General features: G+C 69.4%; 59 protein-coding genes (2 of these 59 only partly in view). 42 read left to right on the top strand and 17 right to left on the bottom strand.

The window, feature by feature from the left end; genetic code table 11:
- The 4 genes from AB0B96_RS05735 to AB0B96_RS05720 all read right to left on the bottom strand — a co-directional run.
- A protein-coding gene (locus AB0B96_RS05735; protein ID WP_362896794.1) for an NAD(P)-dependent alcohol dehydrogenase crosses the window boundary here: on the bottom strand, positions 1-951 show its 5' portion. 39 nt of this gene lie to the left of the window's left edge; the window shows 951 of its 990 coding nt (coding positions 1-951); the start codon lies at positions 949-951; its stop codon lies off the left edge, out of view.
- A gap of 260 nt (positions 952-1,211) precedes the next feature.
- Positions 1,212-1,868 (bottom strand): response regulator transcription factor, encoded by a 657-nt coding sequence (locus AB0B96_RS05730; protein ID WP_362896793.1) that lies wholly within the window; start codon positions 1,866-1,868, stop codon positions 1,212-1,214.
- Positions 1,865-3,004, bottom strand: coding sequence for a sensor histidine kinase (locus AB0B96_RS05725; protein WP_362896792.1), 1,140 nt, complete (start codon positions 3,002-3,004; stop codon positions 1,865-1,867). Before AB0B96_RS05725 ends, AB0B96_RS05730 begins: the two co-directional genes overlap by 4 nt.
- 271 nt (positions 3,005-3,275) lie before the next feature.
- Positions 3,276-4,661 (bottom strand): aromatic acid/H+ symport family MFS transporter, encoded by a 1,386-nt coding sequence (locus AB0B96_RS05720; RefSeq protein ID WP_362896791.1) that lies wholly within the window; start codon positions 4,659-4,661, stop codon positions 3,276-3,278.
- A gap of 755 nt (positions 4,662-5,416) precedes the next feature.
- Between AB0B96_RS05720 and AB0B96_RS05715 the strand changes: the two genes are divergently transcribed.
- Positions 5,417-6,352, top strand: coding sequence for a hypothetical protein (locus AB0B96_RS05715; protein ID WP_362896790.1), 936 nt, complete (start codon positions 5,417-5,419; stop codon positions 6,350-6,352).
- A 137-nt stretch (positions 6,353-6,489) separates the two neighbouring features.
- On the opposite strand, the gene AB0B96_RS05710 is transcribed toward AB0B96_RS05715, so the two are convergent.
- Together AB0B96_RS05710 and AB0B96_RS05705 are read right to left on the bottom strand one after the other, a co-directional pair.
- Positions 6,490-7,890 (bottom strand): FAD-binding oxidoreductase, encoded by a 1,401-nt coding sequence (locus tag AB0B96_RS05710; RefSeq protein ID WP_362896789.1) that lies wholly within the window; start codon positions 7,888-7,890, stop codon positions 6,490-6,492.
- 405 nt (positions 7,891-8,295) lie between these two features.
- Entirely contained in the window at positions 8,296-8,613 is a 318-nt protein-coding gene (locus AB0B96_RS05705; RefSeq protein WP_362896788.1) for a hypothetical protein, read from the bottom strand.
- A gap of 210 nt (positions 8,614-8,823) precedes the next feature.
- On the opposite strand from AB0B96_RS05705, the gene AB0B96_RS05700 reads away from it, so the two are divergent.
- Together AB0B96_RS05700 and AB0B96_RS05695 are read left to right on the top strand one after the other, a co-directional pair.
- A complete protein-coding gene (locus tag AB0B96_RS05700; protein ID WP_362896787.1) occupies positions 8,824-9,321 on the top strand; it encodes an STAS domain-containing protein in 498 nt (165 codons plus the stop codon).
- Between the two features lie 186 nt (positions 9,322-9,507).
- The gene (locus AB0B96_RS05695; protein WP_350942701.1) at positions 9,508-9,999 is read left to right on the top strand and encodes a GNAT family protein; all 492 of its coding nucleotides are present in this window, start codon (positions 9,508-9,510) and stop codon (positions 9,997-9,999) included.
- A gap of 59 nt (positions 10,000-10,058) precedes the next feature.
- On the opposite strand, the gene AB0B96_RS05690 is transcribed toward AB0B96_RS05695, so the two are convergent.
- The gene (locus AB0B96_RS05690; protein ID WP_362896786.1) at positions 10,059-10,484 is read right to left on the bottom strand and encodes a DUF742 domain-containing protein; all 426 of its coding nucleotides are present in this window, start codon (positions 10,482-10,484) and stop codon (positions 10,059-10,061) included.
- A complete protein-coding gene (locus AB0B96_RS05685) occupies positions 10,481-12,481 on the bottom strand; it encodes a nitrate- and nitrite sensing domain-containing protein (RefSeq protein WP_362896785.1) in 2,001 nt (666 codons plus the stop codon). Before AB0B96_RS05685 ends, AB0B96_RS05690 begins: the two co-directional genes overlap by 4 nt.
- Before the next feature lie 291 nt (positions 12,482-12,772).
- Between AB0B96_RS05685 and AB0B96_RS05680 the strand changes: the two genes are divergently transcribed.
- Complete coding sequence (locus AB0B96_RS05680) at positions 12,773-13,114, top strand: hypothetical protein (protein ID WP_350942706.1); 342 nt, start codon at positions 12,773-12,775, stop codon at positions 13,112-13,114.
- On the opposite strand, the gene AB0B96_RS05675 is transcribed toward AB0B96_RS05680, so the two are convergent.
- Positions 13,024-13,392, bottom strand: a complete 369-nt coding sequence (locus AB0B96_RS05675; protein WP_362896784.1) for a barstar family protein — start codon at positions 13,390-13,392, stop codon at positions 13,024-13,026. The two genes, AB0B96_RS05680 and AB0B96_RS05675, sit on opposite strands and share 91 nt — an antisense overlap.
- Positions 13,393-13,680: 288 nt before the next feature.
- On the opposite strand from AB0B96_RS05675, the gene AB0B96_RS05670 reads away from it, so the two are divergent.
- From AB0B96_RS05670 to AB0B96_RS05580, 19 genes are all read left to right on the top strand, one after another.
- The gene (locus AB0B96_RS05670) at positions 13,681-14,670 is read left to right on the top strand and encodes an EamA family transporter (RefSeq protein WP_362896783.1); all 990 of its coding nucleotides are present in this window, start codon (positions 13,681-13,683) and stop codon (positions 14,668-14,670) included.
- A gap of 49 nt (positions 14,671-14,719) precedes the next feature.
- A complete protein-coding gene (locus tag AB0B96_RS05665) occupies positions 14,720-15,343 on the top strand; it encodes a GntR family transcriptional regulator (protein WP_362896782.1) in 624 nt (207 codons plus the stop codon).
- Between the two features lie 58 nt (positions 15,344-15,401).
- A complete protein-coding gene (locus AB0B96_RS05660) occupies positions 15,402-15,770 on the top strand; it encodes a hypothetical protein (RefSeq protein WP_350942713.1) in 369 nt (122 codons plus the stop codon).
- A gap of 245 nt (positions 15,771-16,015) precedes the next feature.
- Positions 16,016-17,470 carry a sugar transferase gene (locus AB0B96_RS05655; RefSeq protein WP_362896781.1) on the top strand — a complete coding sequence of 485 codons (1,455 nt, stop codon included), beginning with the start codon at positions 16,016-16,018 and terminating at the stop codon, positions 17,468-17,470.
- Complete coding sequence (locus AB0B96_RS05650) at positions 17,470-18,537, top strand: glucose-1-phosphate thymidylyltransferase (protein ID WP_362896780.1); 1,068 nt, start codon at positions 17,470-17,472, stop codon at positions 18,535-18,537. Before AB0B96_RS05655 ends, AB0B96_RS05650 begins: the two co-directional genes overlap by 1 nt.
- A complete protein-coding gene (rfbB, locus tag AB0B96_RS05645) occupies positions 18,534-19,691 on the top strand; it encodes a dTDP-glucose 4,6-dehydratase (protein ID WP_362896779.1) in 1,158 nt (385 codons plus the stop codon). The genes AB0B96_RS05650 and rfbB overlap by 4 nt, the downstream gene beginning before the upstream one ends.
- Positions 19,688-20,545 (top strand): dTDP-4-dehydrorhamnose reductase, encoded by an 858-nt coding sequence (rfbD, locus tag AB0B96_RS05640; protein WP_362896778.1) that lies wholly within the window; start codon positions 19,688-19,690, stop codon positions 20,543-20,545. Before rfbB ends, rfbD begins: the two co-directional genes overlap by 4 nt.
- A 168-nt stretch (positions 20,546-20,713) precedes the next feature.
- Positions 20,714-22,096, top strand: coding sequence for a class I SAM-dependent methyltransferase (locus AB0B96_RS05635; protein ID WP_362896777.1), 1,383 nt, complete (start codon positions 20,714-20,716; stop codon positions 22,094-22,096).
- Positions 22,093-23,022, top strand: a complete 930-nt coding sequence (locus AB0B96_RS05630) for a sugar phosphate nucleotidyltransferase (protein WP_362896776.1) — start codon at positions 22,093-22,095, stop codon at positions 23,020-23,022. Before AB0B96_RS05635 ends, AB0B96_RS05630 begins: the two co-directional genes overlap by 4 nt.
- Positions 23,019-23,669 carry a PIG-L deacetylase family protein gene (locus tag AB0B96_RS05625; protein WP_362896775.1) on the top strand — a complete coding sequence of 217 codons (651 nt, stop codon included), beginning with the start codon at positions 23,019-23,021 and terminating at the stop codon, positions 23,667-23,669. The genes AB0B96_RS05630 and AB0B96_RS05625 overlap by 4 nt, the downstream gene beginning before the upstream one ends.
- Before the next feature lie 5 nt (positions 23,670-23,674).
- A complete protein-coding gene (locus AB0B96_RS05620) occupies positions 23,675-24,709 on the top strand; it encodes an SDR family oxidoreductase (RefSeq protein WP_362896774.1) in 1,035 nt (344 codons plus the stop codon).
- Positions 24,706-26,184 (top strand): DUF4910 domain-containing protein, encoded by a 1,479-nt coding sequence (locus AB0B96_RS05615; protein WP_362896773.1) that lies wholly within the window; start codon positions 24,706-24,708, stop codon positions 26,182-26,184. Before AB0B96_RS05620 ends, AB0B96_RS05615 begins: the two co-directional genes overlap by 4 nt.
- Entirely contained in the window at positions 26,181-27,275 is a 1,095-nt protein-coding gene (locus tag AB0B96_RS05610) for a hypothetical protein (RefSeq protein WP_362896772.1), read from the top strand. The genes AB0B96_RS05615 and AB0B96_RS05610 overlap by 4 nt, the downstream gene beginning before the upstream one ends.
- Before the next feature lie 76 nt (positions 27,276-27,351).
- Positions 27,352-28,875, top strand: coding sequence for a lipopolysaccharide biosynthesis protein (locus AB0B96_RS05605; RefSeq protein WP_362896771.1), 1,524 nt, complete (start codon positions 27,352-27,354; stop codon positions 28,873-28,875).
- Between the two features lie 60 nt (positions 28,876-28,935).
- Positions 28,936-29,829, top strand: coding sequence for a glycosyltransferase family 2 protein (locus AB0B96_RS05600; protein WP_350942733.1), 894 nt, complete (start codon positions 28,936-28,938; stop codon positions 29,827-29,829).
- Positions 29,830-30,011: 182 nt separating this feature from the next.
- Positions 30,012-30,908, top strand: a complete 897-nt coding sequence (locus AB0B96_RS05595) for a hypothetical protein (RefSeq protein ID WP_350942735.1) — start codon at positions 30,012-30,014, stop codon at positions 30,906-30,908.
- Between the two features lie 227 nt (positions 30,909-31,135).
- Complete coding sequence (locus tag AB0B96_RS05590) at positions 31,136-32,116, top strand: hypothetical protein (protein WP_362896770.1); 981 nt, start codon at positions 31,136-31,138, stop codon at positions 32,114-32,116.
- A gap of 114 nt (positions 32,117-32,230) precedes the next feature.
- Positions 32,231-32,941: a hypothetical protein gene (locus tag AB0B96_RS05585; protein WP_362896769.1), complete on the top strand. Its 711-nt coding sequence runs from the start codon at positions 32,231-32,233 to the stop codon at positions 32,939-32,941.
- Positions 32,938-34,338 (top strand): O-antigen ligase family protein, encoded by a 1,401-nt coding sequence (locus tag AB0B96_RS05580; protein WP_362896768.1) that lies wholly within the window; start codon positions 32,938-32,940, stop codon positions 34,336-34,338. Before AB0B96_RS05585 ends, AB0B96_RS05580 begins: the two co-directional genes overlap by 4 nt.
- A 44-nt stretch (positions 34,339-34,382) precedes the next feature.
- Here the strand turns inward: AB0B96_RS05580 and AB0B96_RS05575 are convergent, their stop codons facing one another.
- Complete coding sequence (locus AB0B96_RS05575; RefSeq protein WP_362896767.1) at positions 34,383-34,931, bottom strand: dTDP-4-dehydrorhamnose 3,5-epimerase family protein; 549 nt, start codon at positions 34,929-34,931, stop codon at positions 34,383-34,385.
- Between the two features lie 294 nt (positions 34,932-35,225).
- Here AB0B96_RS05575 and AB0B96_RS05570 point away from each other — a divergent pair, with 294 nt between their 5' ends.
- The 6 genes from AB0B96_RS05570 to AB0B96_RS05545 all read left to right on the top strand — a co-directional run bounded on the left by AB0B96_RS05570 (position 35,226) and on the right by AB0B96_RS05545 (position 41,631).
- The gene (locus tag AB0B96_RS05570) at positions 35,226-35,963 is read left to right on the top strand and encodes a WecB/TagA/CpsF family glycosyltransferase (protein ID WP_362896766.1); all 738 of its coding nucleotides are present in this window, start codon (positions 35,226-35,228) and stop codon (positions 35,961-35,963) included.
- Positions 35,964-36,139: 176 nt separating this feature from the next.
- Positions 36,140-38,281: a glycosyltransferase gene (locus AB0B96_RS05565; RefSeq protein ID WP_362896765.1), complete on the top strand. Its 2,142-nt coding sequence runs from the start codon at positions 36,140-36,142 to the stop codon at positions 38,279-38,281.
- A 39-nt stretch (positions 38,282-38,320) separates the two neighbouring features.
- On the top strand, positions 38,321-39,706 hold the full coding sequence (locus AB0B96_RS05560) for a hypothetical protein (RefSeq protein ID WP_362896764.1): 1,386 nt from the start codon (positions 38,321-38,323) through the stop codon (positions 39,704-39,706).
- A 251-nt stretch (positions 39,707-39,957) separates the two neighbouring features.
- Positions 39,958-40,227: a hypothetical protein gene (locus AB0B96_RS05555; RefSeq protein WP_362896763.1), complete on the top strand. Its 270-nt coding sequence runs from the start codon at positions 39,958-39,960 to the stop codon at positions 40,225-40,227.
- 82 nt (positions 40,228-40,309) lie between these two features.
- Entirely contained in the window at positions 40,310-40,831 is a 522-nt protein-coding gene (locus AB0B96_RS05550) for a DUF6879 family protein (RefSeq protein WP_362896762.1), read from the top strand.
- Between the two features lie 53 nt (positions 40,832-40,884).
- Positions 40,885-41,631: a DUF6082 family protein gene (locus AB0B96_RS05545; protein ID WP_362896761.1), complete on the top strand. Its 747-nt coding sequence runs from the start codon at positions 40,885-40,887 to the stop codon at positions 41,629-41,631.
- Positions 41,632-41,646: 15 nt separating this feature from the next.
- On the opposite strand, the gene AB0B96_RS05540 is transcribed toward AB0B96_RS05545, so the two are convergent.
- A complete protein-coding gene (locus AB0B96_RS05540; protein ID WP_362896760.1) occupies positions 41,647-42,396 on the bottom strand; it encodes an ATP-binding protein in 750 nt (249 codons plus the stop codon).
- Complete coding sequence (locus tag AB0B96_RS05535) at positions 42,393-42,818, bottom strand: hypothetical protein (RefSeq protein WP_362896759.1); 426 nt, start codon at positions 42,816-42,818, stop codon at positions 42,393-42,395. The genes AB0B96_RS05540 and AB0B96_RS05535 overlap by 4 nt, the downstream gene beginning before the upstream one ends.
- A 460-nt stretch (positions 42,819-43,278) precedes the next feature.
- On the opposite strand from AB0B96_RS05535, the gene AB0B96_RS05530 reads away from it, so the two are divergent.
- The 4 genes from AB0B96_RS05530 (at position 43,279) to AB0B96_RS05515 (ending at position 44,902) form a co-directional block, all read left to right on the top strand.
- Positions 43,279-44,100, top strand: a complete 822-nt coding sequence (locus AB0B96_RS05530) for a helix-turn-helix transcriptional regulator (protein ID WP_362896758.1) — start codon at positions 43,279-43,281, stop codon at positions 44,098-44,100.
- On the top strand, positions 44,091-44,303 hold the full coding sequence (locus tag AB0B96_RS05525; protein ID WP_362896757.1) for a DUF397 domain-containing protein: 213 nt from the start codon (positions 44,091-44,093) through the stop codon (positions 44,301-44,303). Before AB0B96_RS05530 ends, AB0B96_RS05525 begins: the two co-directional genes overlap by 10 nt.
- An 86-nt stretch (positions 44,304-44,389) precedes the next feature.
- Complete coding sequence (locus AB0B96_RS05520) at positions 44,390-44,602, top strand: DUF397 domain-containing protein (protein ID WP_362896756.1); 213 nt, start codon at positions 44,390-44,392, stop codon at positions 44,600-44,602.
- 87 nt (positions 44,603-44,689) lie between these two features.
- Positions 44,690-44,902 carry a DUF397 domain-containing protein gene (locus AB0B96_RS05515; protein ID WP_362896755.1) on the top strand — a complete coding sequence of 71 codons (213 nt, stop codon included), beginning with the start codon at positions 44,690-44,692 and terminating at the stop codon, positions 44,900-44,902.
- 40 nt (positions 44,903-44,942) lie between these two features.
- Here AB0B96_RS05515 and AB0B96_RS05510 read toward each other — a convergent pair whose 3' ends face one another.
- Both AB0B96_RS05510 and AB0B96_RS05505 read right to left on the bottom strand, forming a co-directional pair.
- Positions 44,943-45,107 carry a hypothetical protein gene (locus AB0B96_RS05510; RefSeq protein ID WP_362896754.1) on the bottom strand — a complete coding sequence of 55 codons (165 nt, stop codon included), beginning with the start codon at positions 45,105-45,107 and terminating at the stop codon, positions 44,943-44,945.
- Positions 45,108-45,230: 123 nt separating this feature from the next.
- Positions 45,231-45,974, bottom strand: a complete 744-nt coding sequence (locus AB0B96_RS05505) for an MBL fold metallo-hydrolase (RefSeq protein WP_362896753.1) — start codon at positions 45,972-45,974, stop codon at positions 45,231-45,233.
- Between the two features lie 193 nt (positions 45,975-46,167).
- Between AB0B96_RS05505 and AB0B96_RS05500 the strand changes: the two genes are divergently transcribed.
- The gene (locus AB0B96_RS05500) at positions 46,168-46,338 is read left to right on the top strand and encodes a hypothetical protein (RefSeq protein WP_362896752.1); all 171 of its coding nucleotides are present in this window, start codon (positions 46,168-46,170) and stop codon (positions 46,336-46,338) included.
- Between the two features lie 339 nt (positions 46,339-46,677).
- Entirely contained in the window at positions 46,678-46,974 is a 297-nt protein-coding gene (locus AB0B96_RS05495) for a hypothetical protein (RefSeq protein ID WP_362896751.1), read from the top strand.
- A gap of 229 nt (positions 46,975-47,203) precedes the next feature.
- Here the strand turns inward: AB0B96_RS05495 and AB0B96_RS05490 are convergent, their stop codons facing one another.
- Positions 47,204-47,833, bottom strand: a complete 630-nt coding sequence (locus tag AB0B96_RS05490) for a TetR/AcrR family transcriptional regulator (RefSeq protein WP_362896750.1) — start codon at positions 47,831-47,833, stop codon at positions 47,204-47,206.
- 144 nt (positions 47,834-47,977) lie between these two features.
- Here AB0B96_RS05490 and AB0B96_RS05485 point away from each other — a divergent pair, with 144 nt between their 5' ends.
- The 6 genes from AB0B96_RS05485 (at position 47,978) to AB0B96_RS05460 (ending at position 54,702) form a co-directional block, all read left to right on the top strand.
- A complete protein-coding gene (locus tag AB0B96_RS05485; RefSeq protein WP_362896749.1) occupies positions 47,978-48,589 on the top strand; it encodes a hypothetical protein in 612 nt (203 codons plus the stop codon).
- Positions 48,590-48,615: 26 nt separating this feature from the next.
- Complete coding sequence (locus tag AB0B96_RS05480; RefSeq protein WP_362896748.1) at positions 48,616-49,548, top strand: type II CAAX endopeptidase family protein; 933 nt, start codon at positions 48,616-48,618, stop codon at positions 49,546-49,548.
- Between the two features lie 272 nt (positions 49,549-49,820).
- The gene (locus AB0B96_RS05475) at positions 49,821-52,898 is read left to right on the top strand and encodes an FG-GAP-like repeat-containing protein (protein WP_362896747.1); all 3,078 of its coding nucleotides are present in this window, start codon (positions 49,821-49,823) and stop codon (positions 52,896-52,898) included.
- Between the two features lie 177 nt (positions 52,899-53,075).
- On the top strand, positions 53,076-53,285 hold the full coding sequence (locus AB0B96_RS05470; RefSeq protein WP_362896746.1) for a hypothetical protein: 210 nt from the start codon (positions 53,076-53,078) through the stop codon (positions 53,283-53,285).
- Positions 53,282-53,653: a MerR family transcriptional regulator gene (locus tag AB0B96_RS05465; protein ID WP_362896745.1), complete on the top strand. Its 372-nt coding sequence runs from the start codon at positions 53,282-53,284 to the stop codon at positions 53,651-53,653. The genes AB0B96_RS05470 and AB0B96_RS05465 overlap by 4 nt, the downstream gene beginning before the upstream one ends.
- 35 nt (positions 53,654-53,688) lie before the next feature.
- Complete coding sequence (locus AB0B96_RS05460) at positions 53,689-54,702, top strand: zinc-binding dehydrogenase (protein WP_362896744.1); 1,014 nt, start codon at positions 53,689-53,691, stop codon at positions 54,700-54,702.
- Between the two features lie 128 nt (positions 54,703-54,830).
- Here the strand turns inward: AB0B96_RS05460 and AB0B96_RS05455 are convergent, their stop codons facing one another.
- Together AB0B96_RS05455 and AB0B96_RS05450 are read right to left on the bottom strand one after the other, a co-directional pair.
- The gene (locus AB0B96_RS05455) at positions 54,831-55,040 is read right to left on the bottom strand and encodes a hypothetical protein (protein WP_362896743.1); all 210 of its coding nucleotides are present in this window, start codon (positions 55,038-55,040) and stop codon (positions 54,831-54,833) included.
- 141 nt (positions 55,041-55,181) lie between these two features.
- Positions 55,182-55,307, bottom strand: coding sequence for a hypothetical protein (locus AB0B96_RS05450; RefSeq protein WP_362896742.1), 126 nt, complete (start codon positions 55,305-55,307; stop codon positions 55,182-55,184).
- Positions 55,308-55,334: 27 nt separating this feature from the next.
- On the opposite strand from AB0B96_RS05450, the gene AB0B96_RS05445 reads away from it, so the two are divergent.
- Positions 55,335-56,403: the 5' portion of a transposase gene (locus AB0B96_RS05445; protein ID WP_362896741.1), read on the top strand. The gene runs 173 nt beyond the window's last position; 1,069 of the gene's 1,242 nt are visible here — the first part of the coding sequence; the start codon lies at positions 55,335-55,337; its stop codon lies off the right edge, out of view.

Here is a 56,403-nt window from a genome sequence, read left to right as displayed (position 1 = left end):
CTCCTGGTATCGGACGGCCGTCTGGGTGTCCTTGAACGGGTAGCCCCGATCGATGACCGGGGTGACCTTCCCCGCCTCGATGAGCTCGGTCAGCGTGATCAGGTTCTGCCTGTTCCCCACGCCCCGGGTCGCGTCCACGATGGCCGCCCTCTGGGACACGAACGGCGAGACCGCGAGTGCGGTGAACATGTGACTCATCGGCCGCAGCCACCGGCCGGACCGCCCGCCGATGAGGACGTAGGCCCCCTTGGGAGTCAGCGCCCGCCGGCACGCCGAGACCGAGTGGCCCCCCGCGATGTCCAGCAGGAGGTCGTAGCGCTTTCCACTCCGGGTGAAGTCCTCCTTGGAGTAGTCGATGACCTCGTCCGCGCCGAGCGACCGGACCAGGTCCATCTTCCTGGTGCTGCAGACGCCGGTGACCTCCGCGCCGAGCGCCCGGGCGATCTGCACGGCGAACGTCCCCACGCCTCCCGAGGCCCCGTTGATGAGGACCTTCTGTCCCGGTTGCAGCCGTCCCTCGTCGCGCAGGCCCAGCAGCGCGCTGATGCCCGCCATCGGTACCGCCGCCGCCTGCTCGTACGACAGGTTCTGAGGTTTCGGCGCGAGCGCGGCCTGTCCGACGCACACGTACTCGGCGAGGCCACCCTGCTTGAGCAGTGCGAACACCTCGTCGCCGGGGCGGAAGCCCGTCACGTTCCTGCCGACGGCCTCGACCTGCCCGGCCATGTCGGCGCCCAGAATGTCGATCTTCGGCTTGCGCAGCCCGAGGAGGCCGCCGCCCATCAGGCGCGCGGCATACGGCTCGCCTCTCATGATGTGCCAGTCGTAGGGCTGGACGGAGGTGGCACGCACCCGGACGAGCACCTCGTCGTCGCCGGGAACGGGCATGTCGACGTCCGTCAGGTCGAGGACATCGGGTGAGCCGTACGAGCGCAGAACAAAAGCCTTCAACGCATTCTCCTCATCCATCGCGGGTGGGTGCGGATCCGCCGGGGAGCGCCGTACTCGTGGACCGATGTCGTGTCCGGCATCGGGTGAGGCGGAGGCGCCTGCCGGGTGGCATCGAGCGTGTCCCGTGCCACGAAAATCAATGTAGGAGGGCTCCGCGAGGAGCTCATCGGGCGAAAGTACGCCCGATCGATGGATGATCGGCCAGGTGTTTCCGGCCTTTTTCGCGCTGCCGCGCCGAGGGGCCCGTCACCGCGGCGGGATCAGCTCTTGACGCGCCTGGTCTCGTAGGCCCACATCGCGATCTCGACGCGGTTGCGGGCGCCGAGCTTGGCCATCAGGCTGGCGATGTGCGTCTTGACGGTGCTGAGCGAGATGTGGAACTCGTCGGCGATCTCGTTGTTGGTCCGCCCCCGCGCCACGGCGACGAGGATCTGCTCCTCCCGGTCCGTGAGCGCCTCGACGGGTTGCGACACCGGTGAGGTGGGCCCGGTCTCGGCGAAGGCGCCGAGCAGCCGAGCGGTGATGCTCGGGGCGATGAGCGCGTCGCCGTTCGCGGCGGCGTGGATGGCCTGGGTGAGTAGGACGGTGCCCGCGTCCTTGAGCAGGAAACCCCGCGCGCCGACCCTCAGCGCGGCGTAGACGTATTCGTCGAGGTCGAACGTGGTGATGACGACGACGGCGAGCGGGTCCTCGACGGTCGGCCCCGCGAGAAGGCGAGTGGCCTGGATGCCGTCGAGACCGGGCATGCGAATGTCGAACAGGCACACGTCGGGGCGCAGGCGCCGCGCGAGTTCGACGGCTCGCCGCCCGTCGGCGGCCTCGCCGACGACGTCGATGTCCGGCTGGGCGTCGAGAATCATCGAGAGTCCGGTACGGACGATCTCCTGGTCGTCGGCGACGAGCACCCGGATGCTCATGTGGCCGACCCGGTGCGAGGCAGCACGGCGGTGACGGTCCAGCCCCGGTTGGAGTTCGGGCCCGCCTCACAGGTACCGCCGAGCAGGTCGGCGCGTTCGATCATGCCGATGAGTCCGTACCCCGGTGCTCCGGGCGGGCGGATGGAACCGGTCTCGCCGTCGTCGCTCACCCGCAGGTGCACCGACGTGTCGTCGGCGGTGACGCGGACCGCGACGTAGGTGGCGTGCCGGGCGTGCCGCCGGGCGTTGGTCACCGCCTCCTGGGCGAGGCGGTAGATCGCGGCCTCGACCGACGGGGGGAGGTCACCGAGGTCGTCCGGGATCTCCACCTCGACGGACAGGTCGGACGAGTCCTCGCTCGCGAGGTGCCGGAGATCGGTGATGCGCCGACCGGGTGCCAGGTCGGCGGGTTCGTCCCTGCGCAGGACACGGACCATCGCGCGCATCTCGGCGAGGGCGCGCGACGCCTCGGCCTCGATCAGTTGCAGCGCCTCGGTTGCGGCGTTCGGCCGCGCCGCCGAGGTGGCGATGCCCGCCTGGGCGCGGATCGCCATCGCCGAGACGTGATGGGCGACGGTGTCGTGCAGGTCGCGGGCGAGTTGCTCGCGTTCGAGCAGCTTGACCTGGTCGAGCTCGCGCGCCCGCGCTCGCGACCGGTAGCGGAGCGTCCCGCCCAGCGCGACGGCGGAGAACACGACGGCGAACCCGGCGATCGCGTCGGCGGGGGCGAGGCGGCCGAAGACGATCGAGAGCCCGACCGCGACGAGGACGATCGCCAACCCGATCGTGACCTCGCGTCCGGACCCCCAGCGGACCAGCGCGTACACCACGATCAGGAGGTACGCCATCGTGTTCGTCTCCGCGGAGACGCCGCCGGTCAGCAGGGGGGCCAGGCTCGTGGTGCCGAAGACGATCGCGACCACCAGCAGCGGTCTGGTCCGGCGCCACAACAGCGTCGGGACCAGCCCGATGGTGACCGCCACCGAGAGGACCCGCGACGGAAGATCCGGTCGCAACGCTCCTTCGAGCAGTGCGATCGGCACGAGCAGTCCCACCAGCGCCCAGTCCCGCCACACCCGCGCCGGCGGGTCGGGGGGACGGGGCTCATCCCACACGGATCGCACAAGGGGGAGCACCCCATCATGGTACGAGAGGTCGTACCGATCTGAATCGGCCCAAAGTACGAGAGACGCGTTCACCGAAAGTTCGGTGTTCCGGCGGTCTGGTGGTCCGACGCTTCCGTGTTCCGACGCTTTCGTGTTTCGAAGATTCGAAGGTTCGGCGTTTCAGAGGTCAGCGGTTCGGAGGGATGGCGGTTCGGTTCTCCGAGGGGGCAGCGGTTCGGAGGGGTGGCGGTCCGGCCGCCACCCCTCCGAAGGTGTTTTCCCGACTCCCTCGACGGGTTCGTCACCGCATGACCTCGTGAGAGGTCTGCGCCCGCCTCTGGGACGGGATGGTGCCGAGCGCACCGTTTTCCACGGGGAGTGTCTCGACCGCCGACGCCCGCCGACGGCGGCCGGCGCGCGGGATCGCGGCGATGAACAGCGCGCCCAGCAGGGCGGGCAGGACGAACCCGTAGAAGTTCCACTCGAATCCGAGCCCGGAACCCAGCAGCCAGCCGCCCAGGAGCGGTCCGGCGATCGCACCGGCCCTGCCCACCCCGAGCGTCCAGCCGAGGGCCGAGCCCCTGCCCGCGGCCGGGTAGAAGATCGCGACGTAGCCGTTGACCAGGATCTGGGTCCCCACGCTGCCGAGTCCCGCGACGGCGACGCAGAGCATCAGCAGGCCGGTGCCGAGGTCGAAGCTCATCAGGTAGATGGACACGGTGGCGGCGAGGAAGGCGCAGACCGTGATGGTCTTGGCCCCGATCCTGTCGGCGAGGACGGACATCACGATGGTGCCGACGATCGCTCCGATGTTCAGGACGAGCAGGAATCGCAGTGAGGGGCCGAGGGGATAACCGGCCTGGCGCATGATCTGCGGCAACCAGGTGTTGAGACCGTAGACCAGCAGCAGGCCGCAGAAGCTGGCCGCACCGAAGAGCAGGGTGGCGGCGAGGTAGCCCCGCCGGAACGGCAGTGTGAAGCCCTTCCTGTCGCGCGGCTCGCCGGGCTCACCGTGACCGTTGCCGAGGTCGAGCCCGTAGCGGGCGGCCACCGCCTCGGCCTCCGCCCGGCGTCCCCGCGCGAGCAGGTAGCTCGCCGACTCGGGAAGCAGCCAGATCGCGAGCGGCAGGATCAGCACGATGGGCGCGGCTCCGACCAGGAACATCACCCGCCAGCCGTGTTCGGCGAGAAGCGCCATCGCCACCAGCGCGGTCAGGCAGCCGCCCACCGGATAACCACAGAACATGAGCGCGTTGTAGAGATTGCGTCGGTTTCTCGGGGCGTATTCGACGGTCAGGGCGATCGTCGTCGGTACGACGCCGCCGAGACCGAGACCCGCGACGAAGCGGAAAAGGCCGAGGAGTTCGGGGGACGACGCCGTGGAACAGAGTGCCATCGCGACGGAGAACCACGCGATGCTGACGAGGATTATCTTGCGCCGTCCGACGACGTCGGTGATCATTCCTGCGACGACCGCGCCGATCAGCATTCCGATCAGCGCGTAACTGCCGATCGCCCCGGCCTGCGCCGGAGTGAGTGCCCATTCCTGGTTGCCGAGCAGGCTGGGAACGACCGACCCGTAGACGATCAGGTCGTAGCCGTCGAAGACGATGGTGAAGAAGCAGATGGCGACGACGGCGAGCCCGCTCCTGGGGCGCGCGGGCGACGAACGCTCGGTCGTGTGCATTGTTCACTCCGGGACGTGAGGCTCGGATATGGGCGTTGTGGCGAAATTACAACGCGTGCACGACGACGGTCCAATAAAACTTGACACCGAAAACGATAAGGGTGTTTTAATTCTTGGCTTTCACTGTCTTTCTGTGTGTGAAAGGTGTGATCGGCTGTAATTGATATATGAATACTGGGTCGATCGTAAGTTCTGGGACTTTTGAGAGGGCCGGAAGGCGAGTCGTCCCTACCGGAGCGGCGGGATCTCCGGAAAATCTCACCACTTGTGATCGTCCTGGTGTGTCGAGGGCTGGTCGAACGCGGCCTGTCCGCCCGATGGCGGCCGGTCAGCGCCCGCGTTCCCGTCCGGCGGCGCCCGCTCGCCCTCCGCGTCCCCCGGCGAGGCCCGCTCCGGTGCGGGAGAGGGGGCGCTGCCCGGCCGCGCCGTCAGTCCTCGCCGGCGGGCACGGCGAGAAGCCGGACGTGCAGGGGAGGCGCGCCGAAGGCCTCGGGGTGGAGGCTGTCGTGGCGCGGCCATGCCTGCCGTGCCGTCCGCACCCGCCGCACCCGGCCGCACCTGTGGAGACGGCTGTACGCCGCTCCACGGTGACCCGGTTCCTGTCTGCGTCGAAAAGAAATGAGTCGTGTGCCCTGGAAGGTTCCAATCGGCGGAAACCGGCCGAGGTAAGTGGTATAAGTATTAATAAATCACTTATCAATAGCGATTCTGGTATACGGGATACTTGTGGTGGTATGAGAGCTTTCGTATTGTCCGTGGCGGCCATTGGCACCCTGATCGCCGTCATCGGCTGGATGGGTGCCATCGACATCCGAGACACCTTCTCCGCCTCGGCCGTGAGCCCCGCCGCGAGTGACAAGCAGGAGATCAGGAGCTTCACGGAGGCGGGCGGGGGCGTGAGCGGCGCCTCCACGCCGGTGGACAGCGGGCTGAGCACCGCTTTCACCGCGACGGACAAGCGGGTGGTCAAGACCTCCGTGACGAAGGTCGGCGGCAAGTCCTACCTCAGGGTGCAGGTGACGAACGGGTACGGCGCCGCGAGGCGGTTCTCCGTGAAACAACGGGTCTGCCTGAAGAAGAAGTGCCGGACGGTGACGACCGCCCTGTCGGTGAACGCCGGGCGGACGGCCTGGCAGGAGACGTATCTCGGTGTCGGCACCTACAAGAAAAGCGGCACCTTCTCCGTCTCCGCGACGAAGCCGAAGCCGACGAAGTCCACCCCCGCGCCCCGGGTGACCGTCACCGTGGGACCCACGCCCCCCGCCGTGACCACCACGATCACGGTGACCGAGACCGTGACCACCACGGTGACCGCGACTGTCACCGCCACCGCCACAGCCACCGCCACAGTGACGGCCACCGCCACGGTGACCGCCACACCGACGCCCCCTCCATGGCCGACACCCACCCCCACGGTGCCGCCCACAGTGCCGCCCACCGTGGGGCCGACCGGCCCGCTCTGCGACGCGCCCCCCAACACCTACGGGTTCACGTTCTGCCCGACGGGAAACCGGGTGTATCCGCCGGCGGACGGCGCCTGCGAGGTTTTCCGGTGCATCGAGAACTTTCCCAACGGGACGGGCTATCTGGTCATGTGCAAGGACGGCATGGTGAGCATGTCGGGCGGGCTCAACGGAGTCTGCTCCTATCACGACGGGTGGCAGCGGGACATCTACCGCACCACCGCCTGACACACTTCGCGATCTTCGGCAGGCAAATTCGCACGAAGACGGCCACCACGCGATCGTTCAGAGTTCGTGACGACACTCGAATATCGCGTGATGGCCGTGAACGAACAGCACAGGCCTGACGGCTGGATGGTCGCTGTTCAGACGCGGGGCACGACGTGCCCGAAACGGAACATCCGGGTCGGGTCGTAGCGGTCCTTGAGTGCGGCCAGTCTGCGCAGCGTCGGCTCCGGCCACGCGCGGGACAGATCGGCGGGCGCGAGCGCCGACCCGTGGAAGTTGAGCTGCGTCCCGCCGGTCTGCCAGGGAGCGAGGGCGTCGAGCACGGCACCGCCCACGGCGGGGACGACGGTGTCCAGCAGTTCCGGCACGGGAGCGCCGATCACCAGCAGGGAGAAGGCCGCGTCCCGCCCGCCCACGGCGTTCGGGAGGTGCGGCTCGCGGCCCAGCGCCCCGCCGAGGTGGCGCAGTTCCACGACGGCGAGGGGCACGTCGGCCGCCGGGCCCGCCACCGCGAGGAGCGCCTCCAGGGTCTCCTCACCGAGCTCGCGCAGGAGGGCGCCGCGATCCCAGGCCGGCATCGGGTCGACCGGGTCCCGGTGGACGGAGTCGATCGCGCCGAACGGCATCTGCCCGATCTCGCCGAAGATCGGTTCGGCGACGGCCCGCATCGGGGCGAGAAGGGCCTCCGCCTCCTGGGCGTCGCCGAGGTGGACGAAGCGCAGGTGGGTCACGAAACGCCCGCGCAGCGGCGGCGGGAGCTGGGGCAGCGGAGGCAGGCGCAGCATCGCCACCGAGGTGGTCGTGGTCTCCGGCAGCGTGCCGGTCCAGGTCCGGTAGGCGTGCAGGACGGCCGGGGTGTCCTCGGCGTCGAAGTAGAGGCAGCCTCCGTACAGGGTCGACACGGGGAACAGGTCGACGACCATGGAGGTGACCACGCCGAGGCTGCCCTTGCCGCCGCGCAGCCCCCAGAACAGGTCGGGCTCGGTGTTCTGGTCCGTCATCCGGATCGTGCCGTCCGAGGTCACGACGGTGATCTCCCGTACGTGGTCGGCGGCGAAGCCGAAGGTCCGTGACATGGGGCCGATGCCGCCGCCCAGCGTGTAGCCCACCGCTCCGACACCCGACGACGAGCCGCTCAGGGGTGCCAGGCCGTGCGGGGTCGCCTGCTCGATGACGTCGGCCCAGCGGGAGCCGGCGCCGATCCGTGCGCTGCGGCCGGAAGGATCGACGGTGACCTCGCGCATCCTGGAGGTGTTGATCAGCAGTGCCCCGTCGGCCGCCTGGACCGCGCCGTGGCCGGTGGCCTGTACGGCGACGGGAAGGGAGTGGGCCGCCGCGAAGCGGATCGCCGCCGCGACGTCCTCCGCGCCGGTGGCGCCCACGACGAGGGCGGGCCGGTGCGGGACCGCGGTGTTGAATCCGGCGATCTCCTCGTCGTAGCCGTCCTGCCCGGGGGTCAGGACAGGGCCGGCGATCTGGTGGCGCAGGGTCTCCAGCCCTCCGCCGAGGTCTTCCGCCGGGGGAAAGACGGTGGTCATGAGCGTTCTCCAGTGCTTCGTGGTGCGGGTGGGGAGTGTGCGAGGTCGCCGGGTGCCGATCGGACGGCCCCTCATTTCTCGCATCCGGCACTTGGAGATGACTGTATTACCGCTGGTATCGCGACCGCTCGGGGAGTTCGGGGGGACGAGACGGTCGTGTTCCGGCTTGGCGGCGGGCGCTCGGGGCGCTCGATCCGTGGGCGACGGAGGGCGGGTCAGGCACTCGGCCGAGGCGTTCCTCGACGAGGCTCCGGAGCACGCCGAGCGGGTGAAGAAGATCCACCGGCGCCCTGGGCCGTGGCGCCTGGAACGCCGCGGTGCCGTGCCGGCCGAGAAGATCCGTGTGAGCCGATCTCCCGCCGGGTCCCCGCGCCGGTGGTCCCCCCTCGGTGTCGCCCGTCGTGTTCAGTGGTCCTTTTTCCGCTTGGCGGGAGTCTTCTGATCCGCCTCGTCGGCCAGCTGATCCTCCACGATGGCGCACCAGCGATGCCATCGCGCTAGATCGAGATGCTCCTCCACATCGCCCACCCCCGCCTCTGCCATGAGCTGGTGGCTGCTCGCCGCCGCCTCGTGGGCGTTGACCAGCGCGTGGTGACCGTGATTGGCGAGTGATTCGCTAACAGCCAGGTTCACGGCTATCTCTCCCATTGTCTTCGGTCGGTTGGAAAGTTCGTCGCCGAGCCCCTTCCCGGTGAAGTCGCGGCTCTCCGAATCGTCGCTCATAGCTGCTGAGTGCCCCACACGCCCTAGATCTATCTGCGACCTCCCATCCGATGTGGACGATTTCCGTACGCGGGAGCCGTGCGCCGGGTCCGGAGGGTCCCAAGCCCAGGACGCGATTCGCTTACGGGCGGGTTGCAGTTGGCCGGAGAGGGCCTTCTCACCAAGATCTTTAAAATAGCCTCGGCTCAACCGGCATAAGGATCGTGGGGGATGACGACGCGGCTTGATCTCTCGGTTCGCAGGCACGAGGGCGCCTCGGTGACCGTGCTCGCCGGTGAGCTGGACAAGCTGTCCAGTCCGCGGCTTCGCGATGTCCTGGTCACGCAGCTGGACGACGGGGTGGGGAACCTGATCCTCGATGTCACCGCTCTGAGATTCTGCGACTCCACCGGGCTGTGGACCATGTTGGAGGTCCAGCGGCGCGCGAGTGCGGCGGGGGGCTGCCTACGGCTGGCCGGTGTTCACGGGATTCTGGAACGGATCCTGACGGTCACCGGCCTCACGAGCGCGTTCTCCCTCGACCCCGACGTCCCCGCGTCACTGCGGGCCGTCACCCCGGAGGCTCCGGAGGCTACACCGTCCGTGACTCCGGCGGTCCCGGACGCGGAGGCTCCCCGATCCGGGGCCCCGTCCGCCCAGGGCGCGGAGCCCTCACCGTCCGCGGCCCCGTCCGCCCCGGACGCGGAGCCCTCCTCCGACCCAGGCTGAGACGAGGCCCTTCAGGGCGGCGGTACGGCCGGCCGCGGTGAAGGCCGTCCCGTCGTCCACGAAACCGCTCTCACCGGATCTGTTTCTCCTGCCCGGCCCACCCCGGCCGCACGGTGCCGCTCCCCCTCCCCCGGATTCGGTGTCCGCGCACTTCACGGGCCGGTCAACGGGTACTACCCTGCACGGATGACGGAAGTGGAGTTGCGCGGATGGCGGCCCGACGACATGCCGGTCGTGCTCGACGCGTTCGGCTCTCCGGACATGGCGGATCAGGCGGCCCGGCCCATCGACACCGCGCAGGCGGCGCTGGAGTGGATGGGGCTGTGGGGGTTTCGCGATGACGCGCGGGCGTTCGCCGTGGTCTCCAACGGCGAGGTCGTGGGAAACGTCGCGGTGAGCAACATCGACGCGCACGGCACCGGCTGGGTCTCCTACTGGACGCTTCCGCGCGCCAGGGGACGGGGGGTCGCCGTGGCCGCCACCAGGAAGATGACCGAGTGGGCGTTCGGGGAGCGTGGCCTGTTCCGCCTGGAGCTGGCACACCGGGTCGGTAACACCGCCTCCTGCGCGGTGGCGACCAGGGCCGGATTCCTGTCCGAGGGTGTCGAGCGGGCCAAGATCAGCTACGAGGGTGTCCGCTACGACGTGGAGCGGCACGCCCGCCTGGCCACCGACTGACCGATCGAGCGGCGGCACTCGGGTCGCCGACGCCCCTCGATCGGTGACGAGACGGTGGTTCAGAGGCTTCTGAGACCGGCGAGGAGGTCGCGGAGCAGGTTCTCGCGGGGGATCGCGGACGGGGGTGCCGGGGGCCGTACGGCGATCAGGCCGCTCTCGCGCAGGTCGCCGAGGAGCACCCGGAGCACCCCGACGGCGAGGGCGGTCCGCGCGGCCAGTTCGACGACGGGGGTCGGCGCGCGGCAGGCGTCCAGGATCGCCAGATGCTCGGGCTGCAGCCCTTGACGGGGGTCGCCGACCGCCATCACGCCGTTCGCCAGGTCACCGCGTCCGGCCGGGGGCCGCGGCCCCCGGTGGGGGTCGACCGCCACCACCACGGACATGAGGTCGAAATGGGCTCCCGCGACCCTGGTCCGGCCGCGGGTCATCGTGTAGGGGCGGATGATCGGGCCGTGCTCCCGGTCGTCCGGGCGCTCCTGTGTCACGGTCCATCCTCCTGCCCGGACTTCCCGCCGTGCGGCCATCCGTCGGGGAGCGCTCCGGACACGCCGCTCGGGACGGCCCCCCCGTCGGCCTCCCGGGTTCCCGCGATGGAGTTCCCCTGGGAGGGGCGTTCCGCGGGTACGGTCTGGCGCACCCGTCTGGGCAGTTCGTCGCCCGGGGGTAACGGTAACCGTTCGACCTCGACCGAGTGGATGAACCGGGGATCGGCCGGCTCGACCACCAGCTCTCCGGGGAGCAGCACGATCGCCGTGGTGCCGCCGAAGGGGGAGGGCCGCAGGAAGACGCGGATGTCGTGCCGGACGGCGAGCTGCGCGACGACGAACAGGCCGAGCCGGTCGCTGTCCGCCAGGTCGAACTCGGGCGGGTCGGCCAGCAGCGCGTTGAGCCGGGCGGTCTCCTCGGGGGAGATGCCGAGCCCTCTGTCCTCGACCTCGATGGCGTAGCCCTTCGCGACCGTGTCGCCGTGGACGCGTACGGAGGTGTTCGGGGGAGAGAACATCGCGGCGTTCTCGACCAGTTCGGCGAGGAGGTGGATCACGTCGGTGGCGACCGCGCCGACCACGGACGGGCCGTGCGGGACGCCGATCGTCACGCGCGGGTAGTCCTCGACCTCCTCGACCGCGGCGCGGACCACGTCGTAGATCGTGACCGGGTCCCGCCATCCCCGTCCCGGGGCGGCTCCGGACAGGATGAGCAGGCCCTCGGAGTGGCGGCGCATCCGGGTGGTGAGGTGGTCCAGGCGGAAAAGGCCTTCAAGGGCCGCCGGGTCGTCGGTCCGCCGCTGCATGCCCTCCAGCATGGTCAACTGCCGGTACAGCAGGGACTGGCTGCGCCTGGCGAGGTTCACGAAGACCTTGTTGACGCCCTTGCGCATCCGGGCCTGACCGACGGCGGCCTCGACCGCGGTCCGCTGTACGGAGGAGAACGCCCTGGCGACCTCGGCGACCTCGGCGGTGCCGTCCGTCTTGATCTCGGGAGTCTCCGAGGAGACCTCCTCGCCCCGCCGGAGCCGCTGGACCACGTCCGGCAGCCGCTTGCCCGCGAGGTCGAGTGCCGCCTGCTGGAGGCCGACGAGCTCACCGGCGAGCCTCCGGCCGAACCGTACCGAGACGAAGACGGACAGCCCGACCGCGACCAGGCCGAGCCCTGCGGCGAGGCCGATCCGGACCATGATGTCCCTGGCGAGGGGCGCCGTCCGCTCGCTGATGCGCGTGCCGACGTCCCCGGCGCGCCTGTCGAAGTCGTCGGAGAGCCGTCCGGCGATCCCGGCCCAGGCGGGTTCGGGCACGGCCGACGCGACGACGGCGTCCTCGATCCTCTCGAACGAGGAGTGGTCGGAGGAGTCGCGCAGCGGGGTGTAGAGCGACTGGAACTCCGGGTCGAGCTGGTCGAAGCCCATGGAGTAGAGGAGCCTGCGGCCGGTGACCAGCTGACCGAACCTCGCGCGTTCCCCGGGGCTCATGGCCCCTTCGACGGCGGCCCCCGATATCAGCGCGGCCTGCTGGCTGAGCATCTCCCGGCTCCGCCCGACCATGACGAGGGCCCGCGTCTGGTCGGTCAGTTCCATGTCAGCGGATATCCGGATCTTCTCGTAGGTGTCGAAGGCGGCCTCGATGATCCCGCTGTAGGCGTCGAGGACCCGCAACCGGGGCTCGGTGCGGGTGTCGACCCCTCTGCGGATCTCGGGGAGCCGGTTCAGCGCGGCCAGAAGCCGGCTCAGGCGGTCCCAGGTGGCGGGGGTGAGGTCGGGACGGACTTCGGCGGTGAGTCGTTCCAGCTCGGCTCGGGCGCCGTTCGTCCGCAGGCGCTGGGCGTCCAGTTGCGAGCGCGGGACGCCGACGTCTCCCAGGACGGAGAGCGAGAGCATCCGCTCGTGCTGGAGCGCGGTGGTCACCTTCCTGGTGGGTACGACCACGTGCTCGTAACCACTACGGATCTTGAGTAGCTCCTGCCCGTCCTGCACCGTGAGGTTGGCCACAAATACCCAAATCGCTACAAGCGATATAATAGGTACCAAGAGTAAAGTGAAAATCTTTACCCTGATTGAGTATTTTCGGCTGGCCATAATACCTCGCACACCTTGAGATGCGTGGTTAACAATGGCCAAACATAGCAATGTGGGTCACTTGGGACCAGGCGTGCACGCGAGTCACGTTGAGATGATTTATCACGTTACTTTGTCCCAGAACCACGAGCACCTCATGGGCGGTCCGGCATCACGAGTCCCTCATGAGTGCCTCCGAGATGATCGGACAGGAGGGGGTCGACGATGCGGAAGATCGCGGACCTGATCGAAACCGAGGCCGAGCGCGCCGACCTGGCGGCGCTGGCCCGTGGCGGCGAGCTGGCGAGGGCGGGAGCGGTGCAGCTGGTCAGGTTCGGACCGCCGCGGGTGACCGCCGAGGTGGACGACGGCGCCGCGTGCGTCGACTTCCGGCTCGTCGACGAGGCCCTCCGCTGGCACTGCAGCTGTCCCGAGGGCAGGCAGGGCGCCTTCTGTGCCCACTGCGTGGCGACGGCTCAGTCGGTCAGGATCAGGACGGACAAGAAGGACTCTCCCGTCGTGCCGTCGGCGACGGCCTCGGAGAGAACGGTGAGAATCGCGTCGTAGGCCGGGCGGTCCTCCGCCCGGAGCGTCGACGGCTCCGACCAGATCAGCGCGTGCTCGCCCGGCGGCAGCCACGACAGGTCGGTCAGCACGTCGTAGAGCGCGTCGAGGTTGTGCCCGAAGGTGCCCGGCAGGTCGAGGGCCTCGGCGATCGCGTCCATCGCCTCGGCCGAAGTGGTGATCTTCACGCCGTCCAGCGGGTGCGGCGTGGCGCCGCCGAGCATGGACCGGACCTCCGTGGCCGGCCCGTGGCGGAACGTCCCCCTGGACACCGTGGTCATCGTCGCCTCCGACGGGTGGCGGGCACGCCCGTGCGGTCGCCCGTCTCGTGGGCGGCACCTCTGGTCGTCATCGGCCCTGCCCCCTGAGCCGAGTGGTCGGCACTGTCTCTGGGAGATCTCACCCCGCCGAACTACCCGCGCGCGAACCCGCGAAAACAGGGTGACGGGCGTGTCTTCGCTGCTCACCGCCCGTCGGGCTCCTCACCCTCACCTCGTTGCGTTCCCGGGCCCCCGCCCAGGTCGAAATACCATTGTCTGGTTGTCAGACAATATGCCTACAATCACCCTATGAAAATCGCCGTGATCGGAGCCGCCGTACTCTGGGGGACGGCGGGAACCGCGGGCCTGCTCGTCGCCGGGGTCGATCCCGTTTCCCTCGCCGCCGCCCGCCTGGTGATCGGCGGCCTGGTCCTCGCGGCCGCCACCGCTCCCGCCGCGCGTCTCCTGCTCTCCCCCGGAGGCTTCTCCGGGGGCTTCTCCGCAGGTCCCTCCGGGGGCTCCTCGGCGGGTCCCTCCGGAGGGCGGGGGGACGATGGAGGTCCGGGGCGCGGCCCCACGGCACGCCCCGGCGCGCTCGTGGCGGCGGCGGTGGCCGTGGCGGCGTACCAGCTGTGTTACTTCGCCGCGGTCAGCAGGACCGGGGTGGCCGTGGGCACCGTGGTCGCCATCGGCAGCGGTCCCGTCTTCACCGGGCTGCTGTCCTGGCTGTTCGGCCGGGTGCGGCCCGGCCGCCGCTGGGCGGGGGCGACCGCGGTGGCGATCGCCGGTTGCGCCGTGCTCACCGGCGGGGGAGGCGAGGTGCGGGCCGACGGCGTCCTGCTCGCGCTGCTCGGCGGCCTGCTGTACGCCTTCTACGCGGTCACCGCGGCGCGGGCGATCGGAGCGGGCGCGCCCTCCGACGGGGTGATGGGGCTGATGTTCGGCGGGGCCGCCGTCGTCATGGTGCCCGTCCTGCTGTGGAGGGGCACCGGCTGGCTCGCCGAGCCGCACGGCCTGCTCGCCGCCCTCTACCTGGGCTGCGCCACCACCGCGCTGGCCTATTTCCTGTACGGGAGGGGGCTGCGCACGACCCCGGTCGCGACCGCCGCCACTCTCGCCCTGGCGGAGCCGGCGGTGGCGGCCCTGCTCGGGGTCGTCGTGCTCGGTGAGCGGCTCACGCCCACCTCGGTCGCCGGGCTCGTCCTGGTCGGCGCCAGCCTGGCCGCGGTCTCCCTGCCGGAGCGCGTCCGCCCCGGAAGCCGGGGGAACGCTCCGGCGCAAGCCGGAAGCCGCCTGTGAGTGCGCTTACCGAAGCACACTCACAGGTAACGGCAATAGGGTCGTCGGCGTGACTCTCCCGATCCATCCTGTCTCCGCCGTCGGCGCGCTCGCCGACGCTCTGCGCCGGCGGGTGCTGTCCGGCGAGATCGCCCCGGGTACCACGCTGCCGGAGCAGGAGCTCTCGGCCCTGTACGGGGTGGCCCGCCCGACCGTCCGCGAGGCACTCGCCGTGCTCGTGCACGAGGGGCTGCTCAGACGCGAACGGCACCGCAGTGCCCAGGTGGCCGAGGTGACCGTGGCGGACCTGGACGACCTGATGTTCGTCCGGCGCCCGCTGGAGGAGCTGACGGCCACCTCGCTGGCGGGGCGGCGGGTCGGGGAGGCCGACGCCGCGCTGGCGCGGATGGCCGCGCTGCCCGCCGACGCTCCCTGGTCGGAGGTGGTGGCCGAGCACATGGCCCTGCACCAGGCGCTGGTCGTCGCAGTGGGCAGCCCTCGGCTGGAGCGGCTCTACGGCATGCTGGCCGCCGAGACCAGGCTCGGCCTGGTCAGGCTGCGCGTCGTCTACTCCGACCGGCACGTGCTGGTCGCCGAGCACCGGAATCTGCTCGACGCGATCGGCGGGGGGTCTCGGGAGGCCGCCAGGGAGGCGGTCGCGGCGCATCTCGACCACGGCTGGGGTGATCATTAGGGACCGACTTGCATGGCTCTATTGCACGCGGAGCCCTGAAGTCGTCACAATCGCGCCCATGCACGGCAACTCAGTGCCGGACTCCTACGTGTATGTCACCGAAGAAGGCGTGACCCGTCACTACGAGGACGGCAGCGTTGACGCCCTCGCGTGGGAGGACGTCGTCGAGGTGCGGATAGTGGGCGACACGGACCCGGACGGCTCAGAAGACTCGGACATCCTGTACATCCTTCTCGATCGACAAGGCCAGGGGTGTGTGGTGCCCCACTCGGCGACCGACGCGACCTTCCTCGCCCGTCTTCGATATCTCCCGGATTTCGACCTCGACCGGCTCGGCGCGGCGGTGGAGTCCGCGCCCGACGATTATGTCGTCGTATGGCGCAGTCCAGAACCACCTTCTGCTCTTCCGGATTTTGAATACGACTGATTCCCGCATTGCTGTCAAATGCGGCGGCCAAACTTACACGTTTGGATCGTTCCGTCAAGATGCCATCTCTGCCGCACTTCGTCCAATAGTGGACAGTGGCCGGTATTCCCCTAATCAATAGTGATCACTAGGATTTCCTAGGGTATCCACGCTCCTGATGCATTAGGGGATGCTGTCAGCCATTGAATGAGATGCGCGGCGCCTTATTTGGCTGCCTCGGGGCATCTCGGGTGGGATGGGGTGATATGAGAGTGGAAACTGAGGAGCTCGTCGTCGGGCTTCTCAAAGGTCCCGCACGCACCGCTCCGAGCATCTGGACGCGATCCTATGTCCGCATCCTCCTCGCCGGGGATATCGCGTGCTCTGTCATCGCCTGTGAGACCGTTCTGGGCGTTCGCCTGTGGTTCGGCGCCTTCATCCCGGTGGAGGAGGCCCTGCTCGGGCTGGGTCTCGCCCTGATCTGGCCGCTCGCCCTGGCGTCGGGAGGCGCCTATCGCCGGCGTACGCACGGTGAGGGTACGGACGAATTCCGAGCGGTTTTCAATGGTGCCGCCGGTCTGACGGCGGCGGTCGCGATCGGTGCGTATGTCACGCAAACTCCGATCGCCCGAAGTTTTGTCATGGCGATGTTCCCGCTCGCTTTCACTCTCACGCTTTTCTTTCGCTACCGGATGCGCAAGCGACTGCATCGCAGACGCTCGCGCGGCGACTACATGCGTCATGTGGTCGCCGTCGGCCATCGGGAGTCGGTGCTCGACCTGGTGATGCAGTTGCGCAGGCAGCCGCACCACGGCATGACCGTCGTCGCCGCGTGCCTGCCCGCGGGCCCCGACCTGGTGGAGATCGACGGGGTTCCGGTCCTCGGCAACTTCTCCGACGTGCCCACGGTGGTGGCCGAGGTCAACGCCGACGCCGTCGCGGTTTTGGCCTGTCCGGAATTGGACGGCGCCGCGCTGCGCAGGCTCGCCTGGGGGTTGGAGGACGCCCGCACCGACCTGTTCGTGGCCCCCGCGCTGATGGACGTGGCCGGCCCGCGCATCAGCATCAGCCCGGTCGCGGGCATGCCGCTGCTGCATGTCGAGCACCCCGACTTCCGCGGCGCCCGGCGGCTGGCGAAGAGCCTGTTCGACCGGGCGGGGGCGGGTCTCGCCCTCCTGGTGCTGGGGGTGCCCATGCTGGTGATCGCCGCGCTGATCCGCGCGACCAGCCCGGGGCCCGCCCTCTTCCGCCAGGTCAGGGTCGGTAAGGGGGGCACCGAGTTTCAGGTCGTGAAATTTCGCACGATGGTGGTCGACGCGGAGCAGCTCAAGATCGACCTGGAGCGCGAGAACGAGTTCGACGGCGTCCTGTTCAAGATTAGGAACGATCCAAGGATCACCCGCGTGGGTGCCTTCCTGCGCCGATACTCCCTCGACGAACTGCCCCAGCTGCTCAACGTGCTGCGCGGCGAGATGTCCCTCGTCGGCCCGCGCCCTCCGCTGCCCGACGAGGTCAGGCAGTACGGCGCCGACGTACGCCGCCGCCTCGTCGTGAGCCCGGGCATGACCGGCCTGTGGCAGGTCAGCGGGCGCTCCGACCTGACCTGGGAGGAGTCGGTCCGCCTGGACCTCCGCTACGTCGAGAACTGGTCGCTCTTCCTGGACCTGCAGATCCTCTGGAAGACCTGGGGCGCCGTGACCGGCGGAGAAGGGGCCTACTAGTGAAAGCACTCGTGCTCGCCGGAGGGTCGGGCACCCGGCTGCGGCCGATCACCCACACCTCCGCCAAGCAACTCGTCCCCGTCGCCAACAAGCCCGTGCTCTTCTACGGGCTGGAGGCGATCGCCGCCGCGGGCATCCGCGAGATCGGGATCGTCGTCGGCGACACGCACGCCGAGATCGAGGCGGCCGTCGGCGACGGCCGCGCGTTCGGCCTGGAGGTCACCTACGTCCGGCAGCGGGCGCCGCTGGGCCTGGCCCACGCGGTGCTCGTCGCCCGCGACTACCTCGGCGACGACGACTTCGTCATGTATCTCGGCGACAACTTCATCGTCGGCGGCATCAACGACGTCGTCGAGCGCTTCGCCCGTGAGCGGCCCGCGGCCCACATCATGCTCACCAAGGTCGGAGATCCCCGGCAGTTCGGGGTCGCCGAGCTCGACGCCGCCGGCCGGGTGATCGGCCTGGAGGAGAAGCCACCCGTACCCAAGAGCGACCTCGCACTGGTCGGCGTCTACCTGTTCACCGCCGCGATCCACGAGGCGGTGGCCGAGCTCAAGCCGTCGTGGCGGGGAGAGCTGGAGATCACCGACGCCCTGCACTGGCTGATCGCCGACGGGCGGCGGGTCGAGTCCTCCGTCATCTCCGGCTACTGGAAGGACACCGGGAACGTCACCGACATGCTGGAGGTGAACCGGCTGGTACTGGAGTCCCTGCGGCCACGCCTGGACGGCCTGGTCGACGAGGCGAGCCAGCTGATCGGCCGGGTGGTCGTCGAGGAGGGCGCCACGATCGAGCGGTCCCGCGTCGTCGGACCCGCGATCATCGGCCCGGGAGCCCGGATCCGCGACAGCTACATCGGCCCCTTCACCTCGATCGCGGCGGACTGCGCGATCAGCGCGAGCGAGATCGAGTACTCGATCGTCCTGCCCAGGTCCTCGATCGCCGGGGTCTCGCGCATCGAGGCGTCCCTCATCGGCCACGACGTCGAGGTCACCCCCGCCCCCACCACCCCCAGAGCCCACCGTCTCGTGCTGGGCGATCACAGCAAGGTCCAGATCAGTTCATGACAACAGCCGACAGCGGGACGACCTCCGCCCCGTCGAACACTGCGTCGAGCACCCCGTCGAAGGTCCTGGTCACCGGGGGAGCCGGATTCATCGGCTCCCACTTCGCCCGGCTGCTCGCCGCGAGCGGGGCCGCCGTGACGGTCCTCGACAAGCTCACCTACGCGGGAAACCGGGCCAACCTGGAGGGGACGCCCCACGACTTCGTGCACGGCGACGTCTGCGACACCGAACTCCTGGCGGGGCTCGTCCCCGGCCACGACCTCGTCGTCAACTTCGCCGCCGAGTCCCACGTCGACCGGTCGATCGACGGCGCCGCCGACTTCGTGCGGACCAACGTCCTCGGTACGCAGGCGCTGATGCAGGCCTGCCTGGAGGCGGGCACCCCGAGGGTGGTGCAGGTCTCGACCGACGAGGTGTACGGGTCGATCGACGAGGGCTCCTGGGACGAGGGCGCGCGGCTCGGCCCGCGCTCGCCCTACTCCGCGGCGAAGGCGAGCGGAGACATGATCGCCCAGGCGTACGCGATCACCCACGGCCTGCCGGTCTCCATCACGCGCTGCGGCAACAACTACGGCCCCCGCCAGTATCCGGAGAAGCTGATCCCGCTCTTCGTCACCCGCCTGCTGCGGGGACGCAGGGTCCCGCTCTACGGCGACGGCGGCAACGTCCGCGACTGGGTCCACGTCGACGACCACTGCGCGGGCATCCGCGTCGTCGCCGAGCGCGGCGCACCCGGCGAGGTCTATCACATCGCCGGTACGGCGGAGCTGAGCAACATCGAGCTCGTCGCCCGGCTCCTTGAGGCCTGCGGCGCCGGATGGGACATGGTCGAGCGCGTCCCCGACCGCAAGGGGCACGACCGCCGCTACTCCCTGGACGACTCCAGGCTCCGCGCGCTCGGCTACCGGCCGTCCGTGCCGTTCGAGCGCGGCCTGGCGGAGACGGTCCGCTGGTACCGGGAGAACCCCGGCTGGTGGGAGGCCGCCGCGGAGGCGGCGGGCGCCGGCCCGGCATCGGGCGGCGCGGATGCGCCCGGTGCGGCGGGTCCGGGGGGCGCGGCCGGTTCGACGGCCCCGGTGGGGCCGATGGGTTCGGCCGGTCCGGCGGGGATGGCCGGTGCGGTGGGCGGACGGCGAGGAGGGACGGCCGGATGACCCGCTGGATGATCATCGGTGCCTCCGGCATGCTCGGGACCGAGCTGGAGGCCCGCCTGCGTGCCGAGGAACAACCCTTCCTCGCGTTCGGCAGGCACGAGCTGGACCTCTGTGACACGTCCGCCGTACGCCACCTGATCGCGGCCTGCAGGCCCGACGTCGTGGTCAACTGCGCCGCGTGGAACGCCGTCGACGAGGCGGAGACGCGGGAGGACGAGGCGCTCGCGGTCAACGGCACCGCGGTGCGCTCACTCGCCGAGGCGTGCGGGCGCGTCGGCGCGCGGATGATCCAGCCCTCCAGCGACTACGTCTTCGACGGCACCGCGCTGGACCCCTACCCCGAGGACGCGCGGCCCTGCCCGGTCAACGCGTACGGCAGGACCAAGCTCGCGGGCGAGCGCGCCGTGCTCGAGGTGCTGCCGCACGGCGGCTACGTGGTGCGCACGGCCTGGCTGTACGCCGCGACCGGCCACAACTTCGTCCGCACGATGATGCGCCTGGAGGGCGAGGGAATGGCCCCCGAGGTCGTCGGTGACCAGTTCGGCCAGCCCACCTGGGCCGGTGACCTCGCGGCGAGGATCGTCGACCTGGCGGTGAGCGACGCGCCGCCCGGCGTCTACCACGCCACCAACTCGGGCCACACGAGCTGGTACGACCTGGCCAGGGAGGTCTTCACGCTGCTCGGCGCCGATCCCGGCCGGGTGAAGGAGATCCCCTCCAAGGACCTCACGCGTCCCGCGCCCCGGCCCGCGTACAGCGTGCTGGGGCACGACGGCTGGCCCAGGGCGGGCCTGCCGCCGATGCGGCACTGGAAAGAGGCGCTGAGGGAGTCCCGTGTGCTCGCGGCGGGCTAGCGGGGGCGTCCGTGTCGAGGGCCGGGCACGGAAGGGGCCGGGCGGGACCCCGCCGGGCGGGACCTGGCCGGCAGGGACCCGGTCGGCCGGGACCCGGTCGTCGGGCGCGAGAAGAAGGACCCAGTCGGAGAACCGTCGGACCGCGTCACGCGGTAGGGGAGCGCATTCATGACAACCTGCAGGCTGTGCGGCTCGACGAGCCTGGCCAGCGTCGTCGACCTCGGGGCGACACCGCCCTGCGAGCGGTTCCTCACCGCGCCGCAGCTGGAGGAGCCCGAGGTCACCTACCCGCTGCACCTGCGGGTCTGCACCGCCTGCTGGCTGGCGCAGATCCCACCGATGATCACCCCGGAGGAGACCTTCACCGAGTACGCCTACTTCTCCTCGTACTCCACCTCGTGGGTGGAGCACGCGCGGGAGTTCGTGCGCGGGGCGGCCGAGCGGCTCGGGCTGGGGGCCGGGTCGTTCGTGGTCGAGGTGGCGAGCAACGACGGATACCTGCTGCGGCACGTCGTCGAGCGGGGCATCCGCTGCCTGGGCGTCGAACCGTCGGAGAACGTCGGCCAGGCCGCCAGGGACGCCGGGGTGCCGACCGTCACGGCGTTCCTCGGCCCGGAGACCGGCGCCTCGGTGCGCGCGGAGCACGGCCCCGCCGACCTGGTGGTCGCCAACAACGTCTACGCCCACATCCCGGACATCGTCGGCTTCACCCGGGGGTTGCGCGCCCTCGTGGCCGACGACGGCTGGGTCTCCATCGAGGTCCAGCACCTGCTCACCCTGATGGAGCGTAACCAGTACGACACGATCTACCACGAGCACTTCCAGTACTACACGGTCGCCTCCGCCCAACGTGCCCTCGCCGCCGGTGGGCTCGCTCTCGTGGACGTCGAGTCGCTGCCCACGCACGGGGGCTCGATCCGGCTGTGGGCGAGACCGGTGGAGGCCGTGGACGCGCAGCGGGAGCCGGGCGCCTGGACGGAGCCGGGCGTCCGGGGAGAGTCGGACGGCCGGGGAGGGCTGGGCGGACAAGCCGGGCCGGGCGGACAGGATGGGCGGGGCGGGCAGAACGGGTCGGGCGAGCGGAACGGGTCGCCGGACGGGCCGAGCGAGCGGGTGGCCGCGCTGCTCGCGGCGGAGAAGGCCGCCGGTCTGCACGAGCTGTCCGGGTACGCCGAGTTCGGCGAGCGGGTGGCGCGGGTGCGGCGGGACCTGCTGGGCTTCCTCCTCGACGCCGCCCGCGAGGGCAGGACCGTCGCGGGCTACGGAGCGCCGGGCAAGGGCAACACCCTGCTCAACCACTGCGGCATCCGGCCCGACCTGCTCCCCTTCACCGTCGACCGCAACCCGTACAAGCACGGCAGGTTCACCCCCGGCACGCGCGTACCGATCCTGCCGCCGGAGAGGCTCGCCGAGGAGCGGCCCGACTACGTGCTGGTCCTGCCGTGGAACCTCCGCGACGAGCTCGTCGACCAGCTGTCCTTCGTGCACGCCTGGGGAGGCCGGCTGGTCTTCCCCATCCCCAATCTGGAGATCGTCGAGGTGAACCCGTGAAGGTCGTCCTCTTCTGCGGCGGATACGGCACCAGGATGCGCACCGGCACCCCCGGTGACGTGCCCAAGCCCATGCAGCTCGTGGGGCCACGGCCGCTCATCTGGCATGTGATGCGCTACTACGCGCACTTCGGGCACACGGAGTTCATCCTCTGCCTGGGGTACGGCGCGCACCACATCAAGGACTTCTTCCTGAACTACCAGGAGACGACGTCCAACGACTTCGTCCTGCGCGCGGGCAGGGTCGAGCTGCTGTCCACCGACATCTCCGAGTGGTCGATCTCGTTCGTGCAGACCGGGATCGCCTCCCCGATCGGCGAGCGGCTGCGCCGGGTCCGCGACCACCTGGACGGCGAGGAGATGTTCCTCGCCAACTACGCCGACGTGCTCACCGACGCGCCGCTGCCGGAGATCGTCGACCGCTTCGCCCGGTCGGGCGCGGGCGCGTCGATGATGGTGGTGCCGCCCGCCGACACCTTCCACTGCATCGAGCTGGGAGAGCGCGGCACGGTCGGCGGGATCACGCCGGTGAGCGAGATGCCGCTCTGGGTGAACGGCGGATACTTCGTGCTCCGCCAGGAGATCTTCGACCACATCCCGGAGGGCGGCGACCTGGTCGCGGACGGCTGCGCGGAGCTGGCCAAGCGCGGCAGGCTGCTCGCCTACCCGCACCGCGGCTACTGGCGGCCCACGGACACGGTCAAGGAGCGGGTGGCCCTCGACGAGGCGTACTCGCGCGGCGACCGCCCCTGGGCGCTGTGGGAGCGCGAGCCCGTACCCGGATCGGTGACGGCCCCGGAGCGCGAGCCCGCACCCGCACCCGTGACGGCCCCGGAGCGTGAGTCCGCGCCGGTGCTCGGGCAGGCACCGGGGTACGAGCCGGCGGCGGTGCTCGAAGGCGGGCCCGCGGCGGTGACGGTCACGTGATCCGGTTCAGAGCGGCCAGGACGGGCCGGATCGCGCTGCTCGCCGCGCACTGCGACGACCTGGCGATCGGGGCGGGCGGCAGCCTGCTCACCCTCTGCTCCGCGCGCCCCGGCGTCCAGGTGGACGCCCTGGTGCTCTCCGGCGGCGGTACCGAGCGCGAGGACGAGGAACGCGCCGCGCTCGACGCGTTCTGCCCCGGCGCCGACCTGCGGCTCACCGTGCTCAAGCTGCCCGACGGGCGGCTGCCCGCGCGCTGGGAGGAGGCGAAGGAGGCGGTGGAGGAGCTGCGGGCGCGCACCGACCCCGACCTGCTGTTCGCGCCGAACCCCGCCGACGCCCACCAGGACCACCGGGGCCTGGCCAAGCTGGTACCCACGGCCTTCCGCGACCACCAGGTGCTCGGCTACGAGATCGCCAAATGGGACGGGGACCTGGGGCGGCCCACGGCCTACCAGCCGCTCACCCCGGAGATCGCCGAGGCGAAGGTGGGCCTGCTCCACCGCCACTACCCCTCGCAGCGCCACCGTTCCTGGTTCGACCGCGAGGCGTTCCTGGGACTGGCCCGCATCCGCGGGATCGAGTGCCACGCCCGCTACGCCGAGGCGTTCCACGTCAACAAGCTGACCTTCGACCTGGCTGGAGGCTGAACCGGATGCGCGTGCTGCTGACCGGGCACCAGGGCTACCTGGGGAGTGTGATGGCCCCGGTGCTCGCCGCCGCGGGCCACGAGGTGACCGGGCTCGACTCCGGGCTCTTCGCCGGATGCCTGCTGGGTCCCGCGCCCGACGACCCGCCGGGACACGCGGTCGACCTGCGGGACGTCACCCCCGAGGCCCTGGCGGGGATCGACGCGGTGGTGCACCTCGCCGCGCTCTCCAACGACCCGCTGGGCGCGCTCGCGCCCGAGCTGACCTACGACATCAACCACCGCGCGGCGGTGCGCCTGGCGAGGCTGGCCCGTGACGCGGGCGTGCGCAGGTTCCTGTACGCGTCCACCTGCTCGGTCTACGGAGCCTCCGGCTCGGACCTGGTCGACGAGGACGCGCCGCTGCGTCCGGTCACCCCGTACGCCGACTCCAAGGTCCGGGTGGAGAACGACCTGCTCAAGCTGGCCGACGACGACTTCAGCCCGGTGTTCCTGCGCAACGCCACCGCGTTCGGGTTCTCGCCCAGGCTGCGCGCGGACATCGTGCTGAACAACCTCGTCGGGCACGCGCTGCTGTCCGGTGAGGTCAGGGTGCTGTCCGACGGCACCCCGTGGCGCCCGCTGGTGCACGCCGCCGACATAGCGAACGCCTTCGCGATGGCGTTGGACGCGCCGCGCGACGCCGTTCACGCGAAGGCGTTCAACGTCGGCACCGAGGAGAACAACGTGACGGTGGCGGAGATCGCCGCCGAGGTCGCGGAGGCGGTGCCCGGCTCCGAGGTCGTGATCACCGGGGAGAACGGGGCCGACCCGCGCTCCTACCGGGTCGACTTCTCCCGCATCCGCGCCGCGCTCCCCGGCTACCGGGCGCTGTGGACGGTGAAGGCGGGCGCGGTCGAGCTGGTCGAGGCGTACGGGCGGTTCGGCCTGACCGACGACGCCTTCCGGCGCCGCTTCACCAGGCTGGCGTGGCTGTCGGCCCGCCGCGAGGCCGGAACCGTCGACGGCGCGCTGCGACCACGGCGGGGCGGTGAACGGTGACGGGCGAGGGCGGTGAACGAAGACCGGGAACGGAGCACGGCGGCGCGGCGCCGGGGGTGAGGGGCGACGGCGAGACGCCGGAGGAGGAGAACGGCGGCGAGCCGCCGGGCGTGATGAGCGGTGACGAGGTACCGAGCGCGATGCGCGGCGCCGAGGCGCCGAGCGTGACGAGCGACGAGGCGCGGGAGGAGGTGAACGGCGAGGCGCGGGAGATGCACGACCTCGTGGAGCGGCTCTACCCGCTCTGCAGGAGCATCACCGGCGACGGCGTGCGCCGCACCCTGGAGATCGTCGGGGAGTTCCTCCGCCTGCAGGTCCGCGAGGTGCCGACGGGCACCCAGGTCCTCGACTGGACGGTGCCCAGGGAGTGGAACATCCGCGACGCCTACGTCAAGGACGCCTCGGGGACCAGGGTCGTCGACTTCGCCGCCTCCAACCTGCACGTGGTCGGCTACAGCGTCCCCGTGGCGGCGACCATGACCCTGGACGAGCTCCGGCCCCACCTGCACACGCTCCCCGAGCAGCCCTCCCTGATCCCGTACCGCACGAGCTACTACGCGGAGACGTGGGGCTTCTGCCTCGCCCACGACACCCTGGAGAGCCTGGAGGACGGGCCGTACGAGGTCGTGATCGACTCCACGCTCGCCGACGGGCACCTCACCTACGCCGAGCACGTGGTGCCCGGCAGGGTCGCCGAGGAGGTGCTCGTCTCCTGTCACGTGTGCCACCCCTCGCTCGCCAACGACAACCTGGCGGGCATCGCGGTGGCGGTGAGGCTCGCGCGGCGGCTCGCCGGAGCCGACCCGTGGTACACCTACCGCTTCCTGTTCGCGCCGGGCACCATCGGCGCGATCAGCTGGCTGGCGCGCAACAGGGAGCGCGCGAGCCGGATCAGGCACGGCCTGGTGCTGGCCTGCGCGGGGGACCGCGGACCGCTGACGTACAAGCGCAGCAGACGCGGCGACGCCGAGATCGACAGGGCCGTCCGGCACGTGCTGCGAAGCTCGGGGCGCGCCCACACGGTCGTCGACTTCTCCCCGTACGGCTACGACGAACGGCAGTTCTGCTCGCCCGGCTTCGACCTGCCCGTCGGCTCGCTCACCAGGACCCCGTACGCGGGCTACCCGGAGTATCACACCTCCGCCGACAACCCGGATTTCGTCTCTCCCGAGGCGATGGCCGACACCCTGGAGACCTGCTGGGAGGTCACCCGGGTGCTTGAGGACAACCGCGCCTATCTCAACCTCAGCCCGTACGGGGAACCGCAGCTGGGCAGGCGGGGCCTGTACGGGTCGCTGGGCGGGCGCAGCGACACCAAGGAGACCCAGATGGCGATGTTGTGGGTGCTGAACCTCTCCGACGGGAGGCACAGCCTCCTGGACATCGCGGAACGTTCGGATCTTCCCTTCCGTGCCGTGGCGGAGGCGGCAGGGGCCCTTCGTGGTTCGGGACTTCTCAAGGAGTGTTCGCTGTGACGCGGTTCCAGGTCGTGACGGGCTCCCGGGCGGGCGAGGCGCTCAACCTCCGGGTCGGCGAGACGGTGGAGGTGCTCGGCGAGGCCGAGATCATGGCCACGCTGGACGAGAAGGGAGAGCTGGACCGGCTGCCCTTCATGCCGGAGATGCTCGCCTTCTGCGGGCGGCGGCTCACCGTGCACAAGGTGGCGCACAAGCTCTGCGACACGATCGGCGGCAGCGGCATGCGGCGGATGGAGCGCGCCGTCCACCTGAGTGGCGCCCGCTGCGACGGGCAGGCGCACGGCGGCTGCCAGACGGCCTGCCAGTTCTACTGGAAGGAGGCCTGGCTCAAGCGGGTGGACCCGACCTCCCCCGCCTCGGACTCTCCGGTTCCGGACTCCCTGACCCCGACCTCCCCGATCCCGGACTCCTCCTCTGCCGCCTTCGTCGGTGGGAACGGTCTCGCCGCGGGCAGGCCCCTGCTGCCGATCCTGCAGGCCGCCACCAGGAAGGAGCCGGGCCCCGACGGGGAGGAGCGCTTCTCCTGCCAGGCGACCGAGCTGCTGCGCGCCGCGCCCACCTGCCTGCCCTTCAAGGACGTCAGGCAGTACGTCACCGACGTGCGCAGCGGGAACGTGGGCGTGCCGTGGATGCTGCGCTCGTTCCTCGTGGGGCTGTTCAACCGCTTCCAGCAGGCGGCGAAGCGCGTCCTGCCCAGGTGGATGTGGATCAAGGGTGGGATGCGCTGGGGTTTCGTCAGGGGCGAGGCGGGACGCACCACGCCGACGCTGAGCCTGGACCTGCGACCGGGAGAGCTCGTCCGGGTGAAGTCCAAGGAGGAGATCCTCAAGACGCTCAACGACGACCTGCTCAACCGCGGCATGGGGTTCGAGGAGGAGATGTCGCGCTACTGCGGCCACGTCGCACGGGTGAGCGCCCGCGTCGAGAAGTGTCTGGACGAGAAGACCGGCCGCATGCTCCGGATGAAGAACCCCTGCATCATCCTCGACGGCGTCATCTGCGCGGGCGCGTACAACGTCAGCTGCCCGCGCGAGTTCGTCCCCTTCTGGCGGGAGATCTGGCTCGAACGCGTCGAGGAGCCCGGCTGAGCGGGCCGTTCCGTGAAACAGGCGGCGAACCAGACGAACCAGACGAACCAGACGGAGAGACGGGCGGAAGACACGGATGGAGCAGCGGACCGAGCCGAACCGTGAACAGGACGGGGACGCCGGTGAGCAGGTCGGGACGATCGGCAGGAAGGCCGGTCGCGGGCTGCGCTGGAGTCTCCTGGGCAACCTGGGCACGAAGGCGACCACCTTCGTCATGGGACTGGTGCTCGCCCGGCTCCTCGTGCCCGAGGACTTCGGCCTCTACGCCATAGCGCTCGCCGCGACCACCTTCGTCATGCACGTCAACGACGTCGGCATCATCGCCGCCACCGTGCAGTGGCGGGGCAGGGTCGAGGAGATGGCGCCGACGGCGACGGTGATGGCCGTGGTGTTCAGCGCGGGGATGTACGGGATCTTCTGGGTGGTGGCCCCGTACTTCGCGGAGCTGGCGGGCAGCGCGGAGGCCACTCCGGTGGTCCGGCTGCTCACCGTGATCATCCTCATCGACGGCGTCACCGCCGTGCGGGCGGGCTCGCTGATGCGCGGGTTCGGGCACGACAGGCTGACCAAGGCCAACATCGCGGGCTCGCTGGTCAACGCCGGGGTGGCCATCGCGCTCGCCGCGAACGGTGCCGGCGCCTACAGCTTCGCCTGCGGGCAGGTGGCGGCCAACACGGTCACCGGCGCGCTGGTGCTCGCCTGGGCCGGGCTGCCGTTCCGCGTCGGCTTCGACCGGGAGGTGGCGGTCAGGCTCCTGCGGTTCGGGGCGCCGCTGGCCCTGGGGCTCGGTATCGAGGCGGTGCTGATGAACGCCGACTACGTCATCGTCGGCGCCGTGCTCGGCCCCGTCGCCCTCGGCTTCTACCTGCTCGCGTTCAACGTCTCCAGCTGGGTGCCCAGCGTGATCGGGACCGCCCTGCGCTACGTCACCGTGCCCAGCTTCTCGCGGCTGGCCGAGCAGCGCTCTGAGTCGTTGTCGCTGGGGGTGCAGCGGTCGGTGCCGTTGCTGGTCGCGTTCGTGCTGCCGGTCGCCGTGGTGACGGCCACGCTGGCCCCGGCGATCGTGGCGTTCCTCTACGGCGAGAAGTGGGCACCGGCCGCCGGCGTCCTGGCGCTGCTGGCGGTCCTGATGGTCGTACGGATGCTCACCTCCCTCGCCTTCGACATCCTCACCTCTGCGGGCGCCACCAAGGCGACCGTGTGGATGAACCTCGCCTGGGCCGTGGCGCTGGTGCCCGCGCTGTGGGCGGGCACGCACTGGTACGGCATCCGCGGCGCGGCGGTCGGGCACGCGCTCGCCGGCGTCCTGGTCGCCCTGCCGGTGTCGGCCCTGCTGCTGAGCCGCGCGGGGGTGCGTCTCGCCCCCATCCTGCCCGCTCTCGTACGCCCGCTGCTGGGCGCCGTGGTCGCGGCGGCCGTCACGACGACGCTCGTCGGCCTGACGAGCGGGATGACGGGCGGCGGGATGACCGCGGTCTCCGCGTTCGTCCAGCTCTGCGTGGCCGGCGGCGGGGGACTGCTCGCGTACGTCCTGATCGCCGTACCCATGACACGGCTCAAACAGCTGGGCGCACGGGTGGTCCCCGCCCGCGCCCGCTGACGGAACACCCGAACCCACGAGACCGACGAGACCGACGAGATCTGCGAGAGGAGAGGTCGGATGGAGAACTCCGACACGCTGGTGTCCATCGTGCTTCCCGTCCGCAACGGGGCCGGACGGATCGAGGGCGCGATCCGTTCGGTGCTCGGCCAGGACCACGAGCGCCTCCAGCTGGTGATCTCCGACAACGCGTCCACGGACGGCACCGAGGAGATCTGCCGTGACCTGGCCGCGACCGACGACCGGATCGTCTACCGCAGGCACCCGGAGAACGTGGGCCTGTTCGACAACTTCGTCCGTACGACCGATCTGGTCGCGGGCACGTTCTTCCGCTGGGTGGGCGACGACGACCGGTTGGAGCCCACCTGCGTGTCCCGGTCCCTCCAGGCGTTCGCGGAGGACGACAGGCTCGTCCTGGTCACCACGCAGGTCGCCTACACCGGCCCCGACGGGACCGTGACCACCGCTCCCCTCGACCGCTCAGGACTCACCTCGGACGACCCGGTCGAGCGGTTCGCCGAGATGCTGGGGCTGCTCAACGAGAGTCACCTGCTCGTCGACCCGCTGTACGGCACGCTGCGGCGCGATCCCCTCGCGGGGATCCCCCGGCGGAACATGCTGCGCGAGGACGAGGTGTTCGCGGCGAAGCTCGCGCTCGCCGGACCGTGGGGGCACGTCCCCGAGGTCCTCGCCCACCGCAACTGGAAGCACGACAGCCTCTCCGCGATCGCCCGGCGCCTCGACGTGCCGCCCTGGCGGGCCCGCTGCTCCACCCTCCTGCAGTGCGCGGAACTGTTCCGCTGGCTGCGGCAGGCCGATCTCACCGCCGACCAGCGCCGCCGTGCCCGCGCCGCCGTACTCGGCATGTACGCGCGGCGCCAGCGGCTCACCGCGGCCCGCCGGGGGCGCAGGCTCGCGCTGATCGCCTCGGGGTTCGTCCCCGGTGGGCGGTGAGCGATGTCCCCTCGTGAGGCCGCCGCCGAGCCGCGGAACCCGAGCCTCGTACCCGAGCCGCGGAGCCCGAGCCCCGAAGCCGGGGACCTCGGATTCCGAGATCCGGGACCTTCCGGCCCCGTCCCTCCCGGTGATCCGGGACCGGCTGATTCCAGACCAGTGACTCCAGAAAGGAGAACCCCGTGACCACCGTCTTCTCCAACAGCCTGGTGGACGACGACACGCGCAGGGAGCTGCTCTACCAAGGGCAGGTCTTCGTCTACTCGGCGACGCCCGCCTCCACCCTGCTCGCCCTCTTCGCCAGGGAGCTGATCGCCGAGGCGTTCGGCGAACGTGACCCGGAGACCGCGCAGTTCGACATGCCGGTGGAGGAGTTCGCCGACCTGCTCGCCCGGCTCAAGCCCCGCTTCATCCATCATCCGCGGTGCAAGGAACTGCTGCCCGCGGTGCTGGAGGAGCTGGGCTGCGACCTGGACCGCACCTACTTCGACGTGCCCCGGTTGCGCACCTCCACCTCCCACGACTACCTCACCTCCGGCATCTCCTACGCCTTCCATCCTCACCGCGACTGCTGGTACTCGGCCCCGTTCAACCAGCTCAACTGGTGGATCCCCGTCTTCGAGGTGGTCCCGGAGAACGTGATGGCCTTCCATCCCCAGTACTTCGCCAGCCCGGTGCGCAACGGCAGCGCGCGCTACGACTACGCGGAGTGGAACAGGACCAGCCGGCTCACCGCCGCACAGCATGTGCGCGGCGACACCAGGGACCAACCGCGTCCCGAGGAGGCCGTCGTGCTCGACCCGCAGGTGCGGGTGGTGCCGGAGCCGGGGGGCGTCATGGTGTTCTCCGGCGCCCAGCTGCACTCCACGGTGCCCAACACCTCGGGCAGGACCCGCTTCAGCATCGACTTCCGCACGGTGAACATCGACGACGTGCGCACCCGCCGGGGCGCACGCAACGTGGACGCGAAGTGCACCGGTACCACCCTGCGCGACTTCGTACGCTGCTCCGACCTCGACCCGATGCCGGAGGAACTGGCGCTGGAGTACGAGGCGGAGGCCCTGAGCAGGGTCGGGTGAGCGGCGGATCCCCGGCCGCACGGCCACACGGCCGTGACGCCGACGCCGTGACGTCGCCGACATCGTGACGCCGTGACCGTGACCGTGACCGTGACACCGACGCCGTGATGCCGGGTGACGCCCGGTGAAGCCCGGTGACGCCCGTAGTGACAAGGAGTTCGTGTGCCGCGACCAATACGCATCGTGTCCTGGGCGTCTGGCGCGCTCGGGGGAGCGGGGACGACGTAGTGGAGTTCTGGAAGACCATCCTCGACCTCGCCAAAAGGAAGCGGGTCGGGTTTCCGCTGGTCGGCCTGGCGCTCCTCGCCGCCGTGGTCGTCTTCTTCCTGGTGCCCCCGCGCTACGTGTCGAGCGCCTCCATGGTGCTGACCACGCCCCCCGCGGGAGGAACGACGGACCCGGCCAAGCCGCCGGGGCGGAGCAACCCGCTGCTGCAGTTCAGCGACGGACTCAGAACCACGGCGGGCATCCTCATCCTGTCCATGAACACCGAGGCGGTCGCGACGGAGCTGGGGATCGTGAAGGACGGTCCCGTCGAGGTCACGATCAACGACGGGCGCACCAACCCCAACATGCTGGGCATCCTCATGAACGGCCCGTTCGTGTACGTGGAGGTGGAGAGCGACTCGGCCGAGGTCACCCGTACGGTCATGGCCAGGACCCAGTTCCGCCTCAAGACCGAACTGGTCCGCAGGCAGGAGGTGCTCGGCGCCCCACGCTCCACCTTCATCGGGTTCGTGGAGGTGGTGCCCGCCGCCTACCCCGTGATGAACCGGAGCGGTACGTGGCAGGCCGCGGGCGGAGCGGCGTTCGTCGTCGTCTTTCTCGGCCTGGGCGTCACGTACGCGGTGGAGCGCCGGAGGGTGTTCCGGCGAAGAGCCGAGGCAGGAAGGTCCGACGAGTCCCGCCCGGTCCCGGACACGGCCCCTGCTCCGTCCATGGAGGCGGCCGGGGCTGGCCGGGCCGACGAGACGCGTCCCGGTGACCGTCAGGAAAAGGCCCGGGCGCACGAGGGCGGCGAGGAGGACGCCGAGCCCGCGCCCGACAGGGAGGGCAACGGCCGTGACGGCAAGCGCGGTAGGGGACCTGGGGGCCGTGACGGCAGAGGTACATCCGAGCCTCAGGTCACCGTGTATCCGGCGGAGGTGATGTCCCCGGCGCCCTCGGCGACACCGGGACGACAGCGACACGCGGACGACGACACGTAGTGACGACACGTGGCGACGACACGTGAACGGCTACCCGCAGGCGACGACGAGCAGGCGACGACACGCAGAACGGCGACGAGCAGGCGACCGCGACAGGCAGACGGAGGAGAACGCGTGGACTTCTGGGGGACCGTACTCATCGTGTTACGGCGTTGGTACGTCGCCCTGCCGGCGTTCCTGCTGTCCATCGGCGGCGCGTTGGGCGTCTACTCGTCGATCCCGACGGTCTACGTCTCGAACGCGGTGCTCGTGCTGACCATCCCGCCCACCGGTGGAAGCCTGCCGAGCGATCCCGAGCGCCCCAACGGACTGACCAACCCCCTCTTGAACTTCGACTGGGGCCTGAGCATGTCCGCCTCGATCCTCATCCAGGCGATCAGCGCGCCGGAGACGGTGGAGTCGCTCGGCGTACACCCCGAGGGCGACACCACCTTCACGGCCACCAACGGCAGCACCAACCCGGAGGCACTGGACGGCGGGCCGTTCGTGTACATCGAGGGCACGAGCACAACGCCGGCCGGGGCGCGGGACATCGTGACACGGGTGAGAGACCGGGCGAGGGTCGAGCTCGCCGCTCGTCAGAGACAGCTCGACGCGCCCCCGGCGACCTACATCACGATGAACGAGATGGTGCCGCCGACGGAGCCGCAACCCCAGCGAGGGGGGAAGATGCGCGGGGCCGCCGCCGCGCTGCTGCTCGGGGTGCTCGCCAGTCTCGCCTCGGTGTTCTCCCTGGAGAGTTTCCTCGACGCCAGGCGGCGAAGGCGAGGGGTGCCCGTGGCGACGTCCGGACTGCCCGCCGAGCCCTCCCTCCTGAGGCGGTGAGGGACCTGGCCTCCACACTTCGCACGGCCCCGGCTCCGACCCCCGTGTCCGTCGCCTCCCTCGACCGTCCCGGCCTCCGCCGTGCCGACGGCGCCACCCTCGCCGCCGCGTTCGCGGTGGTCCTGATGCTGTCTCCGGCGCGGCTGGTCTTCCGCGGTCTGCCCTTCTCGCTCACGCCCGCCGACGCGGTCGGTCTCTTCGCCGCGCTCTGGTGGTTCTGCGCGCAGCTCACCACCACGCTCGGCGCGGCGAAGGGCTCCAATCCCGTACGTACCGCGCTTTTCCTGTACAGCGTGGCGATGCTGGCCACCTACGGATACTCCAGTGCCGCCTACCTGCCGCCCGACGAGCTCGACATGGCCGACCACAGCATCGTCCTCGTGGTGGCGACGGTGGGCATCGGACTTCAGGCGTGCGACGGCATCCGGGGCAAGGCGCGGCTGGACTTCGTCCTGAGGTGTCTCGTGGTCTCCGGTGCGGTCGTCGGGGTCATCGCGGCGCTCCAGTTCGTGCTCGAATTCGACCTGACGAAGTACCTCACCTTCCCCGGCTTCCGGTTCACCTCGGATCTGCCGGCGATCCTCGAAAGAAACACCCTGCGCCGGGTCGCGGCGACCGCCGGACACCCCATCGAGCTCGGCGTGGTCTGCGCGATGATCATTCCTCTCGCGCTGCACTACGCGTTCGGCGCCCGGGACAGGGGTGAGCCCTCCCTGCGGTGGTGGGTCTGCTGCGGGCTGATCGGCACAGGGCTGATGTTCTCCGTGTCGCGCTCCGCGGTCCTCGGGATCGCCGTCGTCGGCGCGGTACTGGTCACCGGGTGGCCCGCGCGCAGGCGGCTGTGGGCGGCGATCGGCGGCGCGGGCTTCCTGGTCGCGATGAAGGTGGCCGTGCCCGGCCTGATGAGCGTCTTCCTCGGGCTGTTCACCAGCCTGTCCAGCGATTCGAGCATCCAGTACCGGACGCACGACTACGCGGTGGCGGCCACCGAGATCGGAAACCACTTCTGGGTCGGCAGAGGTCTGGGCACCTGGTACGCGCCCAAGCACCTGATCTTCGACAACCAGTACATCCTGTCGCTGGTGGAGACCGGGGTCATCGGCATGGCCACCTTCGCCGGGATCTTCCTCACCGGTATCTGGGCGGCGTTACGCGTCCGCCGCCTCAGCTCCGACCCCGCCGTACGGGACCTGGGGCTCACCCTGGCCGCCTGCCTGGTCGTCCCCCTGGTCGGGGCGGCCACCTTCGACCTGCGCTCGTTCGCGATCGTGACGGGCCTGTCGTTCCTGATCATCGGGTCCGCCGGCTCGCTGCTGCGCGCCACCCGGCAGCCGAGGACCCGAGCCGTCCGCCCGCCGGAGAGACCGGGCGGAGAAGCCGGGCGGGGAGCGCGGTGAAAGGGCCGGTGAGGTCACCGAGACCGATGAGGCCGCCGGGAGGGTCACCCCACCAGCCGGTCGCGCAGGTCGGCCCAGGATCCCGCGGCCAGGTCGCGTTCGCTGATCGCGGTGACCGGCAGCGGCCAGCCGATGGCGAGGTCGGGATCGTCGTAGCGGACGGAGACGTCCTCGGCGGGGTCGTGCTCCCGGTCGATCCGGTAGCAGACGTCGGCCTGCTCGGTCAGTGCCTGATAGCCGTGCAACAAGCCAGGAGGAACGTAGAGGTGAACGAACGTCTCATCGTCCAGAACCACCGACATCTGGCGGCCGAAGGTGGGGGAGTCCGGCCTGGCGTCGACGAGCACGTCGTGCACGGCCCCTCGGGCGCACCGGACGAGCTTGGCCTCCCCCCTGCCGCCCCGGCCGTGCAATGCCCTGATCGTTCCCAGCCGGGACCGCGACTGACTGTCCTGGACGAACGCCTCGGGCCGCAGCCCGTGGGCGGCGGCGAGCGTCGTGTCGAAGGTGCGGGTGAACAGGCCCCGGTCGTCCCTGTGCGGGGTGGGGACGAACAGCAGAACACCGTCGATCTCGGCGCGTTCGACTCTCATGCGGCCATCTTTCCGGCTCCCGAACCTCCCGGTCACGAAGAAGCGGAAAACGGTTCGGGTGTGGGGATATCCGGTCACGAAGAAACGAAAAACGGTCCGGGTATTGGGTCATCCGGCCATGAAGAAACGAAAAACGGTCCGGGTGCGGGGCCGTCCGGCCATGAGGAAGCGGGAAGCGGTACAGACCAACGTTCCCCGCGGGACGTTCCTCTCGCGGACGGGCCGTCCCCTCCTGTAGCGCCGGAGAGGCCCGAGGCCGGGTTCGCGCGGATCAGGGTCGGGGCCGTCGAGGTCATGGCGCTCAGCGAGGAGGAGCTTCTCGACCACGTGGCGGAGGGATGGCGGCGAGGACGCGGCGGCGCGATCGTCACCGCGAACGTCGACATCGTCCGCGCCGCCACGCGCGACCCCGCCCTCGCGGACCTCGTCACCCGTTCCGAGATCGTGGTCGCCGACGGCATGCCGGTGGTCTGGGCGTCGAGGCTCGCCGGCCTGGCGGTGCCCGGAAGGGTCACCGGTGCCTCGCTCGTACACTCCCTCACCGGGCGGGCCGCGCGCGAGAACCGTTCGGTCTACCTGCTCGGAGGGGAGCCCGGCGTGCCGGAGGCCGCGGCGCGGGTCCTCGCCGAACGCTGCCCGGGGCTGCGCGTGGCGGGCACCTGCTCGCCCCCCTTCGGGTTCGACGGCACACCGGACGGGGTGCGCGCGGTGGTCGAGGGAGTGGTCGCCGCCGCACCCGACCTCGTCCTCGTCGGGCTGGGATTCCCCAAGCAGGAAAGGGTGATCGAGGCGCTCAGGGCGGAGCTGCCCGACGCCTGGTATCTCGGCTGCGGGGCCGGGATCCCGATGGCGGCCGGGCGGTTCAGCCGCGCCCCCGGGGCCGTGCAGCGGGTGGGCGCGGAGTGGCTGTACCGGCTCGCCCTGGAGCCGCGCCGCCTGGCCCGCCGCTACCTGCGCGACGACGCGCCGTTCGCGATCGCCCTCCTCGCGGGCGCCCTGCGCACCCGCCTGACACCGGGGCGTCGCTCATGAGCGGTGATTCCTCGCGAGGAGCCGAGGCGCCGCGCACAGCCGGTGTTTCCCTGCGAGGAGTCGAGGCGTCGTCCATGACAGATGATTCCCCGCCTGCCGTTGGGGCGTCGTCACCGACCGCCGACTCCCCGCCCGCTCTCCCCGTACGGTCCTCTTCCACGAGAAACGGCTCCGACATGGCTGTTCCAGACTGGCCACCGCTCGCCATAGTGATCGTCACGTATTCGAGTGGCAAGGTCATCGAAGGCTGCCTGCGCTCGCTCGACGCGGCACTCGCCGACGCGGGTCCCGCACGGGTCGTGGTGGTGGACAACGCCTCGGCCGACGACACCCTCGCGCGGGTGCGCGAGGTCGCTCCCGAGGCCGAGGTGGTCCAGACCGGGCGCAACGCGGGCTTCGCCGCCGGAGTGAACGCGGGCATCGCCGCCGCGGACGGCTGCGACGTACTGGTGCTGAACCCCGACATCCGGCTCGCGCCCGGTTCCGTGCTCCTGCTCAGGCAGGCGCTCGCCCTGCCGGGAACCGGGATCGCCGCCCCCCGCCTCACCGGTGAGGCGGGGGAGCTCCATCTCTCCCTGCGCAGGCGTCCCACCGTGCCGAGAGCGCTCGGGGAGGCGCTGCTCGGCGGGCACAGGGCCGGGCGGATCCCGGCGCTCGGCGAGCTGGTCGTGGACCCGGCCGCCTACGACAGGCCGCAGACGGCCGACTGGGTGTCCGGTGCGGCCTGGATGATCTCCCGCGCGTGCCTGGACGCCCTGGATCCCCTCGACGAGCGCTACTTCCTGTACTCGGAGGAGACCGAGTACATGCTCAGGGCGGGGGAGGCGGGGTTCGCCGTCCGGTACGAGCCCCGTGCCGTGGCCGTGCATCTCGGCGGCGAGCAGTCCACGTCGAGCACGCTGTGGGCGCTGTCGTCGGCCAACCGGGTCCGGATGCACCGGGAGCGGTACGGCCGCCCGCGCGGGCAGCTGATGCGGCTGGCCGTCGGGCTCAACGAGCTGGTCCGCGCGGTCGCGAAGGGCCGGGCGGGCGGGAGGCGGCACCGGGCCGCCCTGCGCCAGCTCCTCCCCCTGCGCGAATGGCCCCTCCTACCCGGCGAGGCTCCCCGACCGGCATCTCCCGCCCGTACGACGGGTGAGGCGGCATCCTCCCCCGGCTACGTCTGCTTCTCGGCGCAGGACTGGTGGTACCACAACCGAGCGCACTCGGACTTCCAGCTCATGCGTTCGATCGCCGCGCACAGGAAGGTCCTCGTCGTCAACAGCATCGGGATGCGCATGCCGATGCCGGGCAGGTCCACGCAGGTGCTGCGACGCGTCGGGCGCAAGCTGCGCAGCGTTGCGATGCTCGTGAGGAGGCCGCTGCGGGAGCTGCCCGGCTTCTACGTGATGTCCCCGCTGCCACTGCCCTTCTACGGGTCGCCGCTGGCGAGGCGGGTGAACGCGCTGCTGGTCCGCGCCCAGGTGCTCGCCGTCTCGCGGGCACTCGGCCTGCGCCGACCCGTGATCATGGTGACCATCCCCACGGCGTGGGACGTGGTGCGGCCGATGCGCAGGCGCGCGCTGGTGTTCAACCGCTCCGACCGGCACTCGTCGTTCCCCGAGTCCGACCGGCCGACCATCGAGGCGCTGGAACGCGGCCTGCTGGAGCGCTCCGACCACGTGATCTACGTCAGCAACGCGCTGATGGGCGAGGAGAGGGGCGTGACCGGAGAGCGCGCGCACTTCCTCGACCACGGCGTGGACACCGATCACTTCCGGCGGCGCCCGGAGAGCGAGCAGCCCGCCGACCTGCGCGCGATCCCCGGGCCGAGGGTGGGTTTCTTCGGCGCGCTGGACGACTATCTCGTCGACTTCGACCTGCTCGAACGGCTCGCCGTCGAGCTGCCGGACGTCTCGCTGGTCCTGATCGGCGACGCGACGGTCCCGATGGAACGGCTCACCCGCCACCCGAACGTCCACTGGCTCGGCTTCAGGCCGTACGAGCGGATTCCCGCGTACGGATCGGGGTTCGACGTCGCGATCATGCCGTGGCTGGACAATCCGTGGATCAGGCACTCGAACCCGATCAAACTCAAGGAATACCTCGCCCTGGGCCTGCCGGTCGTCAGCACCGACTTCCAGGAGCTCGCGAACTATGCCGACCGCGTGAGAATCGCGGCCGACGGTGGCCTTTTCGTCGATGCTGTTCGTGCGACGCTGCGCGACGGCGGGTTGCAACCGGCCGAGGCCGTGCGGAAATCCGTGCTCGGTGCCTCCTGGGCGTCGCGTGCCGCCCAGTTGATGGCACTCGCCGAGCTGTCACCGGGTCCGCGATGAGGGTTCGGGGCGAGGGTCCGCGATGAGAAGGACAGGGTCATGAGATCTGAGAACCACGCCGGGACGCCGGGACGCCGGACCAGACGGTCGTTGCCGCTGCTGGTCGGGGCGGGAGCCGTCTCGGTGTCGGTGGCGGTGCTCGGACTCACCCTGATCGACGCGCCCGACGGCCAGGACCGGGGCCCGCTCGCCGGGGCGTCGGCCGACGCCGACAGTGCGTGGGCCGCGGGACCTCCCGCGACGGCCGCGCGGGTGCCGTGGGAGGGCGGCCCCGCCTACTACGGGCGATTCGTCGCACCGACGGCGGCGGGCTGGACGAAATCGTCGTTCTTCCCGGTGGGCGTCTGGTTCGAGTCCGTGATCACCCAGGGCGACGTGGACAAGGACCGGGCCGCCGGGATCAACACCTACGTGGAGCTGACCGAGACCAGCGACATGGCGCTGGTGCGCAGGAACGGCATGTCGGCGCTGACCCGCACCCCTCTGCCCGGCTACGGCAACGAGACGGTGGGCTGGCTGCTCAACGACGAGGTCGACATGTGGGCGAAGGCGGGAGACGCGCAGTGGACCGGCAAGCACCCCGGTGAGGGCTCCCTGTGCGTGCCCGAGGACAGGGGATGCGGTTTCACCGTGCTGCGTACCCGCAAGGAGGAGGTCCCGAAGGGCGACGGCAGGATGCACTACGCCAACTACGGCAAGGGCGTGATGATGTGGGAGAGGGACGCGGACGCCGCCACGTTCGTCAACCGCTTCACCGACGTCGTCTCCTCCGACGTCTACTGGTACACCAGCGCGAGCGTCTGCCTGGACGGGCAGAACTTCCTCTCCCTGCCGGCCTCCAGGTGCCGCAGGGCCGCCAACTACGGCGCCGTCCTCGACCGCCAGCGCGAACTGGACGCGCTGGACGGCCGTCGCCAGCCGATCTACGGCTTCGTCGAGGTCGGCTGGCCCGCCGAGAACGACACCCGGGCGATCCGGCCGGAGCAGGTGACGGGCGCGGTGATGAGCTCGCTGATCCACGAGGCCAGGGGCATCATCTACTTCAACCACAACTTCGGCGGGCCGTGCCACTCCCAGCACGTGCTGCGTGAGGGGTGCGGAAAGGAGGTCAGGCCCGCGGTTGCCGAGATCAACCGGCGGATCGGGCAGCTCGCCCCGGTGCTGAACACCCAGTCGTACGCGCACCGCTTCGGCCCCGGCCTCGACACCATGCTGAAACATCACCAGGGCTCGTACTACGTCTTCGCGATGCTCGACGCGACCACCTCCCCCGGCAGGCGCATCTTCACGCTGCCGCGCGGGCTGCGGGCCGCCCACGCCGAGGTCCTCTTCGAGAACCGGACGGTCCCCGTCGACGCCCAGGGCAGGTTCACCGACTCCTTCGCCGCCGAACACTCCCACCACATCTACCGGATCACGCCGTAGCGCCCCTGGCACTCACCAGGTAGGACGCCAGAACACCCGGCCGCTGCAGGGGCGGCCGAGGCCTGCCAGGTGCGCCGTCTCGCTGTTTGAATTTACGTCACGCCAGGACACGAGTCGGGAGTGAATATACCTGATCGGCCGCTACCGACGAGATTTTCACCAACCTTTCGGCATGCGGAAAGGTAGGCGATTAGACGGCTACGTGAGAAACTCGATGAGTCGTGTCGGTGGGACGCAGGGGAAGGCTGATTATGGCTCGACCGTGGGAAGTCGACCTGAAGGCGACCTTTAGGCGTCGGTTGGGGAAGACGGCCGCTGAGCTGGGCAACAGTCGTACCACGAACGACTGCCCTGATATCTGGGAGCTCGACAACGGCGACATCGCGATTGTGGGACACGATGTGACGTCGGCATTCAGCGACCGGCTTCCCGGGGACGTGCGGATAGGGGCCGATGAGCGGCTGGTGGTAATACCGGGAAACATGCTGCGCGCCGCTAAAGGTGACATTCCGGATGCTTGATTGTATTTGGGATGCCCCTGGAAAGGTTCTTGACCGTTCCGCGTATCACGCTCAGCGCCAACGGGAGTCGGTGCGGCTCACCATGCCGATCTGGAAGCTCGAACGGTCTCAGTTCTTTCGAGAACCGGATGACGATCCAAGTTGGCAGGCGTTCGTGGCCGGCGACTGGGATCGAGCGCTCGCGGCGTTCGAAGGCGACCGGCCTGCGGCTCGAGCAGAGGCGGAGGGATACGCGAAGCAGGGGAGCGAGTTGCGGCGACTGCGGATCGTCGAGTCCCCCGTGACGCCGTACGTTCAGTGGGAATGCCACTGGTTCAAGATCCTCGCAGAGGAGGGCACGGCCATCCGCGTACTCGGCGCGAAGGAGGTCGCCACGTGGGAGCGAGAGAGGCCGCTCCCCGAACTCGTCGTCGACGAACACGCGATCTACCACGTCACCTATGACGATGAGTGGAGAGCGGCCGGAGCGCGCCGCATCGACGATTCGCACCTGATGCGAGAGGCGACAGCGGAAATCGCGCGACTCTGGTCGCTGGGAGAGCCTTTCCTCGATTACTTCCATCGAGAGGTCGCACCCCTGGCGCCTCCGACGCAGAGCCGGTGAGGTAACGGCTCCATGAAATGGCGGTGAGAACGGGTCGCCGAAGAGCGAATCGGTTGCTTCTGACCCTTGTGGTGCTGCTGGTCGTGCTCGTGGCCGTTGGTCTGATCGGTGCCTCGCCGATCGCGCTCGGGTTGTTCGAGGGGGCCACCGACCGATGGGAGCGACTGAGCTTCATAGGGCAGACGTACGGCGCGGCATCGGCGATCCTTTCGGTCCTCGCGCTGATAGGTGTCGTTGGGGCACTCACCTTCCAGGCGCGAGAAACCAAACTCGCCCGCGAGGAGGCACGCCGACAGGCGATCAGTGATCTCCTGAAGATGGCGATGGAAGATCCGGACCTTGACGAGTGCTGGGGGCCGGTGCCACCCCCGGCCGATCCCAAGACGCGGAAACAACAGTTGTACGTGAATATGATCGTCGCCGAATGGGCGATGTCGTTCGAGATGAAGACGCTCAGAGAACCGCGGTTACGCCTGATCGCCAATGAGATGTTCCAGGGTGACGTAGGGCGCTCGTACTGGCAGGTGGCGCGGGTGGCCCGTCTCTCCACCTCGGCGAGTCGGACGGAACGTCGCTTCCACGAGATCCTGGATGAGGAGTATCGCCGTTCGACGCCCTCGGGACGAGGAGAAGTTTCTGGTCCGGCATCACGGAAAGCAGGTGATCGCCTCCCTGAAAGGGAACGTGTTCTCTGGATGAGCGTCGGAGCGGGTACGGCCGCTCTCGTCTGCTGTCTCCTACGTGGTGGTCTGCGAAGGCGCTCTGTTCGCATCGGCGCTGATGAGCCTGGCAAGTCATGAGCGGTCACCACTGGTTCAGAAAGCGGGCTGGACACCTCGTGGGGGTAGGTGCCAGCGGGCCCAGACGGTTTTGCCGGGGCGGTCGGGCAGTGGGGTGACGCCGTGATCGTGGGCGAGGGCGCCGACGATCGCGAGGCCGCGGCCGTGGGTGGCCTCGGCGTCCAGGGTGAGGTGGCGCGGCTGCCCGGTGCCCCGGTCGGTGACCTGGATCTGGAACTCGTCAGGGCTCGCCCACAGGGAGAGCCTGACCACGGGCTCGCCGTGGACGATCGCGTTGGCGAGCAGCTCACCTGCCACCAGGACGGCATCGTCGGTGAGGTGGTGCAGTGCCCAGGCGGCGAGAGTCTCGCTCACCATGGCGCGGGCCTTGCCGACGATCGGCAGGTCGTGCGGCAGGTCCCAGCAGACGGTGCGTGGGTCGCCGGCAAGCTGTGAGTCGTCCGGTGCCGGTGGGGTGTCCGGGGTCTCGGGCATGGCTTCTCCTCGGGGTGGCGGTGTGGTGTCCTCGGCCTCGCGCATCAGGGCGCGTAGTTCGTCGGCGGTGCGGGCTCGCACGATGAGGGGTTCGGGGGCGGGCCAGAGGGCGACGGCGTGGAAGTGCCGGGTGCCGGTGCCGTACCAGACGGCCCAGGCGGGCTCGATCTGGTCCAGCTGCTCGGCGGCGGCGCGCTCGGCCAGGTCCCAGATCCGGGAGTCGACCCCCTCGGTGGCGGTCCCGCGCCGGTGCCGCCCGCCCTGCCGGGGCTGGGGGACGCGCTCGTTCATGTCGTCGCTCCCTGCCGGTACGGGGCGTGCTTGCCGGAGGGGGTGCGAATGCTCGGCGGTCGTCCTCGCCGGTACGGCACGGGAGCCGTGACCCCGGGCTGCTCCGGTCGCCGATGCCGACCGGGGGAAACCGTCACGGACCGCGCGGGGAGAGCGGCGAAGGCCGTGGGGCCGGGGATCGCGCGGATGGGCGTTGAGACGGGTGGCCGGCTGGAGAGGTTGAGGCGGCGGCGGACGGTCATCCGGGCGTGGACCTGCGCGGGGGTGGGCTGCTCCCAGTGGTGGCGGGCGCGGTGCGGGAGGCTGGCGGCCTCGTGCGCGTACGGAGGATGACCGCACCACCGGCAACCGAGCGGCATCGGCGGACGGTCGGCGTGCCAACGGACCCTGATCGGCCTGGGGTTTCCTCTAGGGTGATGCATCAGATCGGACCTCCACTGTCCGGTCGAGGGGCTTGTCATGGCGTGTCGTGCCGTGGCAAGCCCCGCTTTGTTTTGGGGTATTAGGGGCAACAGAGCGAGGTATTTCCGTCTTGCGCGAAGTGACTGCTGTTCACGGGGTGAGGCTTACTCGGCGGTGACAGGTGTGTGTCTGGAAGAGGCGTGAGCCGTGCCTAGGGTGCGTTTTCCAGTGAATCGACGGACATTTTCACTCCTCTTATCCGGACATACCTGGTGATTTTTTCGACGGCAGCAGGAATCCGCTCTCCGTGCGCAAGACAGGGCCGCTCCGGCGGCTTTTCCGCTCTCCCGAACCTCTTCACAGGGTGCCCTCGGGTGACTACTTTGGGTATCGAAAGTCGAGGCACATCAGCGTGACAGTTTGTGGAAAGCTGTGTTTTTTGTGCCACGATGTGGAATCCCCCAGCTGGACGGAGCTGAAATGCCGAAGAACCCAAAAATAAACCCCAAAAACGAAAAGTGGGCTCTCTTTGGCGCGGAGCTCCGCAAGTATCGAAAAAAGGCAAAAATGACCCAGAACGAACTGGCCGAGGTGACCCAGTTCAGCAGGAGTCTGCTGAGCTTCACCGAGAGAGGTGAGCGCAAACCCGGCCACAACCTGGCGCAACGCTGCGATGACGCTCTGGGGGCGAACGGAGAGCTCCTCCATTGCTGGACGCACATCACCCACGCGGCGAGCCCTCGATGGTTCCGTGACTGGCTCGACATCGAACCGGAAGCGCACGTCCTGCATACCTGGCAACCGCTCGTCGTGCCCGGTCTTCTCCAGACCGAGGAGTACGCGCGGGCGGTTATCCGTGGGGAGCCTGGCATAACCGACAAGCAGGTGGAAAAGGCCGTCGCGGCTCGCATGGAGCGGCAGAAGATCTTGCTGCGATCTACGCCGCCTATGCTCTGGGTTATCCTCGACGAAGGGGTTCTTCACCGCCCGATCGGTGGAGAAGAGGTCATGCAACACCAACTCCAGTATCTTCTGGAAATGGCCGAGCGGCCGCGGATCGGTATCCAGATTCTTCCTTTGGTGCGGGGATCGACCACGGGGACTTCGGGAGGATTCGTGATCGCCCAGATTCCAGGAAATCCGGATATGGTATATGTCGAGTCTGTAACGCGCGGGCATGTGGCAAATCGGCCAGAAGATGTCGAGGCTGTCCGTGTTCGGTACGACACCATCCGGGCTGAGGCAAGCCCTCAGTATGTCTCGATCGAATTGATCAGAGAGGCGGAGAGGCTATGGACCTGAGTGATGAGTTGAAGAGCGCAGCCTGGCGTAAGGCCACCAAGAGTGCGTCAAACCAGGGTGACTGCCTGGAGGTGGCTCCGTTGTCGGGGGGCAGGGTGGGCCTGCGGGATACGGAGGCTCCGGAGCGGGCGCCGTTCGTGGTGAGCGCGAGCGTGTGGGATGCCTTCATCGACGGCGCCAAAAAGGGCGAGTTCGACTTCTAGTCCCGATCTCGGAACGAGGGAAGGCTCTCGATCATCGCCAAGGGCTTTCCCGTTCATACCGTCAGCGGCGGAGAGGTGGAGAAGCCATGGGCCTGAACGATGAGCTGAAGATCGCGGCCTGGCGCAAGGCCACCAAGAGTGGCCCCAACGGTGGGGACTGTCTTGAGGTGGCTCCGTTGTCGGGTGGTCGGGTGGGTCTGCGGGATACGGAGGCCCCGGAGCTGGCGCCGTTCGTGGTGAGTGCGAGTGTGTGGGACGCGTTCATCGACGGCGCCAAGAAGGGCGAGTTCGACTTCTGATTCTCGCTCCCTGTCGTAGGGGAAGCTCCCGGTCGTTGCTGGGAGCTTTCCCGTGCGCCGTTATCCGAGTGGAGAGGCGGAGAGACCGTGGACCTGAGTGATGAACTGAAGAGCGCGGCCTGGCGTAAGGCCACCAAGAGTGGATCCGACCAGGGGAACTGCCTGGAGGTGGCTCCGTTGTTCGGTGGTCGAGTGGGCCTGCGAGACACGGAGGCTTCGGAGCTGGCGCCGTTCGTGGTGAGTGCGAGTGTGTGGGACGCGTTCGTGGACGGCGCGAAGAAGGGCGAGTTCGACTTCTGACTCCGCTCCCGGAGCCCTCCATGAGGATGGTCGCGTTGAGTCAGATCCTGCTCATGCTGATCTCCATGAGCTTGTGCGCTCTGACCTCGGCGGCGAGCTGCTCCATCGCGGCGGACTTCTCATCATCCGATTGCACGGGCAGTCCCGCAGCCTGGCGCCGCTCCCGCGCCCGCTGCTTCACCTCGTCCCAGTTGACCGCGCTCATTCGTACTCCCTGTCAGTCGGCTCCGCTAACTGTCCCGAAGATGATGATCGGTGCCATCGAAGTGCGCCGCATTCCGGAAGCCGGAAAACCACGCGAGGCGTTGGAAGCCCGAGGAGACCTTCCTCAGGAAAGATCGATGGCGAGGCCGGAGGTGGCGATGCCGAGCTCGCCGTCGTATTCGGCCCCGGCGGCGGCTCGCGCGGCTGTGGCGTCTGTACCCGGCTGCAGGTGAGTCAGCAACAGGTGCCTGACGTCGGCCTCCTTGGCCTGTCGGCCCGCCTGGCGGGCGCTCGACAGGTTGTGCCGCGAAGCCTCAGGGACCCGGTCCGCATAGGTGGCCTCGGCCAGGAACAGGTCGGCGCCGCGCGCCAACTCCACCACCTCGGGGCTCGGGCCGGTGTCGCCGGTGTACGCGAGCACCCGCTCGCCCGCCGTCAGTCGTACGCCGGCATTGGGCACCGAGTGCGGCAGCAGACGGGTCCGCGCGTGGAACGGGCCGATGTCGATCCGGTCGCCGGGGGTGAACTCGCGCAGGGCATGGGCGTCGGCCAGCATTTCCGGGCGGTCCAGCGCGAGCACCGCGTCCAGGGCGCCGGGCAGTGCGTACACCGGCAGGGGAGGCGGCGGATCGTCACGGAACGCGCGCGCCCGCAACAGCGGGTTCAGGTCGGCGCAGTGATCGGGATGTCCGTGACTGACGAACACCGCGTCGACCTGATCGGCGGTGATCCGTTCCAACAGCCGCGGTACCGTCGCGTACCCGGGGTCGACGAGCAGCCTGAACCCGTCGTGCTCCACGAGATAACCGCTGCAGGCCTGGCCCGCTCCCGGCCACGCGCCGCATCCGCCAAGGATTGTCAGCAGCATCCACGAACCCTAACCGCGCCGACCGTGGCGCGTCCGCAGGAGTTCCGACGAGGAATTCCGGTCGCGTACGGCTCGGACCGGCCGAAGTCGAGCAGGACGGAGAACTTCGGTTCCTCCCAGTGACTTACAAGTGGGTTTGCAGAAGCCCTTGGTTTGATCCTGGAGCAGCACACAGCGATGGAAAGGGATTCAAATGAGGACTTTTGTCAGGCGTACGGTCGCCCTCGCCGCCACCACCACCGCGGCGCTGATGATCGTCGGTTTCGCGACCGCGGGCGCCGCCCAGGCCAAGCCGCGCGAGCTTGACTGGTATCCGTGTGTCATCGACGGCAAGCCGATGATGTGCTCCGACGGTCCTTTCTAGCACTCACCAGGACGGCCGCCGAAGTGGCAGGGGGAGTGTCCGGCCATGTTCGGAAGCTGAAAAGGCGTCCCGGTCACCCCTGACGAAGCCCCGCTCCTCGCACCTCGGAGGAGACGGGGCTTCAGCGTGTGCCGCCGCTCGAAAGCCCGGGGGAGGACCGGACGGACGGCGAAGTCGTCATTGTCGCCGGCGGGTGAGGTGCTTCCACCTCCTCGGCTGAGAGACGGTGCCAGGTTTTCGGGTTCGAGGGATGGCCACTGTCGGACACGCTTGGTTGCCGGTGAGTCACCAAGGGTATGTCGTAGCACGTTGCCAAACCCCCGCGAAAAGGCATTTCCTATGACCTTCCCCCGCACGACCATCACCCGCGCCGCCCTACTTCTGACGGTTCTCGCCGCACCGTTCGTCATCCCGGCCACCGCGCACGCCGACAGCCACTACGTCTGCGCGGGCGGCACCCGCTTCCAGCTCTCGGAGATGCTCGGCTACCACGTGCTGGCGAACCGGTGCACCGGCAGCGGGACCGAGAGCCCAGTCGTGATCACCATTACCTCCGGCTACTACGCGGGCGAGCACTTCTGCCGGCAACTCCTCGCCCACGGACCGGAGCTGGTCAGCGGCATGCAATGCACCTGAGCCGGACAGCCTGCTGCCTCTTGCACCGCCACCACGACCGGGCGTTCGAGGTCGCTGCCGGGCCCGGCGGGACGACATGCTCCGGCACCGCACCGGTGGTGCCCGATGATCTGCTGCGAAACGACTGACGCAGAGGCCGACAACGCGTTCGAACGCCCCTAGCGGGCGCACGACCTCGTGTGCTTGAGAGTCGCGCGTGCCGTCCTCGGTGTCGATGGGGCGGGCGCCGTCAGTGTTCGGACTGCTCCTCGGCCCCGGTGCGGCCGCTCATGACGGCGTCGACGGCCATGCGGAGCGTGTCGGTCTCGAATTCGAGTCGCGAGGCGGCGGCGGGAAGCGCGCGCTCGACGAGAAGGCCGTTGAGGACGGATGCCAGGAACCGTGCGCGTCGCTCGACGTCGTTCGCCGGGATCGCGCCTTCGTCGGCGAGGACGGTCAGCCAGCGCTCGATGCGGTGCAGGCCCAGTCGCTCCAGCGAACGGTATGTAGCGACCTGATCATCCGTCGGGTCGGGCGCGATGTACGTCTCGTGGACCGTGCGCCAATACTCGCGCGCCCGGTTTCCGGTACCGACCTGTGAAAGCAGTTGTCGCAGGCACTCGACGAGGCGCTCCGCCGGCGCTCGTTCGATGTCGAGGATGGGATCGTCGGGGATGTCGATGTCGTAGATGCCGGCGACGACGGTGTCGATGAGCTCCCGTTGCGTCGGGAAGAAGTGGCGAAGCGAACCCATGCTGACGCCTGCTCGCGCGGCGACTCCTCGAACGCTCAGCCGAGCGCCCGGGTCCTCTCCGAGCATGGTCGCCGCGGCGATCAGGATCCTGTCGCGGGTGTCTCGTTTCGGTGGACGGTCGGTCATCGTCGGAACCTCCTCACACCCCATTTCTAGCACAGTGTGCTAGCTTCAATGAACTAGCACAGCGTACTAGTGATGGTGTGACCGAAGACAGGAGGTTCTCGGGTGGCGTTCGGAGGATGGCGCAACCGTCGCGCGGCACGGCGCGTGCGCCCTGGCAATGGCGAGCCGCTGCCGCGCTTCCGCTGGTGGCAGCTGCTGAGCAGGTCGGTGCGCACGCTGGCGCTTCGCGCACCGGACGGCACCGTGTCCACCTACGCGGTCGACGTCCGTCAGATGGGTGATCGCGACGACGGCGCGGTACGCGCGCGGCTCTACCGCGACGGCGCACTCGTTTCGCTCTCGACGACGCCGGCCCGCTTCCCCGTGCCGGGCGGTCACATCGAGGTCGTCGTCGGCACCTACGGCTTACGACGCTGCCACTACGTGCGGGCCGACGGCACTGAGGCGCAGTTGACGCCCCATCCCGCCTCCGCCGAGGGGCGACGCGCTCACCTGCATCGGACACACCCGGGGCTGAGCCGCCTCGTCGGCGTCGTCTCGACACTGCTCGTGCTCGTCGGGATCTGCGTGGCCGTGCCACAACTCGTCGAGACCATCTCGCACATTCCGCCCGTGGCGGATGCGCTCGGGACATTCGATCTCCCCGTGCACATCCCGGTCGAGGCGAACATCGCCGTCGGCATCGCGGCGGTCGCGGGCAGCACCGAGCGCGCACTGCGACTGCGTTCGAACTGGCTCGACTCTCTCGCGAGCTGACCATGAGGACCGTGAGGAAGGACATCATGACGAACACCACCGAGGGTTGGCTCCTCCGAGCCGACAAGCCCGAACACTCGCCTCGCGTGCCTGTCGACGTCGAATACCACCGCGTCTACGCGGGTGACAAGCGCCGGATCCCGCGCGGCATCCTCGCGATCGTGCTGCTGTTCGCCGGGCTCATCGGCTTCGCGCAGCTGTTCCTGATCGCCGCCGCCGTCATCGACGCGCAACTCCTCGGCCGTACGGGCTTCACTCCGCTGCGACAAGCCGCCGGCGCGCTCTCGCTCGCCGTGCTCATCCCCTACAGCATGCTGCTGCAGCGCCTGCTCTACGGTGTGCCCGCAGGTTCGCTGCACTCCGTTTCAGGACGTTTCCGCTACGGCGTCCTCGGCCGCTCGCTGCTCGCCTTCGGACCGCTGCTCCTCCTCGTCGTCTCCGTCGGGTTCTTCCTGGTGCCCGGTGAGGCGGTCCCCTGGACGACCGCCGATCTCGTCGCGTTCATCGTCATCAGCGCGCTGCTCAGCCCGCTGGCGGCGGCCGGCGAGGAGTACGGACTGCGGGGCCTGATGTTCCGCGTCGTCGGCGGCTGGACCCGCGGCGCCCGCTCCGGGGCGATCCTCGGCACCGTCGTCACGACCGTACTGTTCTCGCTCTTCCACGGCACGCTCGATCCCTACCTGCTCACCTCGTATCTCGTGCTGTTCTCGGCGCTGGCGATCGTCACCTGGCGCACCGGCGGGCTTGAGGTCGCCGTCGTGCTGCACGCCGTCTACAACGCCACGGCGTTCGTCCTCGCCACGACACTCCATCTCGACCTCGGCGGAGCCCTCGACAGTCGTGGCGAGACGGTCGGTTCGGTCGAGAACCTGGTGCCGAGCGCCGGGCTTGTCGTCATCACCGCGATCATCTGGTGGATGACCCGGAAATCGGGTCCGGCACGCACGCCTTCGACGTGACGTGAGGCGGCACAAGCCGACCTGAGACGCTAACACGCGGCCACGAACGATTGTTCATTTTTCGGCCATAACATGGAAATTCTGCCCTGATTTCATGCGCATGTGGAAACGCCGCAAAAGCGTAAGCGTCCACGTTGAGTCCAGCAGGTGAGACGCTCATGAATCGAATCAGTCCAGCAGGGGGAAATTTCCCAGGCCGTCCGGCGGACGGCTTATCCGGAGGCGAAAGGAAAGGGTATCGGCGGCCGCCAGGTCGCGGATGGGGCAGGGTCGTGGTGGCGATTCTGGTCACGATGTCGCTGGTCGTGAACCTGGCGCAGACGGCCGAGGCCGCCGACGACTCGCTGCCCTCCAGCTACACGCTCAGCATCCCGTTGCCCGACAGAACCGACCTCGTCAAGCTCCGGGCCAAGGCGACGGAGCTCAACAACCGCAATCCTCTCCTGAGCGACTCGATTTACGAGGACAGGGCCCTCTATTCGATCCGGCCCCCGGCCGGGCAGTTCATCGTCGAGTATGACTTCGACGGCACCTTGTCGGTGACGGAAACCCATCTTTCGCTCACGATCACGCCGGTCGGAGCGCAGGCCGCGGACCTGAGCTACTGGCAGCAGATCGTCCTGATCGGCGCGTCCCTCCTCGCGGGCTGGGCGACTCGTATCCTGTGCGAGGGGGCTCTCGCCGGCGTCGTCACGCCGGTGTTCGCTGCGGTGGTATGTGTGGTCCTGGGTAATTTCATCGCGGCCTGGATCCCTCAGGCGGTGAATCTCATCGTCAAGGGCCAAGACAGCAACATCGGAGACTGGGCCTTGGCATTCGGCGTCGCCTTGCTGGCCGCCGGAGCAGGAGCCGTCTGGGAGGGCGGGGGCAACGTATGGGCCCGCACCGTGCTCCCTGGACATCTTCGGCAGATGGGCGCGTGGCTGGTCGACAGGGGCCGGAGCTTCACGGGCTGGTTGAGGCCTCTCGGTAACGGCATGGAGAACCTGGGGCGGGATATCGACCTGGGCGCCCTCGACTTCTCCAACCGGCTCGCCGAGAGGGTGAGCGCCGGCGCCGGTGTCGCCAGGACGAACCTTCGGGTCATGCCGCTGGGCGACTCGATCACCGTGGGCTACGGAGGGGTCGGCAACAGCACCGAAGAATACGTCGGTTACCGGCGCGAACTGCTGAGCCAACTGCGGGCGGACGGCCACTCGGTGGACTTCGTGGGTTTTCAGAACTCGGGCGCGGGTCTCATCTCCGACACCAACCACGAAGGCCATGGCGGCTGGCGGATCGAACAGATCGACAGGATCACCGAATGCAGTATCCGCCGCTGGCGGCCCAACGTGGTCACGCTGCACGTCGGCACCAACGACATGAATCAGAACTACGACGCCGGGACCGCCCCCGCCCGGCTCACCCGGCTGATTCGTAAGATCACCGACCTCGCTCCGGAGACCACCGTGCTGGTCTCCCGGCTCGTGCCGTCGACGGACGCGGCGATCAACGCGCGGATCCAGCGGTTCAACGGGGCGATCCCGACCATCGCCCTGACCCTCGCCGCCGAGGGCAGACGGGTCCGGGCCCTCGGCATGGACGTCATCGCCGGCACCTCCGCCGACATGCGGGACCGGCTCCATCCCAACCAACCCGGCTACGACAGGATGGCCGGCACCTTCCGCATGGCGATCAGCGGTGCGATCCACGACCGTGTCATCGCCAACCCGGTCGCCGGCAACACCGGGTCGTGCGACGTCCCCCCGCCCCCCAGCCCTTCGGCGGGCTGGAACCACGTCGAACAGATCTCCGCGGGGTACGGCTACCCGCGTGACTGGGTGCGTTTCGCGGACATGGACGGTGACGATCGCGACGACTATCTGATCCTCCAGGACGAGGGAGAGCTCCGGGGGTGGCTGAACGACGGTGACGGCCGAAGTTGGACGTGGCGGGGTGAGCTGAACCCGGGGTACGGCTACCCGCGTGACTGGGTGCGTTTCGCCGACATGGACGGTGACAACCGGGACGACTACGTGATCCTCCAGGACAAGGGAGAACTCCGGGCCTGGCTGAACAACGGCGTCGGCCAGAGCTGGACGTGGAAAGGCGAACTCGCGGGTTACGGCTATCCCCGTGACTGGGTGCGTCTGGAGGACATCAACGGCGACGGTCTCGACGACTACGTGGTCATCCAGGACGAGGGCCAGCTTCGCGCCTGGGTGAACAACGGTGCCGGTAAGGGCTTCACGTGGCAGGGCGAGATCAACGCGGGCTACGGCTACCCTCGCGACTGGATTCGCCTGGAGGACATCAACGGTGACAGGAAGGTCGACTACCTCGTCGTCCAGGACAACGGTCAGGTCCGCGCCTGGCTCAACGACCTCGACGGCAAGGGGTGGATCTGGCAGGGCGCCGTCATCGGCGACGTCGGGGTCGACCGCGACAACGTGAGACTCGCCGACGTCAACGGCGACAGGAAGGCCGACTACCTCGGGATCGGCCCCTTGGGCCAGATCGGCGCCTGGTTCAACGACCGCTACCCCGGTGGCCCCACCCCCGGCAACCCGACGCCGATTGATCCCGGTCCGGAGCCCGGTAGTCCCTCGGCGGGCTGGAACCACGTCGAACAGATCTCCGCGGGGTACGGCTACCCGCGTGACTGGGTGCGCTTCGCCGACATGGACGGCGACAACCGTGACGACTATCTGATCCTCCAGGACGAGGGAGAGCTCCGGGGGTGGCTGAACGACGGCGACGGCCGGAGCTGGACGTGGCGGGGTGAGCTCAACGCGGGGTACGGCTACCCGCGTGACTGGGTGCGCTTCGCCGACATGGACGGTGACAACCGGGACGACTACGTGATCCTCCAGGACCTCGGCCAGGTGCGGGCCTGGCTGAACAACGGCATCGGCCAAACCTGGACGTGGCGGGGCGAACTCAACCCGGGCTACGGCTACCCCCGCGACTGGGTGCATCTGGAGGACATCAACGGCGACGGTCTCGACGACTACGTGGTCATCCAGGACAAGGGGGAGCTCCGGGCCTGGTTGAACAACGGCCCCGGCAAGGGCTGGACCTGGCAGGGCGAGATCTCCGCGGGGTACGGCTACCCCCATGACTGGGTGCGCCTGGAGGACATCAACGGCGACAGGAAGGTCGACTACCTCGTCGTCCAGGACAACGGCCAGGTCCGCGCCTGGTTGAACAACGGCCCCGGCAAGGGCTGGACCTGGCAGGGCGGCGTCATCGGCGATGTCGGGGTCGACCGTGGGAACGTGAGGCTCGCCGACGTCAACGGCGACAGGAAGGCCGACTACCTCGGGATCGGCCCCCTGGGCCAGATCGGCGCCTGGTTCAACAACCGCTGACGATAACGGGCCTGATCACTACGTACAGGAAGAGCGCGGGGGCTCGACGAGCCCCCGTGCTCTTACGTGCGTGGAGAAGTCGCGGACCTGGGTGATGAGCCGAAGAGCGCGGCCTGGTGCAAGGCACCGAGAGCGGATCCGACCGGGGCGACTGTCTTGAGGTGGCTCCGTTGTCAGGTGGGTCTGCGGGATACGGAGGCTCCGGAGCGGGCGCCGTTCGTGGTGAGTGCGAGCGTGCGGGACGCGTTCGTGGACGGCGCGAAGAAGGGCGAGTTCGGCTTCCAGCTGTCGCGGGGCAGCAGGTTCGCGACGCCCGTCGTTGTTCTCGGGTGTGCCGCGGAATGGTGGGAAGCTCGTGGCGACCTCGTGGGTTGGGATCGAGCGTGAGGATCGGTGAGGCAGCCAGGATCAGTGGCGTCAGCGCCAGGTCGCTGCGGTTCTACGAGGACGAAGGTCTCATCGTCCCGGGCAGGTGCGGGAATGGGTACCGCGACTACTGCGGCTCCACCATCGACCGAGTGGTCGTCATTCGCCTGCTGCTGGATTCGGGACTGTCCGTGCGACTGATCAGGGACGTACTGCCTCACGTCACGGGCGAATCCATAGGTCGCGATCAGCTGTGCGAAGAGTTCCTGGTCGAGGTCCGGCACTATCGCGATCGGCTCAAGGACCGCGTTGCCGCGCTCACCGCTCAATTGTCGGCGCTCGACGCGTTTCTGGACGAGAGTCCACACCGGCAGAAGCGAACGACTTGACCTTGACGCCTGCGTGAGGCTTCTACGTTCCGGGGATGGACATCGAGAACGTGACATCCGCCGAAACGATGCGTGCCCTGGTGCAACATTCACACAGCGGCCCGAAAGACCTGGCCCTGGTGGTCGACCATCCGCGTCCCATCGGTCCGGGTCCGGGTGACTACATGATCCGGGTGGGTGCGGCGGGGATCAACTTCGCGGACGTGATGCAGACTCGTGGAACCTACGCCGGTGGGCCGCGTCCGCCCTACGTGGCCGGCTTCGAAGCAGCCGGTGAGATCGTCGCCACCGGTGCCGAGATCGACGATCCGCTCCCGGTCGGCGCCCATGTCATAGGAGTCGGTCCCGCTGCCTTCGCCGAGTACATGCTGATGCCGGCCACGGGTGTCCTCCCTGTTCCTTCGGGGTGGAGCGACGCCGAAGCCCTGGGCATGGTGCTGAACTGGGCGACGGCCCTCGCGGCGCTGCGGCCGCTGGGCGAGCTCAAGGCCGGTGAGGTGGTGCTCGTCCATGCCGCCGCGGGAGGCGTGGGACAGGCCGCCGTCCGCCTCGCCCGTCACTACGGGGCCCACGTCATCGCCACCGCGTCGCCGGCGAAGCACGACGACGTCAGAGCGCTCGGAGCCGACGTGGTTCTGGATCCCTCCCGCGGCGATCTGGCCGAGGAGATCCTGCGCCGGACCGCCGGTGTCGACCTGGTGCTCGAGTCGGTCGGCAAGGCCACCTTCGAGGCCGGTTTGTCGGTGACCAGACCCTTCACCGGCCGAGTCGTCGTCTTCGGTGCTGCCTCCGGCGACGCCCGCCTGACAACCCACGACCTGGTCTTCACCCATCGGGTGCAGATCAAGGGACTCCACATCGGCTCGTTGGCCGAGGCGGCACCCTCCATCTACCGGGGGTTGCTCGACGAGATCGAGCGATTGATCGCGCGGGGTGTCTATCTGCCCGGCACCCCTCAGGTGCATCCTCTCGCCGAGGGGCCGATGGTCCTTCAGGAGTTCGGGGCAGGTCTGCCCCGCGGCAAGCACGCCCTGGATCCGAGGCGCTAGAGGAGCGCGAGGTGACTCACCGCGATGCTCATCTGGCCCCGGAGGGTCGGCGGCGCCTCGTCGAACGCCGCCGAACACGTCCGATCGCGCATGTCACCACCGAGCCGGGCATTCACGCGTGAGAGCGCTCATTCCACCCACTCGTAGCCCGAGTAGAGGGTGCCGCCGAACCAGAGGAAGCGGCCGGCGCTGTCGACGTAGCGGTAGCTCTGCGCTTCGACCTTCGTCTGGTGCCAGCCGGGACCGCAGGGGGTGTAGGTCATGTTGATGCTGGGTCCGGTGAGGCCGAACTCGTCTCTGCCCGTCGTGCCCTCCACCTGGTTCGAGGTCGCGCACACCTCCCACACGCCGCGGGACGCGTTCGGTTTCTGCCGAAATGCGGGCCAGTACTCCGGCCTTCAGGACAGAGGTGAAGGCTCGCGCGGGAGTGCCCGCTAGGGCGCAAGCGTGCCCTGATCTGCCTGGTCTTGCTGCTCGGCTCACCAGGTGTAGGACACCAGGACGGCGCCGGGCTCCCCGTTGTGCTCCACCATGGTGGGTTCGCCGGTGAAGTGGGCGACGTCGATCCGGTGCCCCAGGTGGTCGCGGAGTTGTCGAACGCTCATGCGTTCCGTCATGAAACCCTTAGTGCCGTGCAGCTTCGTTACCGGTACCGGCTCTACCCGGACGCCGCTCAGCGCCAGGCGCTGGCGCGGGCGTTCGGATGCGCGCGAGTGGTGTTCAACGACGGGCTGCGAGCCCGTCAGGACGCCCACCGGGCGGGCTTGGCCTACCTGTCCGACGCGGAGTTGTCCCAGCGTCTGAGCGCCGCGAAGGCGACGCCGGAGCGCGCCTGGCTGGGCGAGGTGTCGGCGGTGGTTCTTCAGCAGGCGCTGGCCGACCTGAACACCGCGTACCGTAACTTCTTCGCCTCGATCACCGGTAAGCGCCAGGGGCCGAAGGTCGGCCCGCCCCGGTTCCGGTCGCGCAAGGATAATCGCCAGGCGATCCGCTTCACCCGCAACGCCCGGTTCACAGTCACGGCGGGCGGGAGGTTGCGCCTGCCGAAGATCGGTGAGGTGGTGGTGCGCTGGTCGCGCTCGCTCCCCTCGGAGCCCTCGTCGGTGACGGTCATCAAGGACGCGGCGGGCAGGTATTTCGCCTCGTTCGCGGTCGAGACCGGTGACGAGCCGTTGCCCGAGGTCGTCGACGAGGTTGGCGTCGATCTGGGGCTGACGCATTTCGCGGTGCTGTCGGACGGTCGGAAGATCGACAACCCGCGCCTCCTGCGGCGCGCGGCCAAGAAGCTCCGCAAGGCGCAAAAGGCCCTCAGCCGCACAGCGAAGGGGTCGAACAACCGCGCCAAGGCCGTCGTCAAGGTCGCCCGCGCGCACGTCCGGGTGGCTGATGCGCGCCGGGACTTCGCCCACAAGCTCTCCACCCAGTTGATCCGCGAGAATCAAGCGGTGTACGTGGAGGACCTGTCGGTGAAGGGCCTGGCCCGCACCCGGCTGGCCAGGTCGGTGCACGACGCGGGCTGGTCGGCCTTCGTCGGGATGCTGGAGTACAAGGCGAAACGGTACGGCCGGACCTTCGCCAAGATCGACCGGTGGTTCCCCTCCTCCAAAATGTGCTCGCAGTGCGGGAGCGTCGCCACCGCCATGCCGCTGGACGTCCGATCGTGGATTTGCCTGTGCGGGGCTGCCCACGACCGTGACGTCA

The organism is Streptosporangium sp. NPDC049046 (assembly GCF_040649155.1).
In the GTDB taxonomy this organism is placed as follows: domain Bacteria; phylum Actinomycetota; class Actinomycetes; order Streptosporangiales; family Streptosporangiaceae; genus Streptosporangium.
The sequence above is the reverse complement of the archived record's forward strand: the minus strand, read 5'-3'. Positions and strand labels throughout refer to the sequence as shown.

Coding starts and splice junctions, on each gene's coding strand:
- AB0B96_RS05730 (WP_362896793.1), bottom strand. CDS start 1,868: ATGAGCATCCGGGTGCTCGTCGCCGACGACCAGGAGATCGTCCGTACC.
- AB0B96_RS05720 (WP_362896791.1), bottom strand. CDS start 4,661: ATGCACACGACCGAGCGTTCGTCGCCCGCGCGCCCCAGGAGCGGGCTC.
- AB0B96_RS05710 (WP_362896789.1), bottom strand. CDS start 7,890: ATGACCACCGTCTTTCCCCCGGCGGAAGACCTCGGCGGAGGGCTGGAG.
- AB0B96_RS05705 (WP_362896788.1), bottom strand. CDS start 8,613: ATGAGCGACGATTCGGAGAGCCGCGACTTCACCGGGAAGGGGCTCGGC.
- AB0B96_RS05700 (WP_362896787.1), top strand. CDS start 8,824: ATGACGACGCGGCTTGATCTCTCGGTTCGCAGGCACGAGGGCGCCTCG.
- AB0B96_RS05695 (WP_350942701.1), top strand. CDS start 9,508: ATGACGGAAGTGGAGTTGCGCGGATGGCGGCCCGACGACATGCCGGTC.
- AB0B96_RS05680 (WP_350942706.1), top strand. CDS start 12,773: ATGCGGAAGATCGCGGACCTGATCGAAACCGAGGCCGAGCGCGCCGAC.
- AB0B96_RS05675 (WP_362896784.1), bottom strand. CDS start 13,392: ATGACCACGGTGTCCAGGGGGACGTTCCGCCACGGGCCGGCCACGGAG.
- AB0B96_RS05670 (WP_362896783.1), top strand. CDS start 13,681: ATGAAAATCGCCGTGATCGGAGCCGCCGTACTCTGGGGGACGGCGGGA.
- AB0B96_RS05660 (WP_350942713.1), top strand. CDS start 15,402: ATGCACGGCAACTCAGTGCCGGACTCCTACGTGTATGTCACCGAAGAA.
- AB0B96_RS05655 (WP_362896781.1), top strand. CDS start 16,016: ATGAGAGTGGAAACTGAGGAGCTCGTCGTCGGGCTTCTCAAAGGTCCC.
- rfbB (WP_362896779.1), top strand. CDS start 18,534: ATGACAACAGCCGACAGCGGGACGACCTCCGCCCCGTCGAACACTGCG.
- rfbD (WP_362896778.1), top strand. CDS start 19,688: ATGACCCGCTGGATGATCATCGGTGCCTCCGGCATGCTCGGGACCGAG.
- AB0B96_RS05635 (WP_362896777.1), top strand. CDS start 20,714: ATGACAACCTGCAGGCTGTGCGGCTCGACGAGCCTGGCCAGCGTCGTC.
- AB0B96_RS05620 (WP_362896774.1), top strand. CDS start 23,675: ATGCGCGTGCTGCTGACCGGGCACCAGGGCTACCTGGGGAGTGTGATG.
- AB0B96_RS05605 (WP_362896771.1), top strand. CDS start 27,352: ATGGAGCAGCGGACCGAGCCGAACCGTGAACAGGACGGGGACGCCGGT.
- AB0B96_RS05600 (WP_350942733.1), top strand. CDS start 28,936: ATGGAGAACTCCGACACGCTGGTGTCCATCGTGCTTCCCGTCCGCAAC.
- AB0B96_RS05575 (WP_362896767.1), bottom strand. CDS start 34,931: ATGAGAGTCGAACGCGCCGAGATCGACGGTGTTCTGCTGTTCGTCCCC.
- AB0B96_RS05570 (WP_362896766.1), top strand. CDS start 35,226: ATGGCGCTCAGCGAGGAGGAGCTTCTCGACCACGTGGCGGAGGGATGG.
- AB0B96_RS05565 (WP_362896765.1), top strand. CDS start 36,140: ATGGCTGTTCCAGACTGGCCACCGCTCGCCATAGTGATCGTCACGTAT.
- AB0B96_RS05560 (WP_362896764.1), top strand. CDS start 38,321: ATGAGATCTGAGAACCACGCCGGGACGCCGGGACGCCGGACCAGACGG.
- AB0B96_RS05555 (WP_362896763.1), top strand. CDS start 39,958: ATGGCTCGACCGTGGGAAGTCGACCTGAAGGCGACCTTTAGGCGTCGG.
- AB0B96_RS05550 (WP_362896762.1), top strand. CDS start 40,310: ATGCCGATCTGGAAGCTCGAACGGTCTCAGTTCTTTCGAGAACCGGAT.
- AB0B96_RS05540 (WP_362896760.1), bottom strand. CDS start 42,396: ATGAACGAGCGCGTCCCCCAGCCCCGGCAGGGCGGGCGGCACCGGCGC.
- AB0B96_RS05535 (WP_362896759.1), bottom strand. CDS start 42,818: ATGCATCACCCTAGAGGAAACCCCAGGCCGATCAGGGTCCGTTGGCAC.
- AB0B96_RS05530 (WP_362896758.1), top strand. CDS start 43,279: ATGCCGAAGAACCCAAAAATAAACCCCAAAAACGAAAAGTGGGCTCTC.
- AB0B96_RS05525 (WP_362896757.1), top strand. CDS start 44,091: ATGGACCTGAGTGATGAGTTGAAGAGCGCAGCCTGGCGTAAGGCCACC.
- AB0B96_RS05520 (WP_362896756.1), top strand. CDS start 44,390: ATGGGCCTGAACGATGAGCTGAAGATCGCGGCCTGGCGCAAGGCCACC.
- AB0B96_RS05510 (WP_362896754.1), bottom strand. CDS start 45,107: ATGAGCGCGGTCAACTGGGACGAGGTGAAGCAGCGGGCGCGGGAGCGG.
- AB0B96_RS05505 (WP_362896753.1), bottom strand. CDS start 45,974: ATGCTGCTGACAATCCTTGGCGGATGCGGCGCGTGGCCGGGAGCGGGC.
- AB0B96_RS05500 (WP_362896752.1), top strand. CDS start 46,168: ATGAGGACTTTTGTCAGGCGTACGGTCGCCCTCGCCGCCACCACCACC.
- AB0B96_RS05495 (WP_362896751.1), top strand. CDS start 46,678: ATGACCTTCCCCCGCACGACCATCACCCGCGCCGCCCTACTTCTGACG.
- AB0B96_RS05490 (WP_362896750.1), bottom strand. CDS start 47,833: ATGACCGACCGTCCACCGAAACGAGACACCCGCGACAGGATCCTGATC.
- AB0B96_RS05480 (WP_362896748.1), top strand. CDS start 48,616: ATGACGAACACCACCGAGGGTTGGCTCCTCCGAGCCGACAAGCCCGAA.
- AB0B96_RS05460 (WP_362896744.1), top strand. CDS start 53,689: ATGGACATCGAGAACGTGACATCCGCCGAAACGATGCGTGCCCTGGTG.
- AB0B96_RS05450 (WP_362896742.1), bottom strand. CDS start 55,307: ATGAGCGTTCGACAACTCCGCGACCACCTGGGGCACCGGATCGACGTC.